General features: G+C 73.0%; 45 protein-coding genes (1 of these 45 only partly in view). 20 read left to right on the top strand and 25 right to left on the bottom strand.

Features of this window, described 5'->3' with window-relative positions; genetic code table 11:
* Window positions 1-830: the 5' portion of a S1 family peptidase gene (locus ACFY0F_RS16210; protein WP_388793638.1), read on the bottom strand. Its footprint begins 547 nt before the window's first position; only the first 830 of its 1,377 coding nucleotides appear in the window; the start codon lies at window positions 828-830; the stop codon falls past the left edge of the window.
* A 203-nt stretch (window positions 831-1,033) separates the two neighbouring features.
* On the opposite strand from ACFY0F_RS16210, the gene ACFY0F_RS16205 reads away from it, so the two are divergent.
* Complete coding sequence (locus ACFY0F_RS16205) at window positions 1,034-2,209, top strand: MalY/PatB family protein (RefSeq protein ID WP_388793636.1); 1,176 nt, start codon at window positions 1,034-1,036, stop codon at window positions 2,207-2,209.
* 90 nt (window positions 2,210-2,299) lie between these two features.
* Here the strand turns inward: ACFY0F_RS16205 and ACFY0F_RS16200 are convergent, their stop codons facing one another.
* The 3 genes from ACFY0F_RS16200 to ACFY0F_RS16190 form a co-directional block, all read right to left on the bottom strand.
* Window positions 2,300-5,065 (bottom strand): alpha/beta hydrolase family protein, encoded by a 2,766-nt coding sequence (locus ACFY0F_RS16200; protein WP_388793634.1) that lies wholly within the window; start codon window positions 5,063-5,065, stop codon window positions 2,300-2,302.
* A 117-nt stretch (window positions 5,066-5,182) separates the two neighbouring features.
* Complete coding sequence (locus tag ACFY0F_RS16195; protein ID WP_388793632.1) at window positions 5,183-5,599, bottom strand: Zn-ribbon domain-containing OB-fold protein; 417 nt, start codon at window positions 5,597-5,599, stop codon at window positions 5,183-5,185.
* Between the two features lie 170 nt (window positions 5,600-5,769).
* The gene (locus tag ACFY0F_RS16190; RefSeq protein WP_388793630.1) at window positions 5,770-6,480 is read right to left on the bottom strand and encodes a TetR family transcriptional regulator; all 711 of its coding nucleotides are present in this window, start codon (window positions 6,478-6,480) and stop codon (window positions 5,770-5,772) included.
* Window positions 6,481-6,605: 125 nt separating this feature from the next.
* Here ACFY0F_RS16190 and ACFY0F_RS16185 point away from each other — a divergent pair, with 125 nt between their 5' ends.
* Window positions 6,606-7,346 carry a peptidoglycan-binding protein gene (locus ACFY0F_RS16185; protein WP_388793628.1) on the top strand — a complete coding sequence of 247 codons (741 nt, stop codon included), beginning with the start codon at window positions 6,606-6,608 and terminating at the stop codon, window positions 7,344-7,346.
* 74 nt (window positions 7,347-7,420) lie between these two features.
* Window positions 7,421-7,903 carry a flavin reductase family protein gene (locus ACFY0F_RS16180; protein ID WP_388793626.1) on the top strand — a complete coding sequence of 161 codons (483 nt, stop codon included), beginning with the start codon at window positions 7,421-7,423 and terminating at the stop codon, window positions 7,901-7,903.
* 16 nt (window positions 7,904-7,919) lie between these two features.
* Here ACFY0F_RS16180 and ACFY0F_RS16175 read toward each other — a convergent pair whose 3' ends face one another.
* From ACFY0F_RS16175 to ACFY0F_RS16150, 6 genes are all read right to left on the bottom strand, one after another.
* Window positions 7,920-10,289, bottom strand: coding sequence for a SpoIIE family protein phosphatase (locus tag ACFY0F_RS16175; protein ID WP_388794077.1), 2,370 nt, complete (start codon window positions 10,287-10,289; stop codon window positions 7,920-7,922).
* A 171-nt stretch (window positions 10,290-10,460) separates the two neighbouring features.
* Window positions 10,461-10,841 (bottom strand): hypothetical protein, encoded by a 381-nt coding sequence (locus ACFY0F_RS16170; protein WP_388793624.1) that lies wholly within the window; start codon window positions 10,839-10,841, stop codon window positions 10,461-10,463.
* A gap of 399 nt (window positions 10,842-11,240) precedes the next feature.
* Window positions 11,241-12,164 carry a MurR/RpiR family transcriptional regulator gene (locus tag ACFY0F_RS16165; RefSeq protein ID WP_388793622.1) on the bottom strand — a complete coding sequence of 308 codons (924 nt, stop codon included), beginning with the start codon at window positions 12,162-12,164 and terminating at the stop codon, window positions 11,241-11,243.
* A gap of 92 nt (window positions 12,165-12,256) precedes the next feature.
* The gene (locus ACFY0F_RS16160; protein WP_388793620.1) at window positions 12,257-13,978 is read right to left on the bottom strand and encodes a phospholipid carrier-dependent glycosyltransferase; all 1,722 of its coding nucleotides are present in this window, start codon (window positions 13,976-13,978) and stop codon (window positions 12,257-12,259) included.
* Between the two features lie 95 nt (window positions 13,979-14,073).
* Entirely contained in the window at window positions 14,074-15,990 is a 1,917-nt protein-coding gene (locus ACFY0F_RS16155; protein ID WP_388793618.1) for a phosphatase PAP2 family protein, read from the bottom strand.
* Between the two features lie 220 nt (window positions 15,991-16,210).
* Complete coding sequence (locus tag ACFY0F_RS16150) at window positions 16,211-17,119, bottom strand: N-acetylglucosamine kinase (RefSeq protein WP_388793617.1); 909 nt, start codon at window positions 17,117-17,119, stop codon at window positions 16,211-16,213.
* Between the two features lie 252 nt (window positions 17,120-17,371).
* Between ACFY0F_RS16150 and ACFY0F_RS16145 the strand changes: the two genes are divergently transcribed.
* The 5 genes from ACFY0F_RS16145 (at window position 17,372) to ACFY0F_RS16125 (ending at window position 23,768) form a co-directional block, all read left to right on the top strand.
* Complete coding sequence (locus ACFY0F_RS16145) at window positions 17,372-18,517, top strand: ROK family protein (protein WP_388793615.1); 1,146 nt, start codon at window positions 17,372-17,374, stop codon at window positions 18,515-18,517.
* A 272-nt stretch (window positions 18,518-18,789) separates the two neighbouring features.
* Complete coding sequence (locus ACFY0F_RS16140; RefSeq protein WP_388793613.1) at window positions 18,790-20,115, top strand: ABC transporter substrate-binding protein; 1,326 nt, start codon at window positions 18,790-18,792, stop codon at window positions 20,113-20,115.
* A gap of 116 nt (window positions 20,116-20,231) precedes the next feature.
* Window positions 20,232-21,143 (top strand): carbohydrate ABC transporter permease, encoded by a 912-nt coding sequence (locus ACFY0F_RS16135; RefSeq protein WP_388793611.1) that lies wholly within the window; start codon window positions 20,232-20,234, stop codon window positions 21,141-21,143.
* On the top strand, window positions 21,140-22,042 hold the full coding sequence (locus ACFY0F_RS16130; RefSeq protein WP_388793609.1) for a carbohydrate ABC transporter permease: 903 nt from the start codon (window positions 21,140-21,142) through the stop codon (window positions 22,040-22,042). The genes ACFY0F_RS16135 and ACFY0F_RS16130 overlap by 4 nt, the downstream gene beginning before the upstream one ends.
* Before the next feature lie 10 nt (window positions 22,043-22,052).
* The gene (locus ACFY0F_RS16125) at window positions 22,053-23,768 is read left to right on the top strand and encodes a hypothetical protein (protein WP_388793607.1); all 1,716 of its coding nucleotides are present in this window, start codon (window positions 22,053-22,055) and stop codon (window positions 23,766-23,768) included.
* Window position 23,769: 1 nt separating this feature from the next.
* Here ACFY0F_RS16125 and ACFY0F_RS16120 read toward each other — a convergent pair whose 3' ends face one another.
* Window positions 23,770-24,429 (bottom strand): nucleoside/nucleotide kinase family protein, encoded by a 660-nt coding sequence (locus ACFY0F_RS16120; protein WP_388793605.1) that lies wholly within the window; start codon window positions 24,427-24,429, stop codon window positions 23,770-23,772.
* Between the two features lie 89 nt (window positions 24,430-24,518).
* On the opposite strand from ACFY0F_RS16120, the gene ACFY0F_RS16115 reads away from it, so the two are divergent.
* Complete coding sequence (locus ACFY0F_RS16115; protein WP_388793603.1) at window positions 24,519-25,259, top strand: HAD family hydrolase; 741 nt, start codon at window positions 24,519-24,521, stop codon at window positions 25,257-25,259.
* Complete coding sequence (locus tag ACFY0F_RS16110) at window positions 25,256-27,598, top strand: glycoside hydrolase family 65 protein (RefSeq protein ID WP_388793601.1); 2,343 nt, start codon at window positions 25,256-25,258, stop codon at window positions 27,596-27,598. The genes ACFY0F_RS16115 and ACFY0F_RS16110 overlap by 4 nt, the downstream gene beginning before the upstream one ends.
* A 92-nt stretch (window positions 27,599-27,690) precedes the next feature.
* Here the strand turns inward: ACFY0F_RS16110 and ACFY0F_RS16105 are convergent, their stop codons facing one another.
* Together ACFY0F_RS16105 and ACFY0F_RS16100 are read right to left on the bottom strand one after the other, a co-directional pair.
* On the bottom strand, window positions 27,691-28,584 hold the full coding sequence (locus tag ACFY0F_RS16105) for a M56 family metallopeptidase (protein WP_388793599.1): 894 nt from the start codon (window positions 28,582-28,584) through the stop codon (window positions 27,691-27,693).
* A complete protein-coding gene (locus ACFY0F_RS16100) occupies window positions 28,581-28,964 on the bottom strand; it encodes a BlaI/MecI/CopY family transcriptional regulator (protein WP_388793597.1) in 384 nt (127 codons plus the stop codon). The genes ACFY0F_RS16105 and ACFY0F_RS16100 overlap by 4 nt, the downstream gene beginning before the upstream one ends.
* 195 nt (window positions 28,965-29,159) lie before the next feature.
* On the opposite strand from ACFY0F_RS16100, the gene ACFY0F_RS16095 reads away from it, so the two are divergent.
* Window positions 29,160-30,647: a hypothetical protein gene (locus ACFY0F_RS16095; protein WP_388794074.1), complete on the top strand. Its 1,488-nt coding sequence runs from the start codon at window positions 29,160-29,162 to the stop codon at window positions 30,645-30,647.
* A complete protein-coding gene (locus ACFY0F_RS16090) occupies window positions 30,644-31,591 on the top strand; it encodes a lysylphosphatidylglycerol synthase domain-containing protein (RefSeq protein ID WP_388793595.1) in 948 nt (315 codons plus the stop codon). The genes ACFY0F_RS16095 and ACFY0F_RS16090 overlap by 4 nt, the downstream gene beginning before the upstream one ends.
* Before the next feature lie 42 nt (window positions 31,592-31,633).
* Here the strand turns inward: ACFY0F_RS16090 and ACFY0F_RS16085 are convergent, their stop codons facing one another.
* Window positions 31,634-32,395, bottom strand: a complete 762-nt coding sequence (locus ACFY0F_RS16085) for a phosphatase PAP2 family protein (protein ID WP_388793593.1) — start codon at window positions 32,393-32,395, stop codon at window positions 31,634-31,636.
* A 177-nt stretch (window positions 32,396-32,572) separates the two neighbouring features.
* Here ACFY0F_RS16085 and efeU point away from each other — a divergent pair, with 177 nt between their 5' ends.
* The 4 genes from efeU to ACFY0F_RS16065 all read left to right on the top strand — a co-directional run bounded on the left by efeU (window position 32,573) and on the right by ACFY0F_RS16065 (window position 38,041).
* Entirely contained in the window at window positions 32,573-34,630 is a 2,058-nt protein-coding gene (efeU, locus tag ACFY0F_RS16080) for an iron uptake transporter permease EfeU (protein ID WP_388794071.1), read from the top strand.
* Window positions 34,631-34,689: 59 nt separating this feature from the next.
* The gene (gene efeB, locus ACFY0F_RS16075) at window positions 34,690-35,970 is read left to right on the top strand and encodes an iron uptake transporter deferrochelatase/peroxidase subunit (protein WP_388793591.1); all 1,281 of its coding nucleotides are present in this window, start codon (window positions 34,690-34,692) and stop codon (window positions 35,968-35,970) included.
* 124 nt (window positions 35,971-36,094) lie between these two features.
* On the top strand, window positions 36,095-37,255 hold the full coding sequence (locus tag ACFY0F_RS16070) for a HoxN/HupN/NixA family nickel/cobalt transporter (protein ID WP_388793589.1): 1,161 nt from the start codon (window positions 36,095-36,097) through the stop codon (window positions 37,253-37,255).
* A 297-nt stretch (window positions 37,256-37,552) separates the two neighbouring features.
* Window positions 37,553-38,041 (top strand): DUF5709 domain-containing protein, encoded by a 489-nt coding sequence (locus tag ACFY0F_RS16065; RefSeq protein ID WP_388793587.1) that lies wholly within the window; start codon window positions 37,553-37,555, stop codon window positions 38,039-38,041.
* 27 nt (window positions 38,042-38,068) lie between these two features.
* On the opposite strand, the gene sthA is transcribed toward ACFY0F_RS16065, so the two are convergent.
* Complete coding sequence (gene sthA / locus ACFY0F_RS16060; RefSeq protein ID WP_388794068.1) at window positions 38,069-39,457, bottom strand: Si-specific NAD(P)(+) transhydrogenase; 1,389 nt, start codon at window positions 39,455-39,457, stop codon at window positions 38,069-38,071.
* Between the two features lie 161 nt (window positions 39,458-39,618).
* Window positions 39,619-39,825, bottom strand: a complete 207-nt coding sequence (locus ACFY0F_RS16055) for a hypothetical protein (protein WP_388793585.1) — start codon at window positions 39,823-39,825, stop codon at window positions 39,619-39,621.
* 224 nt (window positions 39,826-40,049) lie between these two features.
* On the opposite strand from ACFY0F_RS16055, the gene ACFY0F_RS16050 reads away from it, so the two are divergent.
* The 3 genes from ACFY0F_RS16050 to ACFY0F_RS16040 all read left to right on the top strand — a co-directional run bounded on the left by ACFY0F_RS16050 (window position 40,050) and on the right by ACFY0F_RS16040 (window position 43,895).
* Window positions 40,050-41,894: a glycoside hydrolase family 15 protein gene (locus ACFY0F_RS16050; RefSeq protein WP_388793583.1), complete on the top strand. Its 1,845-nt coding sequence runs from the start codon at window positions 40,050-40,052 to the stop codon at window positions 41,892-41,894.
* A gap of 153 nt (window positions 41,895-42,047) precedes the next feature.
* The gene (locus ACFY0F_RS16045; RefSeq protein ID WP_388793581.1) at window positions 42,048-43,562 is read left to right on the top strand and encodes an FG-GAP repeat protein; all 1,515 of its coding nucleotides are present in this window, start codon (window positions 42,048-42,050) and stop codon (window positions 43,560-43,562) included.
* 96 nt (window positions 43,563-43,658) lie between these two features.
* The gene (locus ACFY0F_RS16040; RefSeq protein WP_388793579.1) at window positions 43,659-43,895 is read left to right on the top strand and encodes a hypothetical protein; all 237 of its coding nucleotides are present in this window, start codon (window positions 43,659-43,661) and stop codon (window positions 43,893-43,895) included.
* A 15-nt stretch (window positions 43,896-43,910) separates the two neighbouring features.
* Here ACFY0F_RS16040 and ACFY0F_RS16035 read toward each other — a convergent pair whose 3' ends face one another.
* The 8 genes from ACFY0F_RS16035 to ACFY0F_RS16000 form a co-directional block, all read right to left on the bottom strand.
* Window positions 43,911-45,230 (bottom strand): hypothetical protein, encoded by a 1,320-nt coding sequence (locus ACFY0F_RS16035; RefSeq protein WP_388793577.1) that lies wholly within the window; start codon window positions 45,228-45,230, stop codon window positions 43,911-43,913.
* Between the two features lie 59 nt (window positions 45,231-45,289).
* Complete coding sequence (locus tag ACFY0F_RS16030; RefSeq protein WP_388793575.1) at window positions 45,290-48,025, bottom strand: SpoIIE family protein phosphatase; 2,736 nt, start codon at window positions 48,023-48,025, stop codon at window positions 45,290-45,292.
* Window positions 48,026-48,124: 99 nt separating this feature from the next.
* Window positions 48,125-50,623 (bottom strand): SpoIIE family protein phosphatase, encoded by a 2,499-nt coding sequence (locus tag ACFY0F_RS16025; RefSeq protein ID WP_388793573.1) that lies wholly within the window; start codon window positions 50,621-50,623, stop codon window positions 48,125-48,127.
* 113 nt (window positions 50,624-50,736) lie between these two features.
* Window positions 50,737-51,414, bottom strand: coding sequence for a 2-phosphosulfolactate phosphatase (locus tag ACFY0F_RS16020; protein ID WP_388793571.1), 678 nt, complete (start codon window positions 51,412-51,414; stop codon window positions 50,737-50,739).
* 44 nt (window positions 51,415-51,458) lie between these two features.
* The gene (locus ACFY0F_RS16015) at window positions 51,459-51,746 is read right to left on the bottom strand and encodes a YkvA family protein (protein ID WP_388793569.1); all 288 of its coding nucleotides are present in this window, start codon (window positions 51,744-51,746) and stop codon (window positions 51,459-51,461) included.
* 90 nt (window positions 51,747-51,836) lie between these two features.
* Window positions 51,837-53,015 carry a hypothetical protein gene (locus ACFY0F_RS16010; protein ID WP_388793567.1) on the bottom strand — a complete coding sequence of 393 codons (1,179 nt, stop codon included), beginning with the start codon at window positions 53,013-53,015 and terminating at the stop codon, window positions 51,837-51,839.
* Between the two features lie 253 nt (window positions 53,016-53,268).
* A complete protein-coding gene (locus ACFY0F_RS16005) occupies window positions 53,269-54,234 on the bottom strand; it encodes a DUF1152 domain-containing protein (RefSeq protein WP_388793565.1) in 966 nt (321 codons plus the stop codon).
* 96 nt (window positions 54,235-54,330) lie between these two features.
* Entirely contained in the window at window positions 54,331-55,695 is a 1,365-nt protein-coding gene (locus ACFY0F_RS16000) for an FAD-dependent oxidoreductase (protein WP_388793563.1), read from the bottom strand.
* Between the two features lie 122 nt (window positions 55,696-55,817).
* Here ACFY0F_RS16000 and ACFY0F_RS15995 point away from each other — a divergent pair, with 122 nt between their 5' ends.
* Window positions 55,818-56,888, top strand: a complete 1,071-nt coding sequence (locus ACFY0F_RS15995) for an NAD-dependent epimerase/dehydratase family protein (protein WP_388793561.1) — start codon at window positions 55,818-55,820, stop codon at window positions 56,886-56,888.
* Here ACFY0F_RS15995 and ACFY0F_RS15990 read toward each other — a convergent pair.
* The coding region (locus ACFY0F_RS15990; protein WP_388793559.1) for an NlpC/P60 family protein at window positions 56,864-57,671 on the bottom strand (808 nt) is incomplete at its 5' end. The two genes, ACFY0F_RS15995 and ACFY0F_RS15990, sit on opposite strands and share 25 nt — an antisense overlap.

Genomic DNA, 57,671 nt, shown 5'->3' with positions numbered 1-57,671 from the left:
AACACCTTCTGCCCGACCGTGGGATCGGCCGCGCCGGTGATCCGGACGCCGTTGCCGTTGCCGATGGCCACCACGTCCGCCCCGTCCCCGGCCTTCCCGGAGGCGTACTGGATGAGCGAGAAGTCGTTGCCGGGGAAGTTGCTCTGCAGCGTCGTGCCCAGTTGCTGGTTGCCCTGGTTGTCGGCGAACCAGGTGGAACCGGAGGGGCCGCAGTGACCGGCCGTCAGGATGAAGTCGCTCTGCCCGTTGGTGACGTTGAAGCCGGCCGAGCAGCGGCCGGTCGTGGACAGGATCGGCTGTGCCCCGTTGAGGCGGGTGGTGAAGGTGGTCTCGGTGCGTTCCATCCGCACGAAGCCGCCGATGCTCTTCGCCACCTTCGACAGCCGCTTCCAGTCGGCCGCCGACACGGTCTTGTCGGCCTGCACCACCACCTGGTTGGTCTTGTAGTCGACGGACCAGGCCGTGCCCGCCACCCGGGGCGCCGAACGCAGTGCGGCGGTGGCCGACTTCAGCTCGTTCATGCTGTGCGGCACGACCTTGGGCGTGGCCCCCGCCTCCTTCACCACGGTCGCCGCCTTGTCGTCGGTGACCGCGACGACCGGACGCCCGTCGGCGCCGATCCAGCTGCCCGCCGTACGCGAGGTGCCGAGCTTCGCCACCAGGGCGGTGCCGGTCTTCCCGGCCCCGCTCGCCGCGCTGAAGGGCGCGGCGGACGTGCCGGGACTCTCGCTCGCCATGGCCTGGGTGACCATGACGCCTCCCAACAGGAGTCCGCCGACCGCCGCCAGCTGTGTCACCCGCCGGACGACCCGTCGTCGTGCGTGCCTCATCGCATGGCTCCCGAACCCCGAACGCGCGATGCCCCTACAACACCGCGGGGCCCTCCGGTCGTTGAGCGCCCTGCCCTTCATACGTGGCCCGGGGCGCGGGCGTTCACCGCTGCGGTGATCTTCTCGACTTCAGTCGGGTCTGCGCCGGCCGCCCCCGGCCGCGCCCCGTACCAGGTCGCACTCCGGCCCCCTATCTTGGGCCCATGAGCAGCATCCCTCACGACACACCAGGTGAACCGAATCCGCTGCGCGTACTCACCCTCGACCGCCTCCGACGCCGCACCAGCATGAAGTGGCGTACCTATCCGGCGGACGTGCTGCCGATGTGGGTGGCGGAGATGGACGTGCCGCTCGCCCCGGCCGTGATCGGTGCGGTCACCCGGGCGATGGAGCTGGGAGACACCGGCTATCCGGCGGGCAGCGCCTACGCCGAGGCGCTGGTGGCGTTCGCCGCCGAGCGGTGGGGACGGCACGGCCTCGCGGTCGAACGCGCGGCGATCGTGCCCGACGTGATGCTGGGCGTCGTCGAGATGCTCAAGCTGGTCACCGGCCCGGGAGATCCGGTGGTCGTCAACCCGCCGGTGTACCCGCCGTTCTACCAGTTCGTCACCCACATGGACCGGCGCGTGGTCGAGGCGCCGCTCGGGGCGGACCTGCGGATCGACCTCGACGTCCTCGAGGAGGCCTTCCGCAGCGCGGCCGCCGGCGGTGGGCGGGCCGCTTACCTGCTGTGCAGCCCGCACAACCCGACCGGCACCGTGCACACGGCCCGGGAACTGGCCGCCGTTGCCGCGCTCGCCGAGCGGTACGGCGTGCGGGTCGTGGCCGACGAGATCCACGCACCGCTGGTCGCCGCGGGCACCGCCTTCGTGCCGTACCTGGGCGTGCCGGGCGGGGAGCGCGGCCTGTCGCTGATGTCGGCGTCCAAGGGCTGGAACCTGGCCGGCCTGAAGGCCGCGCTGGCCCTCGCCGGACCCGAGGCCGCCACCGACCTCGCCCGGTTGCCCGAGGAAGTGGGGCACGGCCCCAGCCACGTCGGCGCCCTCGCGCACACGGCCGCCCTGCGCGAGGGCACCGGCTGGCTGGACGTCCTGCTGGCCGGCCTCGACGACAACCGGCGTCTGCTCACCCGGCTGCTCGCCGAGCAGCTGCCCGCCGTCCGCTACCGCCCGGCCGAGGCCACCTTTCTGGCCTGGCTGGACTGCCGCGGGCTCGGTCTCGGCGCCGACCCGGCGGAGGTCTTCCTGGAGCGCGGCCGGGTCGCCCTCAGCTCCGGCGTCCCGTTCGGCACCGGCGGAGCCGGTCACGTACGGCTGAACCTGGCGACATCGCCCGAGGTGATCACGGAGGGGGTACGACGGATGGCGGCGGCCCTGTGAGGCCCCCGGCCGTCCGCTGCCCCCTGCTGCGCCCGGCACGCAGACGGGCCGCGGCCGGTACGCCGCGGCCCGCCGGTGTGCGGTGCGCCGTTACGACGCGTCCAGCACCGTGCCGTCCATGACCAGCTCGTCCGACTGGGGCCCGCCCTCGATCTGCTGCAGGCGCACGGACTCCTCGGGTTCGGCGACCCGGTCCGTGACCGTGGGCAGGGTCACGTCGGTGGTCAGCCGGCCCGCCGGGATGTCCACCCACAGGAGGAGGCCGTCCACCTTCGACAGCGGCCGCTCCGGGTCCGGTGACGCGTCGGCGGTGTCCCGCAGCCAGTCCGGTTCGACGTCCTTGCTGGACAGCTCCGCACCGGTGACCGGGACCGCGGCGAACGCCGCCCCCAGATCCGCGTCGGCGGCCTCCGACAGGGAGAACCGCCACTTCAGGGCCTGCCCCTCGGTCACCCGGCCGGCCACCGGGGTCACGGTGATCTTCGGAGCGGGATCGTCGTTGCGGACGGTGACCCCGCCCGCGTAGGAGCCGACGACCGCGCCCTTCACAGCCTTGACGGCGATGTCGTGCGGCACGTCGTCGCCGTACCGGGTGTTCCCCTGGACCTTGACCGTTACGTCGATGTCGTGACCGCCGGGCCGGACCGTCACCAGCCGGTTCTTCGCATGCCCGGTCGCCGGGTCGACGACGTACACGCGCACCTGGCCGCTGCCCTGCCCGGACACCTGCACCGGCACCCGGTAGGTCCGCACGCCCGAGTCGCCCTCGTCGACCGTGGTCCGGCCGATGTCGACCCGCGGCAGCTTCGCCGCCCGCACCGCCGGTGTGCCGGGCCGCCAGCCCCAGGCGTCCATCAGCCAGGCCTGCCCCGAACGGGAACGCGGTGTCAGCCGGAGCGACTTGACATGGCGCAGATCGAGCCCGGCCCGGCCGGCCGCGGCCAGCGGTACGCGCACCTCGCGTGCCCAGTAGGACGCGGTCCGGTCACTGCCCGGCAGCCCGTCCACCCGCACCCGGCCGAGGTTGGCGGTGCGGCCGGAGGTGTCGGTGAGGGCCACGTCCAGCTGCGTCCCGGTGGTGTTCGGCGGGACGACCACGCGCAGTGCCAGCGCCTCGGCGCCGCCGAGGGCGACGGGCCGGGCCGCGCCGATCCGCGCCGCGGACCCGGGCGACGTCCAGCGCAGCGCGACCGCGTGCCGGCCGGCCTCCTTGTCCGGCCCCCAGGTGACGAAGTGCGGGGAGCCGCCCTTCGCGTTCCGGCCCAGGCAGGCGACGGCCGGGTCGGGGTCGACCGCGGAGCACAGCCGGGCGCCGGACACGGACACCTCACCGGCCGGGTCGTCCGGCAGGAACCGTCCTGCGCGGTTCGCGCCGACCGCGTGGGTGAGCACCCGCGCCGGGTCCGCCGACGGGGCCCGCCGGCCCGAACCGTCGAGCAGCTCACGTACCCGGTCGTCCCCGGCGACGAACAGCCGCGCCGCGGCCGCGATGTAGGTGGAGCCCGCCTTGTGCTGCTGGTTCGCGGTCAGCCGGGTGGGCGCCCCCTTCTTGCAGACCGGGTCCGGGTGGTCCGAGTCGTCCCAGAAGTCGTCCTCGGCCGGCGCCTGTGCCTGGCCCGGCGTCCACTCGGTGTTGAAGAAGTTGTGGTTGGCGCCTATCACGTAGACGGCGCTGTGCAGGGCGCTGCCCAGGCTGACGCCCCGGGTGCCGTCGACGTACACCTCGCCCTGCAGGTCGGAGACGTCACCGTCGCAGCCCGGCAGGATCGACACCGACGGCACGTCGGCCACCGGGTTCTGCCCGAAGACGGTGGGGCCGATCAGGACGGTGCCGCTGATGTGCCAGCGCACCGGGCCGTGGTAGCCGTCCTGCGCGGCGGGCGGCGGGTAGAGACTGTCCAGCGCCGCCCGGTTCACGCCCTCGCCGCCCCGGGAGTGCCCGACCAGCAGGACACGGGACAGGTCGGCGCGAGGCGCGCTGCGGACCACCGCCGGGGCGGTGCCCGGGTGTTCGGCCCAGTCGGCCCACCGGGCCAGGTGCAGCCGCACCAGCGACGAGCGGGCCTGTGCCCCGCCGTCCTCGGCGGCGTCGTCCTGGGCGTTGATGCCGTTGGCGGAGATCGACACCGTCACATAGCCCTGCGAGGCCAGCAGTCTCTGGTCACTGAGGTAGCCGCGGTCGCTCGGCACCGGCTTGCTGCCCGTCTTGCAGGGCCAGTCGCCGGTGATCTCGCCGTGCGCGGTGTAGCAGGTGTAGTGACGTCCGTGCAGGAAGAGCGCCAGCGGTCTGCGCCCGGTCGCCCCGGTCGGCGCCACCACCACGCCCTTCATCTCGACGGGCTCCGAAAACCCGGGCAGCCGCACCGACTTGAGTGTGTACTCACCGGTCACCGTCCGGTACGAGCCCGGTTTGCCCGGGTCCACACGACCCGCGGGCAGCGGGGCCGGAGGCCGGGCGGCAGCGGTGCGGCCCTGCGGGGCGGTGGCCGCCCCGGCGTCCAGCCGGCGCCCGCCCGCCCACACTTCGAGCCTCTTCAGCTCGTCCGCCCGCACACCGTCGAGGCCGAGGCGGAAGCTGTGCCCGTCCTTCCCCGGCGCCGGAACGCCCAGGGACCGTCCCGCCGCACGGAACTCCACCCGCGCATCGCCCATGGGCACCCGCGAGGCCGACCGCCACACCAACTGCGGCGCCGAGCGCGCACCGTCGATGTGCCAGCCCGGGGGCAGGCCCTCGCCCGCCTCGGCGGTGGACAGCCCCCTGTCGGCCTGCTGCTTCGCCTGCGCCAGCCCTGGAGATCCTCCCGCCACCGCGAGTAACACGGCGGCGGTGACCCATATTCGCCGGGCACGGACCACAGTTCCCCTCCTTGAACGTCCGGTCGGGGCTGTCCGGACGTCCCGGAACCCCGTGTCCGGGAGGACGGGAGGAGGGGGCTGTGGGTTGCCTGTGCGGCGGGAGAGAACGGCGGGGCGTCAGCTCCAGGCGCGGTAGGGCTCGTCGAGCAGCTGGAAGACCGGCTCGCCCCGCACCGGGTCCTTCGCCGTGGACAGCCGCACCCGGTCACCGCTGTGGATGCCGATGGGATGCCCCATCACCCGGCCGCGGACGACGAAGCCCTCCGCCATCTCGACGAGCGACACGTTGCGCGCGGCGGGCGTGTTGCGGTGCACCACGGTCGAGTGGCGCACCGTGCCCACGCCCTCGCTGCGCTCGGTGCGCAGGTCGCTGCCCTGGCACACGGGGCACAGCAGCCGGTGGTACGTGGCGGTGCCGCACCAGTTGCACCGCTGGAAGACGAGGGCGTCCTTGGGGTCCGCGGTCCGGGTGTCGAGGATGCCCGTCGCGGAGCCGGCCGCCGGAGAGACGGCGCTTGCTGACTGGTGGTACACGCTGGTAACTCCCTGCGCTCGGCCGGAAACCGCGTGCCCGGCGCAGCCGCGCACACGGGTGCGCGGTTCACCGTGCCACCGTGCACGGCGACAGAGTATGGCACTCAGTGCCACTCGTAAAGGCACTCGGTACCCTGAACTTTGGCCGGCCGGCCACGCGAGCCGGCGGATCAGCCCCGGCCCAGCGCGGACTCCAGCTCCTGCACCACCCGCCACAGCGGCGCCCCGCGCCGGGACACCAGCACGACCACGTCCTCGGGCCGCTGCCCCTCGGGCGCCACCACGGAGGGCCGGCCGAACGCGGACTGCACGTACCCCAGCGCACGGTCCACCGTCACGCTCGCGTCCCCCTCGCCGCCCGAACGCAGCCAGGAACGCAGCGCGTTGTTGTGCGCCGCGACCACCGCGGCGGCGATCACATCGGCCCGCAGCGTCCCGTCGGGCCGGCCGGCGAAACGGCCGCGCAGATAGTCGGCGAGAGCCCGCTCGTAACGCCACACCACAGACAGCTCGTACGCACGCAGTCCCGGCACCTTCTTGGTGAGGCGGTAACGCTGCACCGAGAAGGTGGGGTTCTCCGCGTACATCCGCAGCACCAGCCGGGCCGCGTCGCAGACCCGTCCGACCGGCTCGTGCTCCTCGCCGCTCGCGGCCAGGAAGGCGGTCATGTCGGCCAGACAGCGCTCGTGGTCGGGGAAGACCACGTCCTCCTTGGAGGGGAAGTAACGGAAGAACGAGCGCCGGCCGACCCCGGCGAGCGCCACGATGTCGTCCACGGTGGTCTGTTCGTAGCCGCGGTCCAGGAACAGCCGGAAGGCCGCCGCGACCAGGGCGTCCCGCATGGGCGGCTTCGCGGCGGGCGCCGCGCTGCTCGAGCTCATGGACGTGAACGTAGCACCCGTCCGGACGCCGTGGCACTCAGTGCGGCCCATGGGGAACCGAGTGCTCTCTGAACCCCTGAGCGCGCGCCTGCGTATCTCTGCTCGGGGACGGAAGGAGAGCGCCCGTGTCGACACCACCCGAGCAGGACCGACCGCACCGCGGTCCGGTCCTCGAACCCATCCGTGTGCTGCGCCCACGCCGCCTCGACACGCTCGCCGAGCTGATGCGGGAGATGGAGCAGGACGCCGCCCGCCCGCAGCCGCCCGCGGACCGGACCGCCCCGGAGCCCTGGAACGGCCCCTCGGCCGCACACGCCTCCGCGGGACCGCCCGCCGAGGACGACACCGAGGAACTGCCGCCCGTCTCCGCCTTCCCTCCCGGCCCTTCGCCCGCCGCGCCCGGCACCGGCCGGTTCGGCTTCGGCCCCGGGCTGCGCCGCGCCGCCGTCGCGGTCGCCGTCACCGCGGCCTCGCTGGTCGGCTTCGGCTGCGCCCTGCTGCTGCCCGGCCGCCAGGAGACCGCCTCGGCCGCGCAGCCCGAACGACCGGCCACCAGCGCCCCCGCCACACCGGCCGCTCCTACCACGCCGGCCGCCACCGGCCCCACCACCGCCACCGACCCGGACGGCGCGGGAACCCTGCGCCAGGGGGACAGCGGCCCCGAGGTCGCCGAACTGCAGCAGCGTCTGCTGCGCATCCCCGACGTCTACCGCGACGGCTCCACCAGCGGCCGGTACGACGCCACGCTCACCGCGGCGGTCGCCCGCTTCCAGGTCTGGTACGGCATCAGCGGCGACGAGAGGGGCGTCTACGGCGACGACACACGCCGCTCCCTGGAGTCCCGTACCAGCCTCACCACCGGGTGAGACGGCGGCGTCCCGGGGCACCCTAGGGGGGAGCCGTCGCCGAGGACGGTCGAGGACGAGGAGGTGGGGCCGGCATGGCCGACCCGGACGTGTTCATGCACCGGCTGAACCCCGACATGTGCGTGGTCACGGCCTCGGTGGGCGACGAACGCTCGGGCTGCCTGGTCGGGTTCGCCTCCCAGTGCTCTCTCAAGCCCGTGCGCTTCATGGTGTGGCTGTCCAAGGTCAACCACACCTACCGGGTGGCCCGGAACGCCGACTGTCTCGCCGTCCACCTGCTGACCCGGGAGCAGTACGAGACGGCGGCGCTCTTCGGCGGGGAGACCGGCGACCGGGTCGACAAGTTCGCCGATGTGCCGTGGACCCGGGGCCACGGCGGGGCCGTCGTCCTCGAGGACGCGGCGGCCTGGTTCGTCGGCACCGTGCTGGAGCGCGTCGACGGCGGCGACCACGTGGGCTTCCTCCTCGACCCCGTGCAGTGGGGAGAACGGCGCGCGGGGCCGCTGCTGCGGCTGGGCGACGCCCTCACCATCGACCCCGGCCACCCGGCGGACTGACCCGGCCGGATCCGTCTCACGCCGTCTCGGGCGGCACCCGTATGTCCAGTACGCACACGTCGTCGCGCCGCTCGCCCTGAAGCATCGCGGCGAGCAGGGCCTCCAGGGCGCCCGGCTCGTCGGTCGGGTGGGCGAGGACGGCCGCGGCCAGGCGGGTGAGGCCCGCGTCAAGGCCCTCGCCGGGCCGTTCGACCAGGCCGTCGGTGTAGAGCAACAGCCGGTCTCCGGGCTCCAGACGGAATTCGGCGGCCTGGTAGACCGGCGACGCGGTCGCTCCGAGCAGCATGCCGGCCGGCCGGTCGAGGAAGCGGGCCTCGCCCCCGCGCAGCAGCAGCGGCGGCAGGTGTCCCGCCTGGGCCCAGGACAGCCGGCGACCCTCGCGCTCGTAGCGGGCGAGCACCATGGTCGCGGTGCCGTGACTGTCCCTGGAGTGCAGCAGCAGCGTGTTCAGCCGGGCCAGCGCGCCGGTCAGCGAGGAACCCGTGCTGACCATGCCCTTCGCGGTGAAGCGGAGCTGGGCCATGGTGGCGACGGCGCCGATGCCGTGCCCCGCCACGTCGCCGACCACGAACAGGGCGTTGTGGTCGGGCAGTTCGATGGCGCTGAACCAGTCTCCGCTGACATGGATCTCCGACTGGGCCGGCACGTAGGACACGTCGACCCGCAGCCCTGCCAGCTCGACCGGCTTGCTCGGCAGCGGCAGCAGCGCGTGCTGCAGCCGGGCTGCCATCGCCCGCTCCGCCTGCAGGATGCCGCGCTGCATCAGTACCGCCCGCTCGCTCTCCACCAGCGCCAGTTCGGCGCTGCGCTGCGCGGTGAGGTCCTGGACGAAGCCGTGCACCTCGACGGGCGTGCCGTCCTGGTCCGCCACCGCCTCCGCGACCACCCGCAGGTGCCGGACCCCGTTGCCGGTCGGGATCCGGAACGGCACGTCGAACGACCGCCCGGCGCGGACGAGTTCGGTGACGGCACGGGAGAGGACCGGAGCGTCCTCGGGCAGCACCAGATCAGGCAGGCGTTCCAGGGGGACGGGACCACGCACGGGGTCCCGGCCGAGGATGGCGTACACCTGGACCGACCACGAGGCCTCGTACGTGACCAGGTTCCAGTTGGCCCAGCCGAGGTTGCCGAGTCGCTGCACGTCCGCCAGCCGCTGTTCCTGCCGCTCGGCGGGGTCGTGCCGGATCCAGCTGACGATCAGCCCGTCACCCAGCCGCGCCGCCCGCACCGAGTACGTGGCGACCCGCGGCAGTCCGGCCACCACCTCGTGGTAGGCGAACGGCTCGCCCTCGTACGGTTCCCCGGTCGTGAGCGCGGCCAGGTACCCGTGCCACAGGGGTTCGCCCGCCACGGACGGATAGCACTCCAGGATGCGCAGGCCGATCAGCTCGCGTCCGGTGCGGCCCAGGACGTCGATCGAGTCCGGGGTCGCGGCGTCGATGCGGTAGTCCTCCACCTCGCCCGACGCGGAGCGCAGCGGGGTGAGCAGGACGGCCGTGCCCGGGAGCACGTCGAACACGGTCTGCACGGCCTCGGCGGCGCTCGCGGTGGGGCTCTCCTGCGGTGTCTCGAAGGCGCGCAGCCGGCCGGCGCAGAGCCGGGCGACGGCCAGCAGGAGCTCCCGGGTACGGGGCGCGAACGGTTCACCGCTCCCGCGCAGCACGCCGAGCGCCACGTCGGCGGTCTCCCCGGTCGTCACCGGCAGCCAGGCGCGCGACCGCCACCGCTCGGGCGGATCCCCTATCAGCAGGTACCGCGACCGGTCCGAGGGCAGATCCTCCAGCCAGCACGGTTCATGGCTGCGCAGGACGTCCAGCGGGGCGACTCCGGCGAGCGGGGGCACCCGGTGCCACTGCGCGGCCAGCGTGGGGCCCACACCGGCGTGCCCGATGAGTTCGAGGCCGCCCTCGGGCAGGCGTCTGAAGAGCAGGACGGCGTCGGCCCCCACCTCCGGCCTGAGGCGCTCCAGCAGGCATAGGGCGAGCTCCTGCGGTGAGCCGACCCGCACCAGGGCACGGCCGATCCGCGCCAGCACCTCGGAGTGGTCGTCGGGCCCGGCGGCCTGCAGGGCGGCGCCGGTCCGGACGGGGGACTCGGCGACCGCGCGGAACACCGGGCCCGCGCCGCCGCCGGCACCCGCGTCGCCGCCACCGCCGCCACCGTCGGCCGTGGCCGCCGGGGGCGCCGGGTCGAGGTCCTCCAGCGGCGGCATCAGGGCGCCCAGGGTCAGCCAGCACTCCTCGATGAGCGTGCGGCCCCCCGCCTTGGCGCGGTGGAGGAGCTCCTCGTGCGCGCTGTCCGGTGAGCATCCGGTGAGCGCCATCAGGGCGCCCTTGGCCCGCTCCACGACGGCCGACGTCGCCGCCAGGTCCTGGAGCCGGTCCATCTCCGCGCGTTGTCTCGCCACCACCTTGGCCAGCGCCGCCAGGTCGGGGACGCCGCCGGTCTGCGGGGTGGGCGCGGGCTCGCTCGTCACGCGAACGAGCATGGCACATCAGGGCCGCTCCGATCACACCCTGCGGCCCACGGAGCCCCCCGGCCGTGGACCCGGGCGGGCTCAGCGGCCCGTACTGTGCCCGACCAGGGCCTCGGTGACCGCCCGGACGCTGCGGGCGATGTGCTGCAGCTGGAGCACCTCGGCCGCGTACATCTTGATCGTGTGCTCGATGACCGACTCGGGCAGGCCGAGCACGGGCAGTTCGGCGCGCGCGGTCTGCAGCGCGGTGCGGGCCACCCGGATCTCCTGCTGCACCTGTATCTGGGCGTGCCGGGCGAGCAGCACCGGGTGGCGGATCAGCGCCGGGTAGCTGGCGTAGCGGGCCGGGATCAGGTCGCGCAGCCATCTGGCCGCCGAGCGCTCCCAGTCGTAGGAGCCGGGCGTCTTGACCTGACAGGGCCAGTCGGGACGGGTGCGCGTGGTCGTGAGGGGCATGGTCATCGCTTCCGGGTGTGCGGCGTCGTGCGGGGTGGTCCGACGGGATGTGGCGGCCCCGGCCTAGGGGATGACCGGGGCCGCCAGGGGCGCTCGCGCAGGCGACGCCCGATCGAACACTCCCGGCGCCGACGCGGGTAGGGGACGGCGGCTGGGGGTGTCCGTGCAGGGGCCCGGGGAAGGCGGTCGCCGGCGCGGCGTGCGGGCTTGCGTGCGCATGGGCGGGTCCGTCGGCTTTCTCGGGCGCTTGCCAGGGGTGAGTCCTTGGGGACGGTCCGTACCCGGAGTTGGCCGGGTGCGGTCCGTGAGCAGTATTTATATATGCCGTCGGCTTTGCAAGACGTATGAAAACATTCATGCGCGATATGCGCACATGATCCCCCCGTGCCCCGAATGGGGATTTCCTCAGTCCTTGAGGAAGAACTGATGCTGCTCGGCGATCTGCTCGTACTCCTCCAGCCGCGCCTGGGTGCGTTCCGGGTCGGCGTCGGTCATCGCCTGCAGCAGCGCGGCGGCCATCAGGCCGGGAGCGGCGTAGGAGTCGAACACCAGCCGGGAGCCGGTGCCGGTGGTGAAGGTGACGTCGGCCTCGTCCGCCAGCGGGCCGAGCGCCAGATCGGTGACCAGGGCGACCTTCAGGCCCGCGCCGCGAGCGACCCGGACCGCGTTGAGCGTCTCCTGCGCGTGCCGGGGCATGCCGAAGGCCAGCACCCAGGTACCGCCCGCCTCGCGGGACTGCAGCAACGCGTCGTAGGCCACGCTGCCGCCCCGGGTCACCAGCCGTACGTCGGGGTGGATACGGCGGGCGGCGTAGGCGAAGTACTCGGCCAGGGAGACGGAGATGCGCAGGCCCAGCACGGTCAGCGGGGCGGACCGGGACAGCTCGCGGCCGATCCGGATCACCCGGGCGGGGTCGGCCAGGTCCCGCCGGAGGTTCTCCAGGTTCTGGATCTCGGCGTCCACGGCCGCCTGGAGCTCGTTGCTGCGGTTCTCCTCGGCCGCCGCGGGGCCGCCGGCCAGCGTGCCGAGCGCGATCGACTGGAGCCTCTCCCGCAGCGCCGGGTAACCGCTGAAGCCGACCGCGGCGGCGAACCTCGTCACGGACGGCTGGCTCACGCCGACCCGGTCGGCGAGGTCCGTGATCGACAGGAACGCGGCCTCGGTGATGTTCTCGATGAGGTACTGGGCGATCCGGCGCTGCCCGGGCGACAGCCGGGGCCCGTCGAAGAGCTCACGGAGCCGGGAGGTCGGTGACGCCTCGGCCTCCGGTACGGCCCTGCCCGAGGTGATCGCGGATGCCTGCGCGCGTGCCTGCTGGGGCGATGGCACCGGTGCGCCTCCTTTGTCTCCCACGATGTCTCAACATAGCCGACGGGCCGTTACGACCAGGGGTTGTGGCACCGACGGGAGGCCCGCCGGGCTCACCGCCGGTAGATGGTGATCGAATGCCCCACGTCGTCGATCGCACGGCTGCCGCGGATCAGTTGCGCCAGCTTCCCCCGCGCCTTGGCCACGGACGAGTCGGACACCACGAGCACCCCGTGCACCTCGTCCGGCGGCACCCGGCGTGGATCGGCCGCGTGGATGCCGTAGTACGAGGGCGGAGCGGCCCCCTTGTACACGAGCCAGACCCGCTCCCCCCGGTACCGGTCCCGCAGCCGGTCGGCGAGCCGGCCGAGGTCCTGTCCCCAGTCCACGTTGGAGTCGTGCAGCCGCAGGTGCGTCTTCGCCGGCCCGCCGAACGCCTCGTTGGAGTACGGCAGGTAGTAGGGGAAGGCACGCACGGAACTGACGGCGACGAACAACACCAGCGCCCCCGCCGCCAGAGCTGCCCACCGTCGGCGCACCAGGAGCAGGGAACCCGCCCCGACCGCCAGGAACATCGGCACGAACACGGCGTACCGGGTGCCGAAGTCCCGTGAGCCGGTCATCGCCGCAGCGAGCAGGACGGCGGGCGGCACCAGGATGTACGGCGCGGCGGGCCGCGGCCTCCGCATCCGTACGACGGCCACCGCACCGGCCGCCCACAGCGCCAGCATGCCGAGCGGGGTCTTCACCAGCAGGGCGGCCGGGAGGTAGTACCAGAGCGAGCCGGTGTAGAGCCGCCCGAACAGGTAGCCCTGCCACGGGTAGTCCTCCATGGAGAACTGCATCAGCATCCCGGCCCGGTACGCGTGCGGGAACGGCAGCAGGTCCGTGAGGCGCCCGCGCAGCCCGTGGACGACCGGCACGGGACCGGCGGGTGCGAAGCGCAGCCGGGGGTCGACGGCCAGGTAGGCCGCCCAGACGACGGCGAGCGCCACCAGCGCCACGACGGCCGCCGCGATCAGCGTCCGCGCCACGGCCGTACGGCGGGCGGCCCGCTCCCGCGGGTACACCGACACGGCGGCCAGCAGCATCAGCACCGGTACCGCGGGCAGGGCACTCATCTTGGTCGCCAGAGCCGCTCCGAGCGCCGCCCCCGCGAGCGGCAGGTACAGCCTGGGGCGGCGGCGGGCCCGCCACACCAGCCAGGCCGACGTCAGCACGAACCCGGCGGCCGGTACGTCGAGGGTGGCCAGCGAACCGTGCGCGATCACATCGGGGCAGAAGGCGTACAGCGCCAGCGCCGCCAGGCCGCCCGCCCGGCCGGCGACCTCCCGCGCGAAGGCGTGGACGACCAGCCCGAACAGCAGCGTCAGCGCGATCACCGGCAGCCGTGCCCACAGCATCAGCCGCCACGGGTCGTTGCCGGACTCGTAGAGCAGATGGCGGCCCACCTCGCCCTGGTCGCCGTGGAACGAGGCGTCGTAGTGCGGGTCGGCGACCGCGACCCCCGCCATGATGACCAGTTTGCCGAGCGGCGGGTGCTCGGCGTTGTAGCGGACGCGGTGCTCGCGCAGGTAGTCGGTGGCCGTGGCCACGTACACCGGCTCGTCGATCGTCGGCGTCTGCCGCACGGCCGTCGTCACCATCGCCACGGCCATCTGCGTCAGCAGCAGTGCCACCAGCAGCGGCACCAGCCACCGCCGGCGGCGGCGCAGCCAGGCGTACAGGCGTGCCCGGGCGGGCAGTGCCGCCCGCGGCGCCGGACCGCCGGAGCCGGGGGCCCGGAGTGCCTCGGGAGCCTCGGATGCGAGGACCGAGTGCTGTTCGCGCGTCATCGTCCGCCCTGCGGTGTCCCGCGCCGGTCGGTGGCGGCGGCGATCGGAAGGCCGCTCACGGCCCTACTCTCGCATCGCCCCCGCCACCGGGCACGTCACCGCCTCACGAGTCGTACCGACAGACCGTCTGCCGTACAGACCGGTACGGCGCGCAGCCGGTCGGAGTTCACCTCGACGCGGTCGAACTGTCCGCTCAGCCGGGCTGCGTCGATCACCGGCACCGTGCTGCCCTCGGCGGGCGGCCGCTCGGCGTCCAGCCGCAGCGACAGCACGCTGCCCCGGCCGAGCACCGCGCGCCGCCGCACCACCAGCGGCGCCTTGCCGCTCGCGCGCAGGGTGACCGCCAGGGTGCCGGAGTCCTGGCCGTACACCCCGTGCACCCGCACCTGCTCGTCCACCCGCAGCGTGCCGTCGGCGACCCGCACGTCACCGTGCCCGAGGGCGTCCTCCGAGCCCGCGACCAGCGTGCCCGCCGCCAGCACGGTCCCGCCGGTGTACCGGTTGCGGCCGGTGAGGGTGAGCGTGCCGCTGCCCCGCTTGGTCAGGCCGCCGCGCCCGTCGATGTCGTTGCGCCAGCTGTCGGCGGCCGAGAAGCCCCCGGCGGCCGCGTCGAGGGTCACGGTGACGTGGGAGTCGAAGGCGCCGTAGCCGTCCGCCGCGGCGAACAGGTTCAGCCGGCCCCACTGCTCGAAGCCGTCGAGCAGCACGTACCCGGCGGGCAGCCCGGTGGTGCGCAGCACCTCACGCCGCTGCGCCGCGTCGAGGTACGGCAGCCGCGTCTCCAGCAGCACCTCCGCGCCCTTGGGCACGGTCAGCGGTGCGCTGTGGCCGCGCCGGTCGAGGACGTACGTCAGCCGTGGCGTGACCGCGCGGGCGTTGGCGGCCCGGTCGGCGTAGGGGTCGGTGTCGGGGCCGGCCGCGTGCGCGTAGGCGTACAGGGTGTCGGCGTCCGTCCCGGTCCGCTGCTCGAAGTACGTCAGCGCCTGGGCCCGGGCGGCCTGCTTGAGGGCGGCGTTGGCCGGGTCCGCGAGGGTCGCCGCGGCCAGCGCGGTGGCCATGATCCGGCCGCCGATGACGTCGACCGTGGAGTGCATGCCCGCCATGATCCGGGTGTGGCTGAGCTCGAAGGCGCGGGTCACCAGCTCCTGGAAGCGCTCGGGGACCGCGTACGCCAGCGCGAGGCCCGCCAGGTGGAAGGCGTTGGTGTGGCCGCTGGGGAAGCCGCCGTCGTCGGTGGGGGAGGTGCTGCGCTGGCGCAGCAGCTGCGGGGCGACGACCACCTTCGAGTCGTACACGGGGTAGCCGAACGCGTCCGTCTTCCCGGTGTCGACGACCTCGCTGTGCTCGTTCATGCGCCAGGGGCGCGGGTACTGGAAGGCGTACTTGGCGGGGTTGCCGGAGGCGTAGGGGCCGCGCACGGTGTCGACCAGCTCCGCCACCTTGCCCAGCGCGGAGTCGTGGGAGCCCGCGCCGAGCGCCGAGCCGGCCGGGGCGTCGGCGGGCACGGCGTCGTCGACCTTGGCCGGCGGGGTGCCGTCGGGGGCGGCGGTGATCGAGGTGACCGCCTTGGCACCCGCCTTGTACAGGTCGGCGAGCGGACCGAGGCCCGCGATCATCGCGTAGCTCTGGTGCTGCCGGTCGTAGAGGAACGCCGTCTTCGCCTCGGCGTCCGTGCGCGCGGCCGTGATCCGGGCGCAGTAGCGCATGTTGGCGCGCAGCACCTCGGGCATCAGCGGGGTGCCGGTGTTCCAGGCGCCGCCGGTCTTCCACATCTGGGCGAACCCGCCGAGGATCCGGACCACCGCGTTGGTCTCGGGGGTCAGGTTCGCCGGGACGTTGGTCCGGTAGTCGTCGACGAACGCGGCCGGCGCGGTGGCGGCCTTGGCGTCGGCGGCGGCCAGCCAGCCGGCGAAGGTGGGCGCGGCGAGCAGCGCGGCCGAGCCGCCCAGGGAGGTTCTGAGGAAACCCCTCCGGTTCAGGGTGGCGGAGGGGTGCCCTGCGGATGACGGCATGGATGTGCCTCTCTTCAGTTCTTCGGCGGTGTGGCCGGGGGAGGTCGTGCGATCTTGCCTGATTCGAGGGGGACTTGCGTGACCCATGGGTCAGGAGGTGCCTACTACGAACGAAGATCTACGGCCGGGTCGTGTCCCGTCGGCGAGGGCCCGGCGGCCGGGGCGTGGCCCGCGGGTGAACGCGGGCTCATGGCCTTCGGGGCTCAGTACCGCCCGCCGCTCACAGCAGCGACCGTGCCAGTGCCACCGCGCCGTCGACCGGAGGCTGCCGCAGCGGCCTGGCCCGAGCCGCCGGCACGGTTTCGGCGAGGGAGGCGGTGAAGGCGTCGAAGAGCGCGGGCTGGGACAGCACGGTGCCGCCCGCGACCACCACGTCGTCGACGGCGGCCCCGCGTGCGGCGAGGCGGGCGACGAGCGCGGCCAAGGACCGGCCGGCCTCGGCGATCACGGTACGGGCGAGCGTCGAACCCGCCTCGGCGGCCGTGAAGACGACGGGAGCGTGCCGGCCCCACTCGGCGGAGACGTCGGTGGCGCTCTCCAGGGCCGCGCCGAGCGCCGGCACCTCCGGCACACCGAGCGAGGCCACGAGACCGAGCGCCAGCTCGTCGGGTTCCTCGCCCCGGTCGTGCGCCGCCCACACGGCGCGGGCCGCCTCGCGGACGAGTCCGGCGGCGCCGCCCTCGTCACCGAGTACGGCCCCCCAGCCGCCCACCTGGACCGGGGTGCCGTCGGGCAGCCGCCCCACGGCGACGGAGCCGGTGCCGGCGACCAGGCCGACGCCCTTGTCCAGTCCCGCGGCGGGAACCAGGAGTTCCGCGTCGCCCACCACCAGTGCCGGCACGCCGAGGGCACTCTCCAGCGTGGCGCGTATCCGCGCGCACTGGGGTGGTGTCTCACAGGCGTGCGCGCCCACGGCCAGGGCGGCGGGACGCGCGTCGGCCGGGAGGGTCTCGCGGAGCAGGCCGACGAGCCAGTCGGCCGCGGCCACGGTGTCGTGGGGCCGCCACCCGCTGCTCGGGCGGACGTGGTCGACGACGCGGTGGTCGCCCGCAAGAGCGCGGAGGTGGGTCTTGGTGCCGCCCACATCGATGCCGAGCACGAGCGAGCTGGCGGAGGGGGAGTCCTGCACGGATCCTCTTTCGTCGGTGCGCAGTGCTGCGACGGCGGGCGAACCGTGCCGGAAAGACGGGCAGTCGAGAACTCGGGAAGCCCCGGGACGGACTTCTGGCGGAGCACGGCAGGCGAGTACCGTGATGTTCGTTAGGAAGTTAACTAACGAAGTACAGTGCGTCAAGAGGAATCCCATCGCCGCATCCCACGGAGCCGCTCGCCAAGCCGGCCGGCCCGGGGAGCGCGGCCCGTGACCTGTGTGGGGTAATCGTTGGAACACGACCTGGCAAGAGCCCCGCGCCTGACCGAGAGCGCGGGTGCGGTCTTCGCCGTGCTGGCCGAGGCGGGCAGTGCGACCCGGCCGCAGCTCGCGAGCCTGGCGGGGCTGTCCAAGCCGACGGTGTCCGCCGCCGTCGCGGAGCTGGAGAGCGTACGGCTCGCCGCCCACTCCGGCACCGCCTCCAGCGGCACGGGACGTTCCGCCGCCGTCTACCGGCTCGGACCGGCCGCCGGGGCCGTACTCGCCGTCGACCTCGGCCCCTCCCTCACCCGGGTACGCGCCTGCGCCCTGGACGGCACGCTGCTCGCGGAGGCCACCGGCTCCCGGGCGGGCGCCGCCGACGTCGTGCACGAGGCGCTCGACGCGCTGCCGGCAGGCGCTCCGCTGCGGACCATCGTCCTCGCCGTCGGTGATGTCACCGCGCGGGAGAAGGAGGGCGCCGGGATGCGCCCGGCCACCGCCAAGGCCGGTCCCGTCTTCGACGCCGTGGCCGTCGCGCTGCCGCCGGGCGTCCCGGTCCACCTCGAGAACAACGTCAACTGCGCGGCTCTCGCCGAGCTGCACGAGGGCGCGGCCCGGGGCCGCGACACCTTCGGCTACCTGCGCATCGGCATCGGTATCGGCCTCGGTATCGTCGTCGGCGGCCGGGTGCTGCGCGGGGCGAACGGCGCCGCCGGTGAGCTGGCCCGGCTGCCCTACCCGTGGGACGAAGGCCGCGAACCCCGCCACGAGGCCCTGGAGGAGTACATCGGCTCGCGTTCCCTGCTGCGGCGGGCCGCTCAGGCCTGGCCGGCCACCGACGGCCCGTGCCCCGGCACCGCCGAGCAGCTCTTCGCCCTGGCCGGGGAAGGCCGGGTCGCTGCCTGCGCCGTCGTCGACCGCCATGCCGTGGACGTGGGCCGGCTGGCCGCCGCCGTGACCGCCGTACTGGACCCGGGGCTGATCGTGCTGGGGGGCAGCACCGGCGCGTACCCGCAGCTCCTGCGCGGTGTCCGGGCCGAACTCGCCCGGCTGAGCTGGCCCACCGAAGTCGTCAGCAGCACGCTCGGCGATCTCGGCACCGTCGTGGGCGCCGCCCGGCTCGCGGTCTCCCGAGGAGTCCAAACCGTGACCCAGGCCGCGGGGACGAAGGATTGACGGCTTCCACTCCATCTGCCAATGTCCGGACAAGCGCTTTCTAAGTCGGCCGGGACGCCGACTCCGGGTAGCCTCCCGCCCGTACGCGAAGTACGGCAGTCGCACGAGGGCGAGCTTGTGCGACATCGGCCGGCATGGCCGGGGACCCCACCCGTCAAGGCGATGCGGCCGGGCGAGGCCGTGCCCCCGGAAAGCGAAATTTCCTGCAAAATGCACCCGTGCCGCCTCGGCTGGCGCCGTGCTCCGTCAAGTACGACGAAAAGGGATCGAAAATGACCAGTGTGGGTGTGCGGCGCTCCCGCCGACTCGGCGGCGGCATACGCCGTGTGGTTCCCCTCGCTGCCGTGGCCGCGGCAGGTGCCCTTCTGCTCTCCGCCTGTGGGTCGGGATCCGGCTCGGGCGGGACGTCCAAGTCGCTGACGTTCTGGATCTCCACGGTTCCGGGGCAGGACGCGGGCTGGAAGAAGCTGGTGGCGCAGTACAAGAAGGAGAACGGCGTCTCCGTCAAGCTCGTCAACATCCCCTACGACGGCTACACGACGAAGCTGCACAACGCCGCGCAGGCGAACTCCCTGCCCGACGTGGCGGCCGTGCCGGCGCTGGACCCGATCTGGTCGAGCAAGCTGATCGACCTCAGCTCCATAGCCGGCAAGAAGAGCTACAACATCAACGCCAACTTCCTCGCCAAGGACTCGTCGGGGAAGGTGCTGTCCATCCCCTCGGACGTCACCGCGTCCGGTCTGTTCATCAACAAGTCGCTGTTCAAGAAGGCCGGCGTCTCCTTCCCGACCTCGCCGAAGAAGACCTGGACCTGGACCGACTTCATCAAGGCGGCGAACAAGGTCCGCGAGAAGACCGGTGCCAAGTACTCCCTGACCTTCGACCAGTCGCCGTCCCGGCTCCGCGCCATGGTGTACGAGATGGGCGGGAAGTACGTCCACGCGGACTCCTCCGGCAAGTTCTCGGTGGACCCGGCGACGAAGAAGGCCGTGAACACCTTCGTCGGATGGAACGACAACAAGACCATGCCGAAGTCAGTGTGGACCAGCGGCGCCGACCCGTCCGCCATGTTCCAGAGCGGTGACGTGGTCGCATACTGGTCCGGTGTGTGGCAGGTCGCGGCCTTCGCCGAGAGCATCAAGAAGTTCGACTGGGCCAGCGTCCCGACTCCCGCCCAGCCGGTGCAGGCCAGCGATGTCAACAGCGGCGGCATGATGGTCGGCTTCAACAACAACGGCGACGCGGCCACCGCCGCGAAGAAGTTCCTGACCTGGATCTACGAGCCCGCCCACTACAGCGAGCTGTGCGAGGCCTCCGGCTTCCTGCCCGTCGAGAACGGTCTGAACCCGAAGTACCCCTTCAGCTCCCCGGCGGCGCAGGCGGCGTTCAAGCTGTACAACGAGGAGATCCCGCTCTACGCCCCGATCTCCGGCTACTTCAACAACGCCCAGACGCAGTGGGTGCTGAAGGGCAAGAGCCTCACCGAGGACCCGACCAAGACGGAACTCGGCAAGGCGATCAACGGTCAGCAGTCGCCCGACAAGGCCCTGCAGAACATCGTGGCCGGCTACAACCAGCAGGTCGGCGGCGGCTCGTAGGCCGCCCGGCCGGGCGGCGGAACGAGACACCGCCGCCCGGCCCCGGACGCGCCCTGTGATGCGGGCTCACGCGTGGGCCCACCCGCAATCCCTTCCCCCAGCACGGAGTCAGGAAGATGACCATTAGCGCCTCGGACGTGTCCGCGAGCCCGCCCAGGAGACGCAGCAAGTACACCCTCGCGCCGCTCGTCCTCATCGCGGCCAACGTCGTGCTCTTCGCGCTGTTCTTCGTCTGGCCTGCGGTGATCGGGCTCGTCTACTCCTTCACGAACTACACGGGCGTGGGAGTGTTCCAGTGGGTCGGGCTGGACAACTACCACACCCTGTTCGGGGACTCCACGTTCTACGACGCGCTGACCCGGACGCTGCTGTACACCGTCCTCTTCGTCCCGCTGAACTTCGCGCTCTCCCTGCTCGCCGCCAACCTGGTCGTGAGCAAGCACGCCAAGGGCGCGTCCGTCGCCCGCGTCATCTTCTTCATCCCGTGGCTGCTGTCACCCATCGTGGTGGGTGTCCTGTGGCGGTGGCTGTTCGGAGAGAACTTCGGACTGGTCAACTACGTCATCGAAAAGCTCGGCGGAAGTGCCGTTCCGTGGCAGTCGAACGCGGACCTCTCGCTGCTGGTGGTGGTCATGGCGGCGTCCTGGGCATGGACCGGTTTCACGATGCTGCTCTTCATCGCGGCGATCAAGAACGTACCGGTGTCGTACTACGAGGCGGCCTCGCTCGACGGCGCCGGCCCGTGGCGTCAGTTCATCAGCATCACGCTGCCGAGCATCGCGCCCACCTCGTTCATCGTCATCCTGCTCAACACGATCAACGCGATGAAGGAATACCCGGTGTTCGTCGCCCTCAACAACGGCGGACCCGGATCGTCGAACAACCTGCTCGTCCAGTACATCTACGAGACCGGCTTCAAACGCGGCCAGATCGGCTACGCGAGCGCGGCGTCCTTCGTGCTCATGCTCATCCTGATGGCCGTCGCGATCATCCAGTTGATCGTCAACCGGCGGGTGGAGAACCGATGACAACCACAGACATGCCACGCCCGCTCGACGCCGATGCGAAACAAGCGGTTCCCAGGAAGCGGCCGCGCAACGCGGCCAGCGGCGGTCTCCGGCGAGCGGTGCCCGCCACCACGCTGCTGTGGATCCTGGCGTGCCTCTACGGTCTGCCGGTGCTGTGGTTCATCCTCAGCTCCCTCAAGCCGGCCAGCGACCTGTTCTCCTATCCGCTGACGTTCGTTCCGCACCACCCCACCCTCTCGGGTTACCTGACCGCGTGGCGCAGTGCCAACTTCTCCCAGTACTTCGCCAACACGGCGCTCGTGTGCGTGATCACGACGATCCTCACGGTGGGTGTCAGCTGCTGCACCGGGTACGCGCTGGCGAAGTACGACAACAAATGGCTCAAGGTCTTCTTCGTCTGCATCCTGGCCACCACGATGCTGCCGTCCGAGGTCATGCTCGCCCCGGAGTTCCTGGTGGTCCGCAACCTCGGCCTCTACAACTCGTTCGCCGGCATCATCCTCCCGGCCGTGCTCACCGCAACCGGATGCTTCATGTTCCGCCAGTTCTTCCTGACGGTCCCCGACGAACTCGTCGAGGCCGCCCGCATCGACGGCGCGCGTGAGCTGTCGATCTTCCTGCGGATCATGGTGCCGATCTCCCGGCCCATCATGCTGACGCTCGCCATCCTGTCGTTCCAGTGGCGGTGGAACGACTACATCTGGCCGCTGCTGATGCTGAACGACCCCAGCAAGTTCACCGTGCAGATCGGCATCCAGAGCATCGTCGGCGCGCAGAACATCAACTGGTCGGTACTGCTCGGCGCATCGGTCATCTCCATCATCCCGCTGATCGTCATCTTCCTGGTGTTCCAGCGCTACGTCATGGGCGCCGACATCAACGCCGGCCTGAAGGACTGAGGGACCGACCGTGCAGATCACGCTCGACCGCGAGTTCGTCCGCCAGGTGGCCGACGCCGCCGACCGGCATGCCGTCCCGTTGACGGCCCGCCCGGACGAGGAACCAGCCGGCGTGGCCCATCGCGGTCTCGCGCACCGGGTGAAGACACTGCTCGCGGCGTACCGTTCACCCGACTCGGCGCTGCACGGCAGCGAGCGGGCCGTCGCCGCCACGATGACCCACCTCGCCGCTCTCATGGCCCTGCAGACCCCCTCCGGCCTCTTCGCCGGCGGGGACAACGTGCAGTCACCGCCGGATTCCGCGTTCACCGTCAACGACGTGTGCGACGCGCACGTCCTCGCCACGGGCGGCGGCCCGGAACTGCGCGAGGCCGCCGCCGCCCTCGCCGAGATCGCCGGCGCGGCCACCGAAAGCCTGCGGACCGGCGGCGTGCACACTCCGAACCACCGGTGGGAACTGTGCGCGGCGCTGGCCCGGCTGCACCGGTCGTTCCCGGACGGCCGGCTGCTCGACCGGATCGACGCGTGGCTCGCCGAGGGCGTCGACATCGACGCGGAGGGCATGTACTCGGAGCGGAGCGCCAACTACGCGGCCCATGTGTCCAACCCGTCGCTGCTGCTGCTGGCCGACGTCCTCGACCGCCCCGACCTCAGGGACGCCGTCGAGCGCAACCTCACCGCGACCCTGGACCTCATCCGGCCGGACGGCACGGTGGAGACCGTCCACTCGCGGCGGCAGGACCAGGACCAGCCCTTCCCGCTGGCGCCCTACCTGCCGCACTACCGGCTGCTCGCGATCCGTACCGGCCGGGGCGACTTCAGCCGGGCGGCGCGGCTGGCGGCAGCCCGAGGCGTCGACGACCCCGGCCTGCTCGCCGAGACCGTCCTCACCCCCGACCTGTGCCGCACGCTGCCGGAACCGGCACCGGAAACCCTTCCGCGCGAGGGGTACCTCACCACCGCGCGCCTCGCCTCACACGCCTCCGCCACCGCGCACACCGTGCTGTACGGCGGCTCGGACGTGCCCGGGCAGCGGCACATCCGCTCGGGCCTCGCCTGCAATCCGACCTTCCTGCGGCTCTTCGCCGGCGACGCGGTCCTCGACGCCGTGCGGCTGTCACGGGGCTTCTTCGACCTCGGCCCCTTCCGCGCCACGGACATGACGCGTCTCGGGGACGGCCGGTACCGGCTCGCCGAAACCCTCACGGCCGCCTACTACCAGCCGCTCCCGCCGGCCGAGCGACGGGCCGACGGCGCTTACGAGATGGCGGACGAGGGACGCTTCTCGGCCGCGATGTCGTTCGGGCGGCGGCCGCGGGACGAGGTCGCGCTCACCACCCGCGTCGATGTGGAACTCCGCGACGACGGTGCCGACATGCGGTTCGACATGGCCGGTCCGCGGGTGCCGTGGGCACTCGAACTGACCTTCCGGCCGGGAGGTGTCGTGCACGGCGCCGAACCGCTGGGCGAAGGGCGCTGGTGTCTCGGCGACGGCGCGATGACGTACCGGGTGGGCGAGGACGAGATCCGCGTCGAGGCCGGGGTCCACTCCGGCGAACCGCTGGCGGGGCCGGACCGGGGCGACCTGCTGCGCTACGACCCGGGTCAGGACTACACACTGCTGCGGGGCACCGACGCGACGACCGGGCCACGGGTCTGCCTCGGTGGTTTCGGCCCGCACACACTGAGTGTCACCCTGCGCGCCCGCCGGGCCCCGCACGCGTGAGTCACGCCGTGGAGGTGCCCGACGGCAGCGCGGTCACCGGCACGATCAGATCCGCCCGGTCCCGGGTCGCCGCCACCAGGTCCGCGTTGCGCTGGTCGCTGCCCAGGACCCAGGCCACCGCACTGTCGTGGTCCTTGCCGAACTCCTCGTGACGGGCGACGAGCCGGCGGACGCGTTCCGGCTCGTCGAGTGCGCAGAACCACACCTCGTCCAGCCGGGGCCGTACCCGGGCCCAGGGGCCGGTGCCGAGCAGCAGGTAGTTGCCCTCCGTCACCACCAGCCGGGCCGTGGGCGCTACCGCGATCGCGCCCGCGAGCGGCTGCTCCAGCACCCGCTCGAAACCCGGCGCGTACACCACCTCGTCCCGCTCCTCGCGCAGCCGCCCGAGCAGCGCCGCGTACCCGGCGGCGTCGAAGGTGTCGGGCGCGCCCTTGCGGTCCCGGCGCCCCAGACGGTCCAGTTCGGCGTCGGCCAGATGGAAACCGTCCATCGGGACGTGCGCCACCCAGGGCTCCCCGGTGCCGTTCAGCGCGCGCACCAGGTGCTCGGCCAGCGTCGACTTGCCCGCGCCGGGGCTGCCGGCGATGCCGAGGAGGGCGCGCGGGCGGCGTTCGGCGAGGGAGCGGGCGCGGGTGAGGAGGTCGTCGAAAGTCAGGGGCACACCGAAGAGTCTGTCACCCGCCGGCGGACGGTGAACCATGTGGTGCGCGACACCCAATGGAACCCGCCCTGCGGGGAAGTGTGCTGAGTATGACTGAGCTCGGTCTGCCCGAAACCATCCAGGCCTGTCTCTTCGACCTCGACGGGGTCGTCACCAGGACGGCCGTCGTGCACGCGGCCGCCTGGAAGGAGACGTTCGACGACTTCCTGCGCGGATACGAGGGCGAACGCGCCCGGCCGTTCGACGCGGTGGCCGACTACGACGAGTACGTCGACGGACGCCCGCGCGCGGACGGGGTGCGCACCTTCCTCGCCTCCCGGGGCATCGAACTGCCCGAGGGCGATCCCGGCGACCCACCGGACGCCCGGACCGTGCAAGGTCTCGGCAACCGCAAGAACGAGCTGGTCCTGGAGAAGATCCGCACCGACGGCGTGGAGTCCTACGAGGGGACGATCCGCTACATCGAGGCGGTCCGGGCCAAGGGACTGAAGACCGCGATCGTCTCCTCCAGCGCCAACACCCGGGACGTGCTGCGCTCCATCGGCGCCGAGCACCTCTTCGACGTCCGGATCGACGGGGTGGTCGCCGCCGAGCGGAAGCTGCCCGGCAAGCCCAACCCGGACACCTTCCAGGCCGCCGCCCGCGACCTCGGCGTCGAATACCGGCGGGCCGCCGTCTTCGAGGACGCGCTGGCCGGCATGGACGCCGGCCGCTCCGGCGGGTTCGGGTACGTCGTCGGCGTCGACCGGGTCGGGCAGAGCGACGCCCTGTACAAGCACGGCGCCGACATCGTCGTGAAGGACCTCGCCGAACTGGGGGACAACGAGTGATCACCCAGCGGTCGTACGCCGTCGAACCCTGGACGGTCCGCGAGACCGAGCTGAACCTCGACGTGCTGGCCCAGAGCGAGTCCGTGTTCGCGCTGTCCAACGGCCACGTCGGCTGGCGCGGCAACCTCGACGAGGGCGAACCGCACGGTCTGCCCGGCAGTTACCTCAACGGCGTGCACGAGGTGCATCCGCTGCCGTACGCCGAGGCGGGCTACGGCTATCCGGAGTCGGGCCAGACGGTCATCAACGTCACCAACGGCAAGGTCCTCCGGCTGCTGGTCGACGACGAGCCGTTCGACCTGCGCTACGGCAAACTCGTCCGCCACGAACGCACCCTGGACCTCCGGCGCGGTGTACTGGAGCGGACCTGCGAGTGGACGTCCCCCACCGGGTCGACGGTGCGGGTGCGCTCGACCCGGCTGGTGTCGCTCACCCAGCGCGCGGTCGCCGCCGTCGCCTACGAGGTGGAGCCCGTCGGCAGCCGGGCCCGGGTGGTGATCCAGTCCGAGCTGGTCGCCAACGAGCAGCTGCCCGGGTCCAACGGCGACCCGCGCGCGGCGATGGCCCTGCAGTCGCCGCTGGAGCCGGAGGAGGACTTCGCCTCGGACCGGCGGCTGCGCCTGGTGCACCGCACCCGCCGCAGCGGCCTGCGCGTCGCCGTGGCCGCCGACCACGTCGTCACCGGCCCCGAGCGGACCACCACGGCCAGCGAGAGCAACCCGGACGTGGCCCGGCTCACGGTCACCTCCGTACTCGAACCGGGCCAGCGGCTGCGGGTGGAGAAGCTGGTCGCCCACGGCTGGTCCGGCACCCGTTCGCTGCCCGCGATGAGCGACCAGGTCGACGCCGCCCTCGCCGCCGCGGCACATGACGGCTGGCAGGGCCTCGTCGACGAACAACGCGCCTGTCTGGACGACTTCTGGGCCCGCGCCGACGTCGAGGTGGACGGCGACGAGGAGATCCAGCAGGCCGTCCGCTTCGCCCTGTTCCACGTCCTGCAGGCCGGCGCCCGCGCCGAGCAGCGGGCGATCCCGGCGAAGGGCCTCACCGGCTCCGGTTACGACGGGCACGCCTTCTGGGACACCGAGATGTTCGTGCTGCCCGTCCTGACCTACACCGCGCCCGGGTCCGTCGCCGAGGCGCTGCGCTGGCGGTACAACACCCTTGACTCCGCCCGGGAGCGCGCGGCCCAGCTCGGCCTGGAGGGCGCCGCGTTCCCCTGGCGGACCATCGAGGGCTCGGAAGGGTCCGCGTACTGGCCCGCAGGCACCGCCGCCTTCCATGTGAACGCCGACATAGCCAACGCGGTCGTCCGTTACGTCGCCGCCACCGGGGACACCGACTTCGAACGGGACACCGGAGTGGAGCTGCTGGTGGAGACCGCCCGTCTGTGGCGCTCCCTCGGCCACCACGACCACCACGGCGCCTTCCACATCGACGGTGTCACCGGCCCCGACGAGTACAGCGCGGTCGCGGACGACAACACGTACACCAACCTGATGGCCCGGGCGAACCTGCTGGCCGCCGCCGACGCCGTCGAGCGTCACCCCCGGCAGGCCGAGCGGCTCGGCGTGGACGACGAGGAGAGCGCCGCCTGGCGGGACGCCGCCGAGGCCATGCACATTCCCTACAACCACGAACTCGGTGTGCACGAGCAGCACGCGGGCTTCACCCGCTACCAGCGCTGGGACTTCGCGAACACCCGGCCCGACCAGTACCCGCTGCTGCTGAACTTCCCGTACTTCGACCTCTACCGCAAACAGGTCGTCAAGCAGGCCGACCTGGTGCTGGCGATGTACACCTGCGACGGATACTTCGACGACGAGCAGACCGCCCGCAACTTCGCCTACTACGAGCCGCTGACCGTACGGGACTCCTCCCTGTCGGCGTGCTGCCAGGCCGTCATCGCCGCCCAGGCCGGGCATCTGCGGCTCGCCTACGACTACGCGGCCGAGGCCGCCCTGATGGACCTGGCGGACCTGGAGCACAACACCCGCGACGGGCTGCACATCGCGTCGCTCGCCGGAACCTGGATAGCGCTCGTGGCGGGCTTCGGCGGAATGCGCCGGCACGACGACGGGCTGTCGTTCGCGCCGCGCCTGCCGGAGAAGATCCGCCGCCTGGCCTTCACCGTACGGTTCCTCGACCGCCGGCTGCGGGTGGAGGTGCAGGCCGACAAGGCCACGTACGCTCTCCTCGACGGAGCGCCGCTGACCATCCGTCACCACGGTGAGCCGCTCACCCTGAGCACCGACGACCCGGCCGTCCGCGCCGTACCGCCGGCGAAGAAGCGCCCGGCCCCGGAACAACCACCGCACCGGGCGCCCAGCCGCCGCTGACCGGGGTCAGCCGGGCGCGCCCGTCCGCCGGGCGCCCGGCTCCCTGTGCTGCCCGGGCGGGGCCGTCCGCAGCCGGACGGTTCGCCGGCGTCTCAGTTCAGCGCGCCCGCCAGCAGGCCGATCAGGTCGCCGGTGGCGTCGGCGGCGCCCAGTGCCGGCAGGGCGCCGAGAGCGAGGACGGCCGCGGCGGCGATCCACAGCCGCGGGGGAGGGGCGGCCTGCAGTGCCGCTATCCGGCGGGTGACGGCGTGGTCCGTGAAGGTGAGCGCGCACCCGGCACGGGCGCCGCCCGCCGTGAGCGCGGCACGGGCCAGCGCACGCGCCGTGGTGTCCCGGTCCCCGACGGCGGCCGCCGCCTGCTCGTCCGCCCAGCGCTCCACCAGGAACATCACGGTCGAACGGACCGGACGCAGCAGCGGGTTGGCCGCGGCGGCGAGCGAGGCCGCGGTCACCAGGAATCCGTGCCGATGGGCCAGATGGGCCCGCTCATGGGCGAGCAGTACCCGGCGCTCCGCGGGGCGCAGGGCACCCAGCATGGCGGAGGTGACCAGGATCCGGCCCGGCCGCCCGGGAATGGCGAACGCCTGCGGCAGCGCGGAGTCGGCGACGATCAGTTCGGTGTCCGCGGGATGTCCCGCGCACAACCGCCGCAGCGACCGCCGGGTGCCGCGCTCGGCCCGCACCGCCAGGAGCACACGCCGGGCGACGACGGCGAGGGTGAGCGCCGCGGCGATCCCGATGACTCCCGGTACCGGATCGGCCAGCCGGTGCCCGTCCTCCCGGGCCTCCGCGACCACCGGCGGCGCGTCACCCAGCAGCGCGGTCGACAGCAGCACCAGGGACCAGGTGGTGGCCGCCGCGGTCAGCACGGCGGCGAAGGTCAGCGCCCGGGCGGCGAGGGCAGGCGCCACCCGCCGGCCGATCACCGGACCGACCAGCGGCAGCAGGAGGGACAGCAGCAGCGGGGTGTAGACGTCGATCCTCATGCGCCGCCTCCGGCGAGCAGGTCCCGCAGGGCCCGCTCCTCCTCCGGGCTCAGACCGGACACGAACTGCTGCAGCGCGGCGATCGGGTCCGGACCGCGGTCGAGGGCCTCGTGCATCGCCTCTGCGGTCAGCTCGGCCGCGTTCTTCGCGGGCCGGTAGGCGCCGCGCCGCCCGTCCGCGTCCCGCAGCACCAGCCCCTTGTCGTACAGCCGCTTGAGGATGGTGTGTACGGTGTTGTAGGCCAGGCCGCCGCCGATCTCGGCCTGGACCTCGGCGGGCGTCAGCGGTCGCTCGGTGGCCCACAGGGCGGCCAGCACCTCGCTCTCCAGTTCCCCGGCGCTGCGCCGCTCCACCCTGCCCCGGGACTCCGTGCCAGCCATGCCCCAACCTTACAGCGCGTAGGGCCGTCAGGCGGATGGCCGTATCCGCCGTGCACACGGGCCCGGCAGGGGTTAGCTTGACCGTGTTTTTCGGGTTTCTCGTGAATGACTGGTACGTCTTCTCGGGGCCCGTCTGCGGCCCTACAGGCTGTAGTGTGGCAGAAACCCTACAAACTGTAGGGATGAAGGGGGATGATGTCCGGCAGCGCGCACACCACACTCACCGGGACCCGGCGCGGCCGTCCGCGGACCGTGCCGCGCAGCGCCCGGCACACCCGCCCCGACGGCCTGCTCGCGGCCGTCGCGATCGCCTTCACCCTGGCCCAGCTCCTGCTGGTCCGGCCCGGCATGGGCCTCGGCTGGGACGAGACCGTGTACGTCAGCCAGGTCGGCGCCCACGCCCCGGCATCCTTCTTCAGCGCGCCCCGGGCCCGCGGTATCTCGCTGCTCGTCGCGCCCGTGGCGGCCTGGTCCTCCTCCACCCCACTGCTGCGGATCTACCTGGCCGTCCTGTCCGGCCTGGCCCTGTTCCTCGCGCTGCGCGCCTGGCGCGGCCTCTTCCCGCCCCGGGTACTGGCCCTGGCGGGGGCCCTGTTCGCCTCCCTGTGGGTGACGCTCTTCTACGGTCCGCAGGCCATGCCCAACTACTGGGTGGCCGTCGGCGCGTCGGCCGCGGTCGCCTGCTTCCTGCGCGCCCGCGCCGACCACTCGGACCGGGCCGCCCGGTGGGGGCTGGCCGGGAGCGCCGCACTGATGGCCCTGATGCGGCCCACCGACGCGGTGTGGGTGAGCCTGCCGCTGCTGGTCCTCGCCCTGCCGCGGCGGCACTGGCGCGCGGGCGGCATGCTCCTCGCCGGTCTGGCGGCGGGAGCGGCGGAGTGGGTCGTCGAGGCGTACGTCAGCTACGGCGGTCTCGCCCGGCGGCTGGCCGACGGCTCCGCGATCCAGGGCGGTCTGGGCTGGCATCTCGCGATCGTCGACCAGGTGCGCAGTCTGGGCGGACGGGCCCTGTGCCGGCCGTGCACGGGCGCGCTGCCCAACCCGCTGCTCACCGTCTGGTGGTTCGTCCTGCCGCTGCTCGCGGTCACCGGCCTCGTCGTCGCCGTCCGGGCCGGGCGCCGCACCCCCACCCTGGTGCCGCTGGTCTGCGCGGCGACGGCCGCGTTCCCGTACCTGTTCATGATCGGTTACGCGGCGCCCCGGTTCCTGCTGCCCGCCTACGCCTTGCTGGCGCTCCCGGTGGCCGACGCGCTGACCCAGCTGATGACCGCCCCCTCCCGGGCCTGGCGGCCGGTGGCCGTCGCGCTGGTGGCGCTGGGTCTGGCCGCGCACCTCGCCCTCCAGCTCGTCGTCCTGGAGCACACCGTCGACCGCACCACCGCGTCCCACCGCGGCTGGTCCCGTACCGCAGCCGAACTGCACCGCCTCGGCGTCCGCCCCTCCTGCCTGGTCACCGGGCACGACGCCATCCCGATCGCGTACTACGCCGGCTGCTCCTCCGCCGCGACCGCCGGGCACAACGCCAACAGCACGGCGGAGATCATCACCGGCACCGCCCGCCACACCCCGGTCGCCACCCTCGTACCGGCCGGGTCCCGGGCGCCCGCGTACGCCCGGCACTGGCCCTCCGTCCCCTTCGACGGGCTGCGTCTCTACTACGCGGTACCGGCGGCCCGCCGATGACGTCCGCGCCGGACCTCGTCGCCGGTACCGGCCGTCGGCGGGTGTACGGGCAAAGCGCCCTCTGCCTCGCCGTCCTGAGCTGCGCCGCCTACCTGGCCCGGCGGAACTGGCCGCTCCTTCAGACCGGCGCACTTCGGCTGGCCGTCGCCGACCAGGGCTGGCTGCTGGTGGGCGCGACGGCGGCGGCCGGCACCTGGGCCGCCTCCGCGTTCGCCCAGCAGGGGGCCGTCGCCCGGCGGCTTCCGGGCGGGCGGTTGCTGGCGGCGCAGTTCGCCGCCTGCGCCGCCAACCACGTCCTGCCCGCCGGGCTCGGGGCCGGCGCCGTGAACCTGCGGTTCCTGATGCGCTGCGGACTCGCGGCGGGCCGCTCGGCGAGCGCGCTCGCGGTCAAGGCCACCGCCGGCGTGCTGGTCCGCGGCGCGCTCATCGCGGCGCTCGCCCCGGCCTGCCCGGGCCTGCTGCGGATCCCGCGCGTCCCCCCGGCCGCCCTGCCCGTCGTCCTTGCGGCCGTCCTGCTGGTGGCCGGTCTGCTCGCCAGTCCGCTGTGGCCCCGCTGCCGCGCCGCCCTGGCGACCGTCCTCGCCGACATCCGGTCCGTGCACGCCCGCCCGGCCCGCGCGGCGGCCCTGTGGGGCGGCTCGGTGGCCTTCGCTGTGCTGCACTCCCTGGTGCTGATCGCCGTGACCCGGGCCGTCGGGCTGCCCCTGGCCCCGGCCCGGGTGGCCCTGCTGTATCTGGCCGCCAGCAGCGCCGCCGCCCTGCTGCCCACCCCGGGTGGCCTCGGCTCCCTCGACGCGGCCCTCGGCCTCGCGCTGACCGCGTCCGGGGCTCCGGCCGCCACGGCCGCCTCCGCCGTGCTCGGCTACCGGCTGCTCACCGTCTGGCTGCCGCTGATGCCGGGACTGCTGGTGCTCGCCGTGCTGGTCCGGCGCAAGGCGCTGTGAGCGGGTCGGCGGTTCGCGGAGCGTCGGGCGGGAGGGAGACGGTCACCCGGCGTCGGCCCCGTCCGGGTGATCCCGCCGTGAGCCATCGGACGCCTCCTGGCGTCGGCCGGTGATGCCGGAGGATCCCTCCCGCACCTCCGTCGACTCCGAGTCGCCCTTGGGGCGCGAGCGGTCCGCGATCACCCCCGGCGCGATCCACCGCCGGCCCACGCACACGCAGACGCCCAGCCAGCCCAGGGCGAAGAGCCAGCCGCCGAGCACATCGGTGAACCAGTGCACGCCGAGGAAGATCCGGGTCAGCCCGACCGACGCCCCCCAGCAGCCGATGGCGACGCACAGCGGCGTCCGGTCGTGCGGGACCCGTATCCGCACCGCCAGGACGAGCAGCCCGGCCGCGAGCGCCGCCGTGGTGGTGTGGCCGGAAGGGAAGGACCACCCCGAGGCGTGCGCCTCCCAGTCGTACCGCGGCGGGCGGGCCCGGGCGACCAGCTCCATCACCTGGTACCGCAGCATCTGCCCCGCGCCGAGACAGGCTACGGCCAGCACCGCGGCGGCCGGCCGTTGCCGTGGTGTGCGCGCCGCCAGCAGCCCGGCGAGCACCGCCAGCGCGTACGGCACGACGCCCGTCCCGGTGTCGGTGAGCCCGCGCGCCACGGCGACCGCCACGGGCGGGCGGTGTGCCAGGGACCAGGACAGCAGGTCCCGGTCCGGGAGCAGGGGCCCGCCGTGGCCGGCGACGACCGCGGTCAGTACACCGAACGCCGTCCACACGGCGAGGGTGCCCGCCCATACGGTCCTGGTCATCGCGGCGCGCCCTTTCCCCTGCGTCATCCGGTGCGTCTTGCCGTACCTGCCACGACTACAAACCTGTAGACCCGGCTTTTGCCCCGACATTGCCGCATCATGACCAGCCGACTACACGTCTGTAGTCATGATGGTCGTCGAAGTAAGGCATGCCTTCGCTAAGTGGGGTCGCAACACATGTGGGACGACGCGTTTCCGAGTTTCCTGATCGGGTTGAGGGAGGGGCTCGAGGGCGGACTCATCGTCTCCATCCTGGTGGCCACCCTGGTGCGGGCCGGTGCCCGGTCCCGGCTGCCGCAGGTGTGGACGGGCGTCCTGGCCGCGATCGCCGTGGCGATGAGCTTCGGTGCGGTGCTCACCTTCACCGCCGCGTCCCTGTCCGCCACCGCCCAGGAGGCGTTCGGCGGCACCCTCAGCGTCATCGCCGTCGCGTTCGTCACCGCCATGGTGTTCTGGATGCGCCGCTCCGCCCGCAGCCTCTCCGGTGAGATCAAGGAGAAGGTCACCGGCGCGCTCGGCACGGGCGCAGGCGTGCTCATCCTGACCTCGTTCCTCGCGGTGGGCCGTGAGGGCCTGGAGACCGCCCTGTTCCTGTGGACCACCGCCCGCGCGGCGGGTGAGTCCGCGGGCCCGATGACCGGGGCGGGCATCGGGCTCGTGCTGGCGGCCGTCCTGTGCTGGGGTCTGTACCGCCGGGTCCTCAAGATCAACCTGACCAGGTTCTTCACCGCCACCGGTGTCGTCCTCATCGTCATCGCGGCCGGTGTCCTCGGCTACGGCCTGCGCGATCTGCAGGAGGGCGGTGTCCTGCCCGGCGGGTCCGCGTACGCCGTGGACCTCGGCGGCAGCGTCGACGCCGGCTCCTGGTACAGCACGCTCGTCCAGGGCGTGTTCAACCTGACGCCGACCATGACCTGGCTCCAGGTGACCGGGTACGTTCTCTACCTCGCGGCGGTGATGACCCTGTTCGTACGGGGCGTACGGGGCGTACGGGCGAGCGCACCGAAGCCCGCGGCGCCCACAGGGCCGGCCCCCGAGGCCGGCGCCGCCCCCGGCGAACGGGTCTCCGCGGTCCGCCGCCGGCCTGTCTGGGTGGTGCCCGTGGCCGTCGTCGCCGTCCCCGCGGTCCTGGCGGGACTGGTCGTCGCCCTGTCCCGGCCCAAGCCGGCCGGGGACCAGACCGTGGCCGTCTCCGAGACCGAGTGCGGCAAGGGGTTCAGCGCCCCCAGGCCGGGCCGGCAGACCTTCCAGATGCACAACACGGGCGACAAGACGTCCGAGGTCTACCTCATCGACCCGGCTTCCGGCGCGGTCTACGGCGAGGTCGAGGGCCTGGCCCCCGGCACCACCCGTGACCTGGTCGCCACCGTCGCCGGAGGCAGCTACGCCTGGCGCTGTGTACCGACCGGCGCGGCGGCCGTCACCTCCAAGGCCGTCACCGTCACCGGCGGGGGAGCGGCCGAGGCGGTCGCGCCGGTCTCGGAGAACGACCTCGCCGGCCCTCTCGCCGCGTACAAGGCGTACGTCGACCAGCGCCTCGCCACCCTCGTCACGCAGACCCGGAGGCTCGACGACGACATAGCGGGCGGCCGCCTCGGCCGGGCCCGTACCGACTGGCTGACCGCCCACCGTACCTACGCCTCGCTCGGCGCCGCCTACGGCACCTTCGAGGACTACGACCAGAAGATCAACGGCCTGCCCGACGGTCTCCCCGACGGCGTGCGCGACAAGGGCTTCACCGGTTTCCACCGGATCGAGTACGGCCTGTGGCACGGCCAGTCCGCGGGGGAGCTCAAGGCCCCGGCCCGGCAGCTCGCCGGGGCCGTCGCCGGGCTGCGGGGGGCCTTCCCGAGGCAGAAGTTCCAGCCGGGCGACCTGCCCCTGCGCGCCCACGAGATCCTGGAGAACACCCTCCAGTTCGAGCTGACCGGCGACGCCGACCAGGGCAGCGGCACCGGACTGGCCACCGCCGACGCCAACCTGGCGGGCACCCGCGAGCTGCTCACCGTACTCGAGTCGCTGCTCACCAGCCGTGCGCCGAAACTGCTGCCCACGGTCGACGCGGACATCGCCCGCCTCCAGAAGCTGCTGGACGCGGCCCACGAAGGCGACCGGTGGACCCCCGTCGACCGGCTCGGCGCGCCGGCCCGGCAGCGGCTGAACGGCGCCACCGGACAGCTGCTGGAGGACCTCGCCCCGGTCCCGGATCTCCTCGAGATCCGGAAGTCCGCCTGATGGGCGCGGGCCCGCACCCGCACCCGCACACGCACACGCACGAAGAAGGGAACCCCGCCATGTCCTCTGCGTCCTCCGCCGAACCCCCGGCCTGCCCGGTCGGTGCCGGTCGCCGCTCCTTCGTGCGCGGCGCGCTGAGCGCGTCGGCCGCGGGCGCCGCCCTGGCCGGCGGAGGATTCGCGCTCGGCCGGACCGGCGGCTCGGCCCAGGCACAGGCCGCCGAGGCGACCGGCGTGAGGACGGTCCCCTTCCACGGCACCCATCAGGCCGGGATCATCACCCCGGCACCGGCCGCCGCCACCTTCGTCTCTCTCGACGTCATCGCCGACACCCGCGCCGAACTCGCCGACCTGCTGCGCACCATCACCGCCCGGGCCCGCTTCCTGACCGCCGGCGGCACGCCCGCCGACCTGGGCGTCGGCGCCCCGCCGTCGGACAACGGCATCCTAGGCCCCGAGGTGCCCGCCGACGCGCTCACCGTCACCGTCGGTGTGGGCGCCTCCCTCTTCGACGACCGCTACGGCCTCACCAGGTCCAGGCCGGCCCGGCTGACGCCGATGCGCACGTTCCCGAACGACAACCTGAATGCCGCCGAGTGCCATGGCGACCTGTCGCTGCAGATCTGCGCCGACCGCCAGGACGCGGTGCTCCACGCACTGCGCGACATAGCCCGGCACACCCGTGGCGCCATGCAGATCAAATGGCGCGTCGACGGCTTCCAGAACACCCCGCGCCCCACCGGCGCCCAGCGCAACCTGCTCGGCTTCAAGGACGGCATCGCCAACCCGGACGTCACCTCGGCCCGCGAGACCGATCGGCTGATCTGGGTGGGCGACGGACAGGGCGAGCCGTCCTGGACGAAGGGCGGCAGCTACCAGGTGATCCGGATCATCCGGATGCTGGTGGAGTTCTGGGACCGGGTGTCGCTCACCGAGCAGGAGAAGATGTTCGGCCGCCGCAAGGACACCGGAGCCCCGCTGGACGGCGCCAGGGAGACCGACATCCCCCAGTACGCCAAGGACCCCCACGGCACGGCCATCCCGCTCGACGCGCACATCCGGCTCGCCAACCCGCGCACCGCCGCCAGCGACGACTCCCGGATCCTCAGGCGCGGCTACAACTACGACCGGGGCGTGGACGACGTCGGCAACCTGGACATGGGCCTGGTCTTCTGCTGCTACCAGCAGGACGTCAGGCGGCAGTTCGAGGCGACCCAGACCCGGCTGATCGACGAACCCCTCGTCGACTACATCTCCCCGACGGGCGGCGGCTACTTCTTCGCGCTGCCGGGCGTGAGGGACTCGAAGGACTGGCTGGGCCGGGGGTTGCTGGCGACCTGACTTTCCCTCCCCATGGCCAAGGCCTGCCCCCGGTTTTACTGCACATGACTTGCAGGTGCAGGAGGATGGCACAAGGCTGTGGATGGCAGCCGCTCATGCCCGACCGAAGGAAACAAGCACCCCGATGACGGCCGCCCCTGATTCCGCTCCGACCCTCCCCGCACAGTCCGGGACGAAGCGTTCGGCCTGGCACCGCGTCCGCGGCTCCATGACGCGGCAGGAGTGGATCAGGGTCGGTGGCATGGCCGCCGTCGTGCTGGCGCTGCACCTCGTCGGCTGGTTCACGCTGGTGGCCATCGTGGCGCCGGAGCACTACACCGTCGGCACCAGGTCCTTCGGGATCGGCATCGGAGTGACCGCGTACACGCTGGGCATGCGGCACGCCTTCGACGCCGACCACATCGCGGCGATCGACAACACCACGCGCAAGCTGATGGGCGACGGGCAGCGGCCGCTGTCGGTCGGCTTCTGGTTCTCCCTCGGCCACTCCAGCGTCGTCTTCGCCCTGGCCCTGCTGCTCTCCATGGGCGTACGCACCCTGGCCGGTCCGGTCGAGGACGACCACTCGCGGCTGCACGACATCACCGGGCTGATCGGCACGACGGTCTCGGGGACGTTCCTCTACCTCATCGCCGCGATCAACCTCGCCGCCCTGGCCGGCATCTGGAAGGTCTTCCGCCGGATGCGCTCCGGCCACTTCGACGAGGCCGCCCTGGAGGAGCACCTCAACAACCGGGGCTTCATGAACCGCCTCGTCGGCCGCGTCACCAAGTCGGTCGGCAAACCCTGGCACATGTACCCCCTGGGCCTGCTCTTCGGCCTCGGCTTCGACACCGCCACCGAGATCGCACTGCTCGTGCTGGCCGGATCCGGGGCCGCCTCCGGCCTGCCCTGGTACGCGATCCTGTGCCTGCCCGTGCTGTTCGCCGCCGGCATGTCGCTGCTGGACACGGTCGACGGCTCGTTCATGAACTTCGCCTACGGCTGGGCGTTCTCCCAGCCCGTCCGCAAGGTCTACTACAACCTGACCGTCACCGGCCTGTCCGTCGCCGTCGCCCTGCTCATCGGCACGGCCGAACTGCTCGGCCTGCTCGCCGACCGGTTCGCACTGCACGGTCCGTTCTGGGACTGGGTCGGCGGCCTGGACCTCAACGTCCTCGGGTTCGTCGTCGCCGCCCTGTTCCTCGCCGCCTGGGCCGCCGCCCTGCTGGTGTGGAAGCTCGGCCGGATCGAGGAGAAGTGGCGGGCGGGGCCGGCCCGGCCGGCCGAGGACGGGGGAGAGTAGCGGGGCGGGCTCCCTCCTCCCGCCCCGCTCACTCCCGCACCCGCAACGCCTTGCGCCACTTCACGATCTGCTGGTCCGGATCCCCGGTGTACGACCACGGCGTCCGTGTCGCCCGGCCGTCGAGCAGGCGCAGCACGGGCACGGCGAAGCCTCCGGTAAACCCTCCCTTGCCGTGCCGGGCGACGGCCTCCGCGCAGGTCGTGGCGTCCGAGGCGCGGGGGATTAGACACCGGGCTGCGGGAAACGCGAACCGGGACCGTGCCAGCACAGGCGTCGAGCGACGAAAGGGAGACGGCGATGAGTGAGCAGGAGCCGGAGCAGACCCCGATGGCGGACGACGCGTACCAGCCGACCGGGAGCAACGAGGAGCAGGAGGACGCGGCGCCCCTGGACCTGCAGGACGCACTGGACGAGCGGACCTACGACGACACCCTCGACGAGGGCTATTCGCCCCCGGAGAAGCCGCTGGGTGCCACCCGTTACGGCACGACCGCGGCCGAGCAGCACGACGGCGAGAGCCTCGACCAGCGCCTCGCCCAGGAGCGGCCCGACGTGTCACCGCCGCCGGGGGACGCCGTGGGAGACCTGCCGGGTGGTGAGGGGGAGCTCGTGGACCCCGAGGCGGGCACCGACCGCGCCGGCCGCCTCGTGGCCCCCGACGAGGGCGCCCACCCCGACACCACGAAGGAGAGCGTCGCGGACGACGTGGGCATCGACGGGGGAGCGGCCGGTGCGGAGGAGGCGGCGGTGCACGTCGTCGAGGACGAGACGGCGCTGCCCGAGTAGCCTCCGCCGCTCTCAGGCCGGGCCGGGTCAGTCTCCCAGGTGGTCTATCTGCCGCAGCTTGTTCGTGGCGTCCAGGGCGGCCACCTTGTACGACTCCGCGAGCGTCGGGTAGTTGAACACCGCGTCGACGAGGTAGTCCACCGTGCCTCCGCAGCCCATCACGGACTGGCCGATGTGGATCAGTTCGGTGGCCCCCGAGCCGAAGCAGTGCACACCGAGCAGTGTGCGGTCCTCGGGGGAGACCAGCAGTTTGAGCATGCCGTGGGAGTCGCCGATGATCTGACCGCGGGCCAGTTCCCGGTAGCGGGCGATGCCCACCTCGAACGGCACGCTGTCGGTGGTGAGTTGGTCCTCCGTCCGGCCGACGAAGCTGATCTCGGGGATGGTGTAGATGCCGATGGGCTGCAGGTTGTGCATACGGCCCACCGGCTCGCCGAAGGCGTGGTGGGCGGCCGCCCGGCCCTGCTCCATCGAGGTCGCGGCCAGCGCCGGGAAGCCGATCACATCACCGACGGCGTAGATGTGGGGCACCCCGGTGCGGTAGCGCTCGTCCACCGTGATCCGGCCACGCGCGTCCGCCGACAGCCCGGCCTTGCCCAGGTCGAGCCCGTCGGTGACGCCCTGACGGCCCGCTGAGTACATCACCACGTCCGCGGGGATCTTCTTGCCGCTCTCCAGGACGGTCAGCGCGCCGCGCGGATGGCGTTCCACCGCGGCGACGGTCTCCCCGAACCGGAAGGTGACGGCCAGGTCCCGCAGGTGGTACTTCAGCGACTCGACGACCTCCACGTCGCACAGGTCCAGCATCCCCGGGCGTTTCTCGACCACCGTCACCCGGCTGCCCAGAGCGGCGAACATGGAGGCGTACTCCATCCCGATCACCCCGGCGCCCACGATGACCATGGAGCGCGGCACCCGCTCCAGCGTGAGCACGTTGTCCGAGTCCAGGATCGTCCGCCCGTCGAACTCGACGCTGTCCGGCCGGGCGGGCCGGGTCCCGGTGGCTATCACGATGTGCTCCGCGCTCAGCAGCCGCTCGTGGCCGGTCACCTCGCGCAGGGCGACGGTGTGCGGGTCGACGAAACGGGCGGTTCCGGCGTGCAGGGCGACATGGTTGCGGGAGAGCTGGCTGCGGATGACGTCGATCTCCCGGCCGACCACGTGCTGGGTGCGCGCGATCAGGTCCGCGACGGTGATGTCCTCCTTCAAGCGGTAGCTCTGCCCGTACAGATCACGCTGGGTGAGGCCGGTGAGGTAGAGCACCGCCTCGCGCAGCGTCTTGGAGGGGATGGTTCCGGTGTGGAGGGAGACCCCGCCGACCATGTCGGGGCGGTCGACGACCGCGACGCGGCGGCCCAGCTTGGCCGCGGCGATGGCGGCCTTCTGGCCGCCGGGTCCGGATCCGATGACAAGCATGTCGAAGTCGAAGTCGGGCACCCCCGGAGTCTGACAGCCCACGGGCTCGCAGCGGAAGTGCGAACGGCGCACCACCGCCCGTAGCGGCTGCCGGCCCGCCCGGCGGGCACCCCGACCCCGCCAGCGCGGGGGGCACCACCACCCCCGCCGCGGACCACACCTCAGGGCAGCAGCTTCTCCATGGCGGCCGGGCCCTCGGCCGCCAGCTTGCGCTGGGCCCACTCGAGGTTCGCCGGGGTGACGTCCCGGCCCGTCGCCAGCACCAGGTCCTCCGGCGTGACCTGGCCGCCGGACCCGGTGTGGAGCAGTGAGTCCGGGGTGCGCAGGTCGTCGGACGACCGGGACGTTTCGGGTTCTGACGTCGACATGATGCCTCCTCCTCGGGCCCGTACGGCCCCTGCCGCGGGACCGGGTCCCACTCTCACGATTCACCGCTTGGCCGCGCCCTGCATCCGGAAGGGGGACGGGGCCCGGTGACTGCGCTGACGAGGTACCTGGACCCGGCGGAAGGAAACCCCGCGACCCCGGCGTGATCCACAAGACACCCCCTAAGCTGGAACCAGCCCGTTCGCCCGCAGCCGGGAGGCCGCACATGGCCGAGACGCAGCTTTCGCAGGACACACCCTGGCGCACACGCCCCCTGCCGATCGCCGAGCACGGGCTGATCGGCGATCTGCGCAGCGTGGCCCTGGTCGGCAGCGACGGCACCATCGACTGGTACTGCTGCCCGGCCTTCGACGCCCCCAGCGTGTTCGCGGCGATCCTCGACAGCGAGCGCGGCGGGGCCTTCGAACTCGCGGCGGCCGTGCCGGCCCGGACCAAGCAGTTCTACTTCCCCGACACCAACGTGCTGATCACCCGGTTCTTCACGGAGGACGGCGTCGGCGAGGTGCAGGACTTCATGCCCGTGAGCGGAGAGTCCACGGAGCCGTCCGAGGCCGGCCGGCACCGGCTGATCCGCCGTGTCCTGTGCGTCCGCGGCACCGTACCCTTCCGGGCCCGGGTCGCCCCGCGCTTCGACTACGGCGCCGCGCCGCACGCGCTGAGCGTGCTGGGCGACACCGCCCTCTTCGAGTCCCCGGACATGTCCCTGGGGCTGACCGCGACCGTGCCCCTGGAGAGCGACGGCGTGGACGCGTGCGCCGACTTCAAGCTCGCGGAGGGGGAGACCGCGGTGTTCGCCCTGGACCAGGTCGGCGACCAGGTGGCACCGCGCGGCTGCGCCCGCGCCGAGGCCGAACGCCAGTTCGCCGCCACGGTCGCCTACTGGCGGCGCTGGCTGTCCCAGTCCCGCTACCGCGGCCGCTGGCGCGAGATGGTCCACCGCTCCGCGCTCACCCTGAAGCTGCTCACCTACGCGCCGACCGGCGCGATCGTGGCCGCGCCCACCACCAGCCTCCCCGAGCGGATCGGCGGCGAGCGCAACTGGGACTACCGCTACGTGTGGGTCCGCGACGCCGCCTTCTGCGTGTACGCCCTGCTGCGGCTGGGCTTCTCCGGCGAGGCCTCGGCGTTCATGCGGTTCCTGACCACCCACATCAGCCCCGGAGACGGCGGCGGGTCCGGCCCGCTGCAGATCATGTACGGCATCGACGGCCGCACCGACCTGCCCGAACGCGAACTGCGTCATCTGTCCGGCCACCAGGGCTCCGCCCCGGTCCGGGTCGGCAACGCCGCCGCCGACCAGCTCCAGCTCGACATCTACGGCGCCCTCATCGACTCCATCTACCTGTACGACAAGTGGGCGCAGCCCATCTCCAGCGACCAGTGGGACGACGTCTGCCACCTCGTCGACTGGGTCTGCGACCACTGGGACCAGCCCGACGAAGGGGTCTGGGAGACCCGCGGCGGACGCCAGAACTTCCTCTACTCCCGCCTGATGTGCTGGGTGGCCATCGAGCGGGCCATCCGGCTGGCGACCCGGCGCGGCCTGCCCGCCGACCACCGCCGCTGGCGGCAGAGCCGGGACACCATCTACCGGCGGATCATGGACCGCGGCTGGTCGCCGCGGCGCCGCGCCTTCGTCCAGCACGAGGGCGACGACGTCCTGGACGCCTCCGTGCTGATGATGCCACTGGCCAAGTTCATCGCCCCCACCGACCCCAAGTGGCTGTCCACCCTGGACGCCCTGACCGAGGAACTGGTCTCCGACTCCCTCGTGTACCGCTACGACCCGCAGGCCAGCCCCGACGGGGTGCGCGGTGAGGAGGGCACCTTCTCGATCTGCTCCTTCTGGTACGTCGAGGCCCTGGTGCGCGCCGGCCGGCTGGAGGAGGCACGCCTGGCGTTCGAGAAGATGCTCACCTACGCCAACCACCTCGGCCTGTACGCCGAGGAGATCGGCCGTACCGGCGAGCAACAGGGAAACTTCCCGCAGGCGTTCACCCATCTGTCCCTGATCAGCGCCGCCTTCAACCTGGACCGCGCGCTCGGCTGAACCGCGGACGGTCACGCTCCGGGCAATGTCTGTCACCGGAGCGTAACAGCCGTGCACGGCACCACAACTCCCCCCGGGCGTCCCGTGTCGAACAGGACGTCGGCCATCAAATGGGATCCGACGGGACGTCAACCCACCCTGGGGGAACGGGACATGACCCGAAGTGCACGCACGACCCGCCGCACCGCGGTCTCCGCCGCGGCCACGGCCGCCTCCTTCCTGCTGCTGGCCGGTGCCGGCATCCTGGCCGCACCGTCCGCGTTCGCGGGCGTTCCCGGCGGCACCAGCGCCGCCGACCGCAACAGTGACTTCAACGGCGACGGCTACACCGACGTCCTCACCGGCGTCCCCGAGGGCACCGTCGACGGCAAGAAGGGCGCCGGATACGTCACCGTCCAGTACGGCGCCCCGAACGGCATCGGCACCAACAGGACGGTGCCCAAGGGCCGCACCGCGGTCATCAGCCAGTCCACCAAAGGCGTGCCCGGCACCTCGGAGGCCTGGGACGACTTCGGTCAGGCGGTCGCCACCGGAGACCTGGACGGCGACGGCTACGACGACGCGGTCATCGGCGCGCCCGGCGAGGACGTCGGCGGCGTCGCCGACGCCGGCCGGGTGACCGTCCTGTACGGCTCCAAGGCCGGCCTGGGCGCCGAACGCACCGCCACCGTCACCGCTGCCAGGCCCGCCGCCGGGGCCCGGTTCGGTCTGGCGGTCGCCGCCGCCCGGTTCACCGGGGACACCGACGCGGACCAACTCGTCGCCGTCGACCAGAAGGTGGGCCTGACCGCCTTCACCTACCACGCGGGCGTCCTGCGGCGCGTCGGCGCACCGCACTCCACCGGCCACCGGCTGCAGCCCCTGTACGTGACCACCGGCGACTACGACCGCGACGGCTTCGCCGACCTGGTCGTCTCCGGGTACAGCCCCGACGACGACTACAGCCGGGGCTGGTCGGCGTACTACGCGGGCGGCCCCGAAGGCCTGCGCTACCGGCGTGACCTGCACGGCGGCCTGGGCACGGCCTCCGGCGACATCAACCACGACGGGTACGACGACCTCGTCGTCGGCCAGGTCGGCGGCGTCGAGGGGTCCTCCGGGCGCGCGGACGCGCCGGGCGGTCTGGTCGGCGTCTACTACGGCGGCGAGCACGGGCCGGCGGGCACCCAGGGCCCCGGAACCTCCCCGCAGTGGTGGTCGCAGAACTCCCCGGGCGTGCCCGGCACCGCCGAGCAGGGCGACGCCTGGGGCGCCGACCTGTCCGTGGCCGACGTGAACGGCGACGGCTGTGCGGACGTGGCCGTCGGCGCGCCCGGCGAGGACGTGGGCACGGTCGCCGACGCGGGCGCGGTGTGGCTGCTGCGCGGCACCGCGAAGGGCCTGACCGGGACCGGCGCCCAGTCCTTCGACCAGAACACCCGCGGGATCCCCGGCACGGCCGAGATGGACGACGGCTGGGGCGCCCAGGTGCGGCTCGTGGACACCGACGGCGACGGCCGCGCCGAACTGCTCGCCTCGGCGCCCGGTGAGAACGCCGGGAACGGCGCGGTGTGGCTGCTGCCCGCGAGCGGTCGCGGCCTGCTCGCCGACGGATCGTGGGTGTACGGCGCCTCCGCCCTCGGCGGGAACGGGTACGGCGCCCGTTTCGGTGCGGTGATCGATGAATAGTCCCACATGGGGCGGTGTTGTCCGCCGACCGCATGGGTACTCGGTGGCCTGTCGGAAAGCACAGCGACGCTGGGTCAGGAGATGGAGGCAGTTCCTATGACCAGCAGCACCGAGACCGGCGACGTCACCGGTACCCGGGACAAGGACTACAACCTGGTCTGGTACGTCGAGGCGTGTCTGAGCAACGCTCTCCGCCTCGAGCAGTACATCCAGGACGCGGAACGCGACAAGGACCAGGAGGTCGTCGACCTGTTCCGCAAGGCGCAGGCGGACAGCCGCAAGGGAGCCGAGCTGGGCAAGCAGCTCTTGCGCTCGCGGCTGAACGGCAGCTGACGCACACTCCGCGGCTCAGGCGAAACGGGAACTGGCCACCGGTCCGGCAGAGGGAAGGCGGGCCCGGTCCCCGCGCAGCCAGGTGCCGCGCACGGCCGTGACGAAGGCGGCGAACGCCTCGTCACGGTCCGCCGGACCCGAGCCGTCGCCCTCGTCGGCGGCCGGGTCCGCTCGTGTGATCTCCTCGGCGATCTCCGCCTCCGGCCGGTCGTCGGCCGGGCCCCGCTCGACGCCCCCGTCGGCTCCCACCCGCATCTGCTCACCCCACGGCGCCACCACGGACTGGTGCAGCAGGGTGACGCTGTCGGCCGTGACGGCGGGGGCGTCGGTCCAGCAGCTCGCGTGCTCGTGGAGGACCTGCCCGTCGGCGCGCTCGAAGAGCTGCCCGATCACCTCGGGCCCGTCGTCCTCGCGGGCGAGCTCGTTCAGGTCGTACGCCACGACGACGGTGTCCTCGCGCCCGGCGGCGAAGGGCTCCGCCGGAAGATCCAGCACCTTGGCGGCGGCCAGACCCAGGATCCGGGAACCCCGGTCGGGCAGCAGCGACACCGACCGCGGCCGCACCTCGGCGGCGCTCAGCAGCGTCCGCAGCCGCAGCAGCCCCCGCAGGCACTGCCCCGGGGTGTCCTGGAGAAACGCGTACCGGCCCGCCATCCCCGCGTCGAAGCCGAACGGGGAGAGGGTGCCGAGCACGGTGCCACCGATGACGTACTGCCAACCGCGCAGGTCCGACAGGTCCAGCGGGCCGCACCGCTGCGCCGCCGCGGCCCGCTCCAGCATGCGGTTCTGCCGGTCCCGGGCCGGCTGCCACATGGCGTCCTCCGGATCCGGCAGCAGGGCGTGCTGCCGCCGGGCCAGGGCCAGATCGCCCGACATGACGGCGTTGAAGACCAGCAGGTAACGGTCGGGCCAGTCGGTGAACTCCGCCTCGTGCCGGGCCAGTTCCCCGGCCGCCTCGCGATGCCGGCCCTCCCGCTCGTAGGCCGACACCAGCTCCCGTACGACCGTCAGCCGACCCGGGTTGGTGCGCAGTACCTCGCGCAGGGCGGGGATCGCCAGGAAGGACAGGTCCCGTTCCACGCAGGCGTACCCGAAGTCGAAGAGTGCCTGCGCGTGGTCGGGGCGGGCCGCCAGAGCGAGGGACGCCTGCTCCAGGTCGTCGAAGCCGACGGCCTTCGCCGCCCGTCCGACCACCGGGGCCACCTCACCGGGCGGCAGCTCCTGCGCGGCGGCCCGGAGCAGCCGTATGGCAGCGGGTATGTCTCCGGAGTCCAGGCGCTCCCAGGCCTCGCTGAGTTCCGGGGACTTCGGAGGGCGATTCCTGCGCGAGAACATGGCGGAGATCATCGCCCGTCAACTGGCAGGTGTTCAAACGCATTTCGCCGAGACAGGTCTCACGGCGTCGCCTGCTCCGCCCAGATGATCTTGCCGGTGGGGGTGTAGCGGGTGCCCCAGCGCTCGGCCAGCTGCGCGACGAGGAACAGGCCGCGACCGCCCTCGTCGGTGGTCGCCGCGTACCGCAGATGCGGTGAGGTGGTGCTGCCGTCGGACACCTCGCAGATCAGCGTCCGGTCACGCAGCAGCCGTACGCCGATGGGCCCGCGGCCGTACCGGATGGCATTGGTGACCAGCTCGCTCAGGATCAGCTCCGTGGTGAACGCCAGGTCTTCCAGTGCCCACTCGGCCAACTGACGGGTCACCGCGGCCCGTACCTCGGAGACGGCCGCCGGTTCGGACGGCACCTGCCACTCGGCGACCCGGTCGGCGTCCAGGGTGCGGGTGCGGGCGACGATCAGGGCGACGTCGTCGCTCGGCCGGGCGGGCAGCCGGTCCAGTACCGCACGGCAGGTCTCCTCGGGAGAGTCCCCGGCCCGCTTCAGGGCGTCCCGCAGCAGCTCAAGGCCCTCGTCGATGTCCCGTTCCCGGTCCTCGACCAGGCCGTCCGTGTACAGCACCAGCCGGCTGCCCTCCGGCAGTTCCAGCTCGGCCGTCTCGAAGGGCAGTCCGCCCAGGCCCAGCGGCGGCCCGGCGGGCACTTCGAGGAAGTCGACACTCCCGTCGGGCCGGACCAGCGCGGGCGGGGGATGACCGGCCCGGGCGACGGCGCAGCGGCGCGAGACCGGGTCGTACACCGCGTACAGGCAGGTCGCCCCGGTGACCACCGCGGCGCCGTCCGCCGGCGTCTCGTCCTGGTCGATCCGGCCGACCAGCTCGTCCAGCAGGGCCAGCAGCTCGTCGGGCGGCAGGTCCAGCGCGGAGAAGTTGTGCACGGCCGTGCGCAACCGCCCCATGGTGGCCGCCGCGTGCAGCCCGTGCCCCACCACGTCCCCCACCACCAGCGCCACCCGGGCCCCGGACAGCGGCAGTACGTCGAACCAGTCGCCCCCCACCCCCGCCTGCGCGGGCAGGTAGCGGTAGGCGATCTCCAGGGCGCCCTGTTCGGGCAGGGAGCGGGGCAGCAGGCTGCGCTGCAGGGCGACCGCCATGCCGTGCTCACGTGTGTAGCGGCGCGCGTTGTCGATGGACACCGCGGCACGGGCCACCAGCTCCTCGGCGAGCGCCACCTCCTCGGCGTCGAACGGCTCGGGCTTCTCGGACCGCCAGAAGTTCGCCACGCCCAGCACCAGGCTGCCCGCCCGCAGCGGCACGGTGACCAGCGCGTGGATGCCGTACTCCACGACCTGCTCGGTGCGTTCCAGATCCTGCGCCAGCCAGCCCTGGGCCTCCTTGAGCCGGGGTTCCACGACCGACCGGCCGGCGGCCAGACTGCGGGCCTGCGGGGAGGTCGGCACGAACCGGATGCGCCGGCCCACCGGATACAGCGGGGCGTCCTCGCGGATGCCGCTGCACGCCGTGCGGCGCAGAGCGGTCCCCGGCTGCGGGTCCGCACCCTCGATCACGGCGTCGAACAGGTCGACGGTGGCGAAGTCCGCGAACCGGGGCACGGCCAGCTCCGCGAGCTCCTCCGCGGTGCGGGTCACATCCAGGCTGGTGCCGATGCCGACCCCGGCGTCGTACAGCATGTCCAGGCGTTCGCGGGCCACCTCCGCACGGCCCGACAGGGCGCGCAGCTCCGTGGAGTCGCGCAGCGTGGTCACACTGCCCGGCGGGCCGCCCCTGAGGTCGGTCGGCCGCTGGTTGATCGCCAGCAACCGGTCCTTGACCAGGTGCACCTCGTCGGTGGCGACCCGGCCGGAGGCGAGCAGCCCGGCGGTGGCCGCGTCGAGGCCGAGCTCCAGCACATGGCGGCGTTCGGCGTCCTCGGGCAGATCGAGGAGGCGGTGCGCCTCGTCGTTGGCGAGCAGCAGCCGGCCCTCGCCGCTGACGATGAGGACGCCCTCCCGGACGGCGTGCAGCACCGCGTCGTGGTGCTCGTACATCCGCGTCATCTCGTACGGGCCGAGACCGTGCGTCTGCCGCAGCAGCCGTCGGCTCACCAGGGCCGTCCCCGCGGTCGCCAGGGCCAGCGCCGCCGCGGCGGCGGCCAGCAGCAGCGGCAGCTGCTGGTCCGCGGCGCCGCCGACGTGCGCCGTGGTGATGCCGGAGGACACCAGACCGACCACGGTGCCGTCGGGAGCCCGGACCGGGACCACGACCTGCACCAGCGGCCCGATGGTGCCGTTGACGTGCTCGACCACCGTGTGCCCGGCCAACGCGGGCGCGATCGTCCCGACGAACTTCTTGCCGATGCGGTCCGGTCTGGGATGGGTGTAACGGATCCCGTCCTTGTTCATCACGACGATGAAGTCCACCCGGCCGGCCTTGCGGGCGGCCTCCGCCCTCGGCTGGAGCACAGCCGTCGGGTCCTTGCCGCGCAGGGCCGCCACCGTGCCCGGCGCGTTGGCGAACGTCTCGGCGACGGCCAGGGAACGGTTCTCGGCCTCGATGTCGCTGTCGTGCCGGACCTGCAGGACCTGCGCCACCACCGCGGAGACCACCAGCAGCAGCACGATCACCACTTGGAACACGAAAACCTGACCGGCGACACTGCGTCCGCTCAGCGCCGAACGCAGCCCGCCGGTCCGTTTTCGGCGCGGTCCGGTGCCGTCCTGCCGCGGTGGGAGCGGTGCCTGCGGATCTCCGGACCGACGAACCTGCCGGAGCGCGGTCCGGCCCAACAGTCGGACCATGCCCCATGTCTACACTGCCCGGCTTCCAGAGGCGAGGGGCTGGGGGATACGGGAGGGCCGCCGCCGTGGGACACGTGCCGGGGCACGGGTGGACCGCGGTCACCGCGGGCGCACCGCTGCCGTCCGCCGGGTCGCCAGCAGCAGCGCGACGTCGTCCGGGCGGTCGGTGGCGTGCCGGGCCGTCGAGGTGAGGCGGTCCGCCACCCCGGACAGGGAACGGCCACCGCGGCGCCCGGCGGCGGCACCCGCCCGGGCCAGGGCCACACGCAGCGCGCCGATCCCGGCGTCGATGTCCGTACCGGGCCGCTCGACGAGCCCGTCCGTGTACAGGGCGAGGATCGCGTCGGGCTCCAGGGTCAGCTCCGCCACCGGATACTGAGCGCGCGGGTCGACGCCCAGGACGACACCGCCGGGAAGGTCGAGGACGCGGGTGCGCCCGTCGGGGGAGCGCAGCAGCGGCGGCGGATGCCCGGCACGGGCCACCCGGGCCGCCCCGGTGGCGGGGTCGAGGCGCAGATAGCAGCAGCTGGCGAACTGCCCGGGGTCGAGGTCGATGAGCAGGCGGTTCGTGCCGCTCATCACCTCGTCGGGCGGCCGGTCCCCGAGTGCGAAGGCGCGCACCGCGCTGCGCAGCTGCCCCATGGTCGCCGCCGCCTGCACCCCGTGCCCCTGGACGTCCCCGATGACCAGCGCCAGCCCGTCCCCGGCCTCCACGACGTCGTACCAGTCGCCGCCGACGTCCATGCCCTGGGTGCCGGGCAGATACCGTCCGGCGGTCTCCACCCGCGGATGCGCCGACAGCCGCCGGGGCAGCAGCGCCTGCTGCAGTCCCCGGGCGAGCGCCGCCTCGGAGTCGTAGCGCTGCGCCTTCTCCAGAGCGTGTGCGATCGGTCCGGCGAGCGCGGTGAGGACGGTGCGTTCCTCGGTGCTGAAGCCGCGGTTGCGCTCGAAACCCAGGATGCAGGAGCCGACCGGGCGCCCCGATGCGATCAGCGGCAGGAAGGCGCGGGCGCCCTCCGTCGCGTCCAGCGGGATGCCCGGGTAGCAGGCGTTGAGCTGTTGCATGGACTCGAAGAAGATCGGCCGGCCCGTGGTGAGAGTCTCCACACCGGGCAGGTGCGCGTCGAGGCCGACCCCGTCGAAGGGCGCGAGGAAGCCCTGCGGGAAGCCGGTCTCCCAGGCCAGGTACAGATGCCGCTCCTGCAGCAGGTAGATCGCCAGACGCCGGCCGCCGAAGGCGGGCAGCAGCTCCCGCATGACGACCTCGGACACCTGACGGGCGGTGACGGCGTCGGTCAGCGCGATGGCGAGGGCGATGGGCCGGTACAGCGGGGCGATGGAGGGGTCGACGGGGTCACCCTGCACGGGCTCGGCCGGTGGCAGGTCGACGTGGGTGTCCGCCGCCGGGTCCATCCGGTTCGCCGGGACGACGGTGCAGGTCAGCCCGTCCGGGTCGGGATGCAGGGACAGTGCGAGCCAGTCGCCGTCGCCGTCTCCGGGCCGCCGGACGTGGAAGTGCACGGGTTCCGGGGAGAGCAGGGCACCGCGGAGGTGATCCTCGTACGGCGGCCTGCTGAGCCACGGCAGGACGTCCCCGAAGGGACGCCCGAGCAGCCGCGCGCGCTCCTGGCCCAGCAGCCGGGCCGCGGCCGGATTGGCGTAACCGACGACGCCGAGCCGGTCGAGGCGCAACACGCCCTGGGGCAGCGGGTCGGCCGCCGCGTCCCCGGACGTGGCGGTGCCGGGTTCGAGCACCAGGCCCCGTACCGGGGACGTACCGGACGACTGCTCCGGCGCCCACAGTTCCAGCAGCCTCGGGGTGCCGTCGTCGGTCCGCACGTGCAGCGGCAGCGGGGGCGGTCTCCCGGCGGCCGTCTCGGCGAGCGCCGCCGTGATCCGGTGGGCGTCGGCCGGGGCCAGGGCCTGGGCGAGGGCCTCCCCGGTGCCGGTGAGCTCCCCGGCTCGTACGCCCAGCAGATCGTGCAGCCCGCCGTCCGCGGTCACCGCGGAGGTCGCCGGGTCCCAGGTGAACCGGCCGACGGGCCAGGGCACGGGCGCCGCCGAGTGCGGGCGTGCGCACAGTGGCTCCCCGTCCCAGACGACCGCGCCCTCGTCGCCGTCCGCGAGGAGCCGCAGCCCGGCGCCCAGGTCCTCGGCGAGCGGGACCAGGGCATCGGGGTCGGGTAGTTCGTCGGCCGCGTCGGTGGCCGCCGGCCGCAGCACGGTCAGCACCCCCATGGCCGACCTCGCACCCGGCACGGGCACGTAGAGCGATCCGAACTGGAACGGCAGACCGGCCGCGAGCTGAGGGTATCGGCGCACCGTCTCCGTGGCGTTCGCCAGCGCCACCTGGACGCCGAGCCGGTAGGCGTCGGCGACCGGAAAAGGCTGTTTCACATGCAGCTGCCACCACGGCTTGAACAGCGGTCCGGGCAGCCCCACCAGCACCGCGAGCCGGAGCAGTCCCGGTGTGGCGGAGGGCAGGTACACACCGCTCACCCGTCCGTCGGCGGTCGCGAGCGCCCGGTTCGAGGCGTCGACGAGCAACCGGGCCAGCCGTCCGCGGGCCCGGCCTGCGTGCTCCCCGCTCCCAGTCATCGCCCCTGCCTCGTCCGTGCACCGCCGGGTGGGTGACACAGCAAGAATGCGTCACGACGGCCGAGAATCGCACCTGGGCGGACGGTAAGAGCTGTGGTTCAGGGCGGCGCCGCTCACACCGTCCGGAGCACCAGCCGCCCCTCCTCCCGGCGGGCCGCCATGGCGAACCCGCAGGTGTCCACCTCGAGGCACAGCCCCACGTCCTCGGGATGGACGCCCGCCCAGCCGCGCCGGACCCCGTCCGCGAGACGGGCGGCGCCGCCGGAGTTCCGGGCGCGGGTGAGGTAGGGGGCCGGGTCGGCCGTGTCGCAGGTGGTGCGGGCCGCGATGTACTGGGCGCAGGCCAGGTCCTCCTCGGCCTCGCCGCCGTCGCCGGTGACGACGAAGGTGACCGCCGCGGACCGTTCGCGGCGCAGGAGCCTCGCGGTCGCTCCGGCCACGGCGAAACTGGCGCACAGCAGGAGCCGGGCGTCGGCGACGGCCAGCGCGCCGACGGTGCCGGCGGTGGTCTTCTGCACCACGGTGCGGCCCGCCACGTCGAGCGAGCGCAGGTGGGCTGGGGAGTTGGCCAGGTCGAAGCCGGGCTTCGGCTCGCCGTCCTGGAAGGCCAGCCAGCCGGGGTGGCGGGCCTTCAGTGCCAGCGCCTCCTCGGCGGTCTCGGCGAAGACGATGCGCTCGGCCCCTTGCCGGAAGGCCCCGGCGGCCACGGTGAACGCGCGCATCACATCGATGACGACGGCGACGTCGGGCGTCGCGGACAGACCGGAGACCCCGGTGAACGTGGGCTGCATCGCACCATGGTGGGCCGGGCCGGCCCGGCCAGGTCCGCGGGGCGTCAGGATTCGGCCTCGTCCGGTGGCAGCGGCCGGGCGGCCCGCATGCTGCGCAGGGCGAGGAGCAGGACGCCGATGTCGTCCAGGTACACGGGGTCGGGCAGCAGGTCGGTGGGAAGGACCAGATAGAGGACGGCGCCCCAGAACACCCAGCGCGATCCGGTGGGCAGACCGGCCCGGCGCAGGTCCCGCCGGGTGCGCACCAGCCGTACGAGGACGGCGAGAGCCGCCACCAGCAGGGCCGCCGCGACGACCGCGGCGACCACGAACCAGGTTGTGGTCCCGTCCATGAGGCCTCCTCCCGGCCCCCTCGGGCCTCCGCCAGGTCGGTTCCCTCTCGCTTTCCCCGTACCGCCCGCCCTATCGCCTCCCCGGACGGGTCACGACGTCCGGTCCGTGCCCTCCGCCCCGCCCTCGCGGGTGTCGTCGGCCGGGTGTGTGGCGGCCGGAGCGGGTGACGGCCGCAGCCCCATGGCGGTGATCTTGAGGCGTTCGAAGGTCCGGGTCAGCTGCTGCAGCGGGGACGCCGGCGGTTCGGCGGGCAGCTCGGCGGGCGGGGCGGGCGCGTCCCGGTAGGCGGCCAGTGCCTCGCCCGCGCGCTCCGCGGCCTCCCGGTAGAGGTCGCGGGACTTCGTCATGGCCTCGAGCGCCTCGGCGTACTTGGCGACGAGCTCCCTGTGGCGGGCGAGGTCCTCCTCGACGGTCAGCAGCGTCCACTTCTCCCGCAGACCGGCCAGCGCCTCTTCGGCGCCCTCGGGGAGCGGCCGGGGAAGAGTGGTGAAGCGGCGCAGTACGCCGATGAGTTCGGCCGGTTCCGAGCCGTCCAGGAAGACGCTGCGCACCGAGAAGTCCTTGCCGTCGTACCCGGGCGGGGCCGGCTGCGGCGGCAGGACCACCGCGCCGCCGCGCGGCACCTCGACGCCGAGGTCCTTCAGGGCGTAGTTGACGGCGCGCAGCTGATGCGGGGCGGCCCGGTGCTCCACGACCCGGTGCCGCAGCCCCGCCGGCAGCAGGCGGGCCAGCGGCAGCTTGCCGCGCTCGTCCGGGGTCATCGCCTCGTGCACCACGACGTTGACGCACCAGGACTCGCGCGCCGCGCTCCGCAGGACGCGCCGCATGTCCTTGTCGTCGGCGGGGAGCGGGTTGACGCGGCTCAGGCGCAGCTCCGGCACGGCGTGGTGATGGTCCCAGGCGGTGTCCGTACCGTCGGAGCCGTCCGGCCAGAACATCGTGGCGGGCGACGGCCACGCGTCGTCCCAGGGCCGCTCGGCCTCCGCGACGAGGGTCCACTCCCTGCCCTCCTCCCGGCTCTGCGGGGGCAGCAGGGTCAGGCGGGCCCGTACGGTCACCCCGCCCGGGGCCTGCCAGCGGGCTTCGAAGACCCGTCCGGGTGAGTCCTTGGGGTCCGGTGGTTCGGCGAAGTCGTCGAGCACCTCGTCCACCTTCAGCCGGCGCAGGGTACGGCGGAGGACGTCCTCGGCGATGGAACCGGTGTGGCGGCCCCGGGCCAGCCATACGGTGCGGGGGGTGGTGGCGCGGTCGGTGGCGGAGTTCGACATGGGCCAATCTGCGGAGGGGGACGGCGGGTGCCCTCCAGTATTGCGGCCGTTGGTCGGGGCGCCTCAGGCGGGGCCGCGTTTCACCGGGGCTCGTGTCGCACGCACGGGGTGTGCACGGCGCACTGCCGGGGTGGCGCTTCACACATACCGCTGAAATGTCCCCGGGCACGACAATGGGGCGCGGACGGGGCCCGCCCACCATCCGCTCAGGGGCGGACCCCGTCCGCCCGCCATGCCCGAGTCCGGCCCGGGTTCAGTGCGGGAACGCGCGGGGCGGACGCTGCTTCGGCAGTTCGTCCCGGAACCGTTCGATGACCGAGCTGATCTGCCGCATCAGCGCCGTGCCCTCAAGGCGGTCCAGGTAGAGGTTCCGGCGGGCGAGACCGGGCGCGTCCACACAGAAGTAGACCGCCATCAGCGGATTGACGAACAGCTCGCTGTTCCTGGTGCGTTCGGTGAAGCGCACGTCACCGAAGCCGCCGCGCACGGCGGCGGCGACGGACCCGTTGACGATGCTGGGGTGACTCGCGGTACGGCGCCGGGCGTGCTCCACGGCGTCGAGATAGAGGGCCCCCTCGCGGCTCTCCCGAGGCAGCGAGAAGGCCCCCAGATAGGCGCCGTCGCGCTCCAGCGCGGCGAGGTTCTCCAGCACCAGGGAGTGGTTGACGCCGTGGTAGGCGTCCACTCCGAAACCGAGACAGGCCACCAGCCGGTGCGGGACCTCCGTCAGCCCTCCCACCGCGGCCAGGCTGGCCATGTCCTCCTCCGGAGTGCCCAGCCCGTGCTCGTCACCGCGCATCAGGATGTCGGTGCCGCCGTCCACCAGAACCACGGCGTCCACCCCGCCCAGGTGGGCGAGGAGGCTGCGGTAGGCGGCTCGCAGCGGCTCGACGCCGGTGCGCGGGAAGGCGTACACCGTCGAGGGCAGCCCCTGTCCCTCCAGCCACTCGGCGAGCGTGCGCTCGGGGAAGTAGTCGCCGCGCAGCGCGGTGTCCGGCCGGACGGCGGCGACGTCCTGCTCGACCCACACGTCCAGGTCCAGGCCGTACAGGTCGGCGAAGGACAGGCTCGCCAGATGCACCTCGGCCCCGGCCTCGCGGAGCGCGAGGGCCAGGGGCAGGCCGGCGTACACGTCGAAGCCGCCGCCCGCACCGGCGACGAGCACCCGCCGCGCGTCGCGCAGGCGGGTGAACAAGGCGGGTTCACGCAGGGAGAGCATCGCAGGACGCTAACAGACCGTCCGGTCCGGCAGGCCGGCCTTTTTCGCGATGCTCCCCGCGGCCTCCGTGGCCCCCGCGGTCCTCGCCGCAGGGCTTTACGCCCCGCTCTCCCGCAGCATGTCCTCGCGCTCGACGATCTTCACGCGCTCCCGGCCCTGCGGCTCGCCCAGCGCCTTCTCGGCGGCGTCCAGGCGGTACCAGCCCTCCCAGGTGGTGAAGCGGACGTTCCGTTCGGCGAGGAAGGCGTCCACGGCCTCGGGGGCGGGGGAGGAGGGCGTGTGCAGCCGGGCGTTGGCGAAGTCGTCCAGGAGGTTGGCCACCGTCTCGTTGGCATCGCCCTTGGTGTGACCGATCAGGCCCACCGGGCCGCGCCGGATCCAGCCGGTGACGTACGTGGACTGCAGGTGCGCGCCGCTCTCCTCGATGACCCGGCCGCCCTCGTCCGGCACCGTGCCCGACTCCAGGTCCCACGGCAGCTTGGGCAGCTTCTCCGACAGGTAGCCGACGGCGCGGTAGACCGCGGTGACGTCCCAGTCCTTGAAGGTGCCCGTGCCCTTGACGTTGCCGGTGCCGTCCAGTTCGGTGCGCTCGGTGCGCAGGCCGACGACCCTGCCGTCCTCGCCGAGGATCTCGGACGGCGACTCGAAGAAGTGCAGGAACAGCTTGTGCGGCCGGTCGCCGACGTCGCGGATCGCCCAGTTCTCCAGCGTCTTGGCGACCATGTCGGCCTGCTTGTTCCCGCGCCGGGTCTCGATCGAGCCCTCGTCGTAGTCGATGTCCTCGGGGTCGACGATGACCTCGATGTTCGGGGAGTGGTCCAGTTCGCGCAGCTCCATCGGGCTGAACTTCGCCTGGGCCGGGCCGCGGCGGCCGAAGACGTGGATCTCCAGGGCCTTGTTGGCCTTCAGACCCTCGTACACGTTCGGCGGGATCTCGGTCACCAGCAGCTCGTCGGCGGTCTTGGCCAGGACGCGGGCCACGTCGAGGGCGACGTTGCCGACGCCGAGCACGGCGACCTTCTCGGCCTCGAGCGGCCAGGTGCGCGGCACGTCCGGGTGGCCGTCGTACCAGGACACGAAGTCCGCGGCGCCGTACGAGCCGTCGAGTTCGACACCGGGGATCGGCAGCTCTCGGTCGGCCATCGCGCCCGTGGAGAAGATCACCGCGTCGTAGAAGGCGCGCAGGTCGTCGAGGTTGATGTCGGCCGGGTAGTCGACGTTGCCGAACAGCCGGATCTGCGGCTTGTCGAGCACCTGGTGCAGGGCCGTGATGATGCCCTTGATACGCGGGTGGTCGGGGGCGACGCCGTAGCGGATCAGACCGAACGGGGCGGGCATCCGCTCGAAGAGGTCGATGGACACGCCGGGGTCGGCCGCCACCTCGGACTTGAGCAGGGCGTCGGCGGCGTAGATCCCGGCCGGGCCGGCTCCGACTATGGCTACCCGCAGCGGGCGCGGCATGATCAGCTTCCCTTCGAGCGATGAACAGGCGACTCGATCGGGAAGCCTAAACTAAGGTACGCCTAACTCAGTACACGGGTCCGTTCTATGAGCTCATAAACCGATCTTATGGGGTGGGTGGGATGGTGGATCCCGGTTCGACGACCGTCCTGGTGACCGGCGGCAGCGGGTTCGTCGGCAGCCATCTGGTGCGGCGGCTGCTGGAACGCGGCTACCGGGTGCACGCGACCGTGCGCCGGATCGCGCACCCGGCGAAGACGCGGCCGCTGTGGGAACTGCAGGAGGCCTTCCCCGGGCAACTGGCGCTGTTCGAGGCCGACCTGCTCGACGAGGGCTCCTTCGACGAGGCGATGCGCGGCTGTGCGGTCGTCTTCCACGTGGCGTCGCCGTTCCTCATGCCGGAGAAGATCAAGGACGGCCGCCGGGACGTCGTGGACCCGGCCGTGCGGGGCACCCGCAACGTGCTCGCGTCGGTGGAGCGCACGGGCTGCGTGCGGACGCTGGTGTTCACCTCCACGGTAGGCGCCGTATTCGGCGACTACGCGGACGTCCTCGCCATGGACGGCCGGGTGCTGTCGGAGAAGTACTTCAACACCACGAGCACGGTGGAGAACAACCCGTACCACTACGCGAAGACCGTCGCGGAGCGCACCGCCTGGGAGGCCGAACGGGCCCAGGACCGCTGGCGGATGGTGTCCGTCAACCCCGGCCTGATCCTCGGCCCCTCACTCACCCCCGCGTCCGAATCGGGAAGTCTCTTCCTGCTCGACGAACTGTTCAAGGGCTACTTCTGCTACGGCGCCCCCGACTTCAGCTTCACGACGGCGGACGTGCGGGACGTCGCCGACGCGCACATCCTCGCCGCGGAGAACCCGGCGGCGCAGGGCCGCTACATCGTCGCGGCCGAGACCATGACGTCCTTCCACGAGATGTCCCGCGTCATCCGCGCCCGCCATCCCCGCGACCTCCGTCTGCCCCGCACCGCGCTGCCGCACTGGCCGGTGCGCGTCCTGGGCCCGGCCTTCGGCCTCACCCAGGACTACATCCGCAGGCACCTCGGCATCCGCTTCCGCGTGGACAACAGCCGGAGCGTGCGCGAACTGGGTCTCACCTACCGGCCGGTCGAGGAGACCCTGCTCGACCACTACGAGAGCTGGCGCGACCGGTCTCACGCGGGCCGCATCACCCGCTGAATCGCCGCCTCCCCGGCGCCGTAGACCGACTCCTCGCGGATGTACGCGCCCTGACCCGGCGCGTGGATCATCATGCCGTTGCCGACGTACAGGCCGACGTGGCCGGCGTCGTCGAAGAAGAACACGAGGTCCCCGGGCTGCGCGTCACTCAGGGCCACCGGGGTGCCGGCGTCCGCCTGCTCCCGCGCGGAACGCGGCAGCGTCACGCCCGCGGACCGCCAGGCCGCCTGGGTCAGACTCGAGCAGTCGTAGGAGCCCGGCCCGGTCGCACCCCACACGCAGGGCCGCCCGATCTGCGCCCGGGCGAAGGCCAGCGCCTTCGCGGCCCTGCTCTCGAACGGGGCCGGGGCGGGTGCGGGTGCCGGGGCCGGTGAGGCGGGCGCGGGGGCGGGGGCGGGCGCCACGAGAGGGTTGACGGTGGCGAAGGCGCCGGAGTCGGTCACGGGGGGAGCGGCGGTGACCGTTCCAGCGCTCAGGAGCGGGTTGGGGACGCTGAAGGCACCCGTGCTGGGGGTGGGGGTGACCGTCGCGGTGTTGGTGAGGGGAGCGGGGGCGGTGACCGTTCCGGTGCTCGCCACCGGGTTGGGGACCGCGAAGGTGCCGGTGTTGGCGGCAGGGTTGGGGACGGCGAAGGCGCCGCTGTCGGTCACCGGGTTGGGGACGCTGAAGGGGCCGGTGTTCGCGACGGGGTTGGGGACGGCGAAGGCGCCGCTGTCGGTCACCGGGTTGGGGACGCTGAAGGGGCCGGTGTTCGCGACGGGGTTGGGGACGGCGAAGGCGCCG

This window comes from Streptomyces sp. NPDC001544 (assembly GCF_042894285.1).
Taxonomy (GTDB): domain Bacteria; phylum Actinomycetota; class Actinomycetes; order Streptomycetales; family Streptomycetaceae; genus Streptomyces.
Note: the sequence above shows the minus strand (reverse complement) of the source record. Positions and strands in the feature narration are given on the sequence as shown.

Coding starts and splice junctions, on each gene's coding strand:
- ACFY0F_RS16205 (WP_388793636.1), top strand. CDS start 1,034: ATGAGCAGCATCCCTCACGACACACCAGGTGAACCGAATCCGCTGCGC.
- ACFY0F_RS16190 (WP_388793630.1), bottom strand. CDS start 6,480: ATGAGCTCGAGCAGCGCGGCGCCCGCCGCGAAGCCGCCCATGCGGGAC.
- ACFY0F_RS16180 (WP_388793626.1), top strand. CDS start 7,421: ATGGCCGACCCGGACGTGTTCATGCACCGGCTGAACCCCGACATGTGC.
- ACFY0F_RS16175 (WP_388794077.1), bottom strand. CDS start 10,289: ATGGACCGGCTCCAGGACCTGGCGGCGACGTCGGCCGTCGTGGAGCGG.
- ACFY0F_RS16170 (WP_388793624.1), bottom strand. CDS start 10,841: ATGACCATGCCCCTCACGACCACGCGCACCCGTCCCGACTGGCCCTGT.
- ACFY0F_RS16160 (WP_388793620.1), bottom strand. CDS start 13,978: ATGACGCGCGAACAGCACTCGGTCCTCGCATCCGAGGCTCCCGAGGCA.
- ACFY0F_RS16155 (WP_388793618.1), bottom strand. CDS start 15,990: ATGCCGTCATCCGCAGGGCACCCCTCCGCCACCCTGAACCGGAGGGGT.
- ACFY0F_RS16140 (WP_388793613.1), top strand. CDS start 18,790: ATGACCAGTGTGGGTGTGCGGCGCTCCCGCCGACTCGGCGGCGGCATA.
- ACFY0F_RS16135 (WP_388793611.1), top strand. CDS start 20,232: ATGACCATTAGCGCCTCGGACGTGTCCGCGAGCCCGCCCAGGAGACGC.
- ACFY0F_RS16130 (WP_388793609.1), top strand. CDS start 21,140: ATGACAACCACAGACATGCCACGCCCGCTCGACGCCGATGCGAAACAA.
- ACFY0F_RS16115 (WP_388793603.1), top strand. CDS start 24,519: ATGACTGAGCTCGGTCTGCCCGAAACCATCCAGGCCTGTCTCTTCGAC.
- ACFY0F_RS16105 (WP_388793599.1), bottom strand. CDS start 28,584: ATGAGGATCGACGTCTACACCCCGCTGCTGCTGTCCCTCCTGCTGCCG.
- ACFY0F_RS16100 (WP_388793597.1), bottom strand. CDS start 28,964: ATGGCTGGCACGGAGTCCCGGGGCAGGGTGGAGCGGCGCAGCGCCGGG.
- ACFY0F_RS16095 (WP_388794074.1), top strand. CDS start 29,160: ATGTCCGGCAGCGCGCACACCACACTCACCGGGACCCGGCGCGGCCGT.
- ACFY0F_RS16090 (WP_388793595.1), top strand. CDS start 30,644: ATGACGTCCGCGCCGGACCTCGTCGCCGGTACCGGCCGTCGGCGGGTG.
- ACFY0F_RS16085 (WP_388793593.1), bottom strand. CDS start 32,395: ATGACCAGGACCGTATGGGCGGGCACCCTCGCCGTGTGGACGGCGTTC.
- efeU (WP_388794071.1), top strand. CDS start 32,573: ATGTGGGACGACGCGTTTCCGAGTTTCCTGATCGGGTTGAGGGAGGGG.
- efeB (WP_388793591.1), top strand. CDS start 34,690: ATGTCCTCTGCGTCCTCCGCCGAACCCCCGGCCTGCCCGGTCGGTGCC.
- ACFY0F_RS16070 (WP_388793589.1), top strand. CDS start 36,095: ATGACGGCCGCCCCTGATTCCGCTCCGACCCTCCCCGCACAGTCCGGG.
- ACFY0F_RS16065 (WP_388793587.1), top strand. CDS start 37,553: ATGAGTGAGCAGGAGCCGGAGCAGACCCCGATGGCGGACGACGCGTAC.
- sthA (WP_388794068.1), bottom strand. CDS start 39,457: ATGCTTGTCATCGGATCCGGACCCGGCGGCCAGAAGGCCGCCATCGCC.
- ACFY0F_RS16055 (WP_388793585.1), bottom strand. CDS start 39,825: ATGTCGACGTCAGAACCCGAAACGTCCCGGTCGTCCGACGACCTGCGC.
- ACFY0F_RS16050 (WP_388793583.1), top strand. CDS start 40,050: ATGGCCGAGACGCAGCTTTCGCAGGACACACCCTGGCGCACACGCCCC.
- ACFY0F_RS16045 (WP_388793581.1), top strand. CDS start 42,048: ATGACCCGAAGTGCACGCACGACCCGCCGCACCGCGGTCTCCGCCGCG.
- ACFY0F_RS16040 (WP_388793579.1), top strand. CDS start 43,659: ATGACCAGCAGCACCGAGACCGGCGACGTCACCGGTACCCGGGACAAG.
- ACFY0F_RS16035 (WP_388793577.1), bottom strand. CDS start 45,230: ATGTTCTCGCGCAGGAATCGCCCTCCGAAGTCCCCGGAACTCAGCGAG.
- ACFY0F_RS16030 (WP_388793575.1), bottom strand. CDS start 48,025: ATGGTCCGACTGTTGGGCCGGACCGCGCTCCGGCAGGTTCGTCGGTCC.
- ACFY0F_RS16025 (WP_388793573.1), bottom strand. CDS start 50,623: ATGACTGGGAGCGGGGAGCACGCAGGCCGGGCCCGCGGACGGCTGGCC.
- ACFY0F_RS16020 (WP_388793571.1), bottom strand. CDS start 51,414: ATGCAGCCCACGTTCACCGGGGTCTCCGGTCTGTCCGCGACGCCCGAC.
- ACFY0F_RS16015 (WP_388793569.1), bottom strand. CDS start 51,746: ATGGACGGGACCACAACCTGGTTCGTGGTCGCCGCGGTCGTCGCGGCG.
- ACFY0F_RS16010 (WP_388793567.1), bottom strand. CDS start 53,015: ATGTCGAACTCCGCCACCGACCGCGCCACCACCCCCCGCACCGTATGG.
- ACFY0F_RS16005 (WP_388793565.1), bottom strand. CDS start 54,234: ATGCTCTCCCTGCGTGAACCCGCCTTGTTCACCCGCCTGCGCGACGCG.
- ACFY0F_RS16000 (WP_388793563.1), bottom strand. CDS start 55,695: ATGCCGCGCCCGCTGCGGGTAGCCATAGTCGGAGCCGGCCCGGCCGGG.
- ACFY0F_RS15995 (WP_388793561.1), top strand. CDS start 55,818: ATGGTGGATCCCGGTTCGACGACCGTCCTGGTGACCGGCGGCAGCGGG.